Source organism: Mycobacterium celatum, from assembly GCF_002101595.1.
GTDB lineage: Bacteria > Actinomycetota > Actinomycetes > Mycobacteriales > Mycobacteriaceae > Mycobacterium > Mycobacterium celatum.
The window spans coordinates 113,966-169,719 of sequence record NZ_LQOM01000022.1; the positions used below are offsets into that span (position 1 = coordinate 113,966).

Genomic DNA, 55,754 nt, shown 5'->3' on the forward strand with positions numbered 1-55,754 from the left:
CCAGCGGGACCGGCAGTGAGAACGCCCAGGATCAGCCGCCCGACTACGTCGCGCTGGCGCGGGCGGTCGGGCGCGACTCCGACCGCGTCCGCGATGCGGCGGGCCGTGCGCTGGTGCACCGCGCGGTGCGCGATCAGCTGATCGACCACGTCTACCGCGGCGTGCTGGACGGCTCGCTGCCCGCGTCGGCCGGTTCGCTGATCCGGCTTTTTCACGCCGAGGCCATCGAGCTCGAGGCCGACACGGCGTTGGAGATCGCGGGTTGTGGCGGCGTCGTCGGGGAGCTGCTCGGCGTCGGCGAGCGCTATCTGTCCCGGCAGACCGCAGCGCTGGGCGGTGGCAGTACGGAGATGGCGCGCAACGTGATCGGCGAACGGGTGCTGGGCTTTCCGCGCGAATACGCCGCCGACCGGGGCGTGCCGTTCAACCAGGTGAAGCACAGCCGGGCTTAAAAGGCCGCTTCGGCGCCCACTTTCGCCGAGTGTGAATCCTAGGCGTCGAGCGTGAACGCAAGGCGGTATTTTCGCGATCTTCCCGCCCCGGTTTCACACCGGAAGCCCTCACTTCACAGTCGACCTTTGCGGATGCGCCCTTCTCGGCCCCTTTGGCGCGAGCGTGCGCAAAAACGGGTCCGGCCCCGGCGTGTCGGCCGTCGACACGCACGCTCGCGGTTATCGGGACAACCTCGAAAGGACTTCGGTGACAACGGAGTCCGTGGGCACATCCACTTGTTCGCCTGTGGCGAGGTCTTTGACGCCGACGGTGCCGGCGTCGATATCGCGGTCCCCGGCGACCAGCGCAACGCGCGCGCCCGATCGATCGGCTGCGCGCATCGCGCCCTTGAGGCCGCGGTCGCCGTAGGCCAGATCCACCCGCACACCAGCGGCCCGCAGCCGCCCGGCCAGCACCGCCAGCCGCAGCTTGGCCTGCTCCCCCAGCGGCACCGCGAACACGTCGCAGCGGGTCGTCACGCCGACGGATTTGCCTTCGGCCTTCAGCGCCAGCAAGGTGCGGTCCACGCCCAGCCCGAAGCCGATACCCGAAAGGTCTTGGCCGCCAAGCTCACGCATCAGCCCGTCGTAGCGGCCGCCGCCGCCGATCCCCGACTGCGCGCCCAGCCCGTCGTGGACGAATTCGAAGGTGGTCTTGGTGTAGTAGTCCAGTCCGCGGACCATCCGCGGGTTGATCACGTACGGCACACCCAGCGCGTCGAGGTGCGCCAGCACCGTCTCGAAATGCTGCTTGGAAACGTCGGAGAGATGGTCGAGCATCACCGGGGCATCAGCCGTCATCGCCTTGACCGCAGGGCGTTTGTCGTCGAGCACCCGCATCGGGTTGATCTCGGCGCGCCGACGGGTCTCCGGGTCGAGGTCGAGCTGAAAAAGGAAGTCCTGCAACAGTTCCCGGTATTGCGGACGGCACGTGTCGTCGCCCAGCGAGGTGATCTCGAGGCGGAAGCCGTCCAAGCCAAGCGAGCGAAAACCGGCTTCGGCCACCGCGATCACCTCGGCGTCCAGCGCTGGGTCGTCGACACCGATCGCCTCCACGCCGACCTGCTGCAGCTGGCGGTACCGGCCGGCCTGCGGCCGTTCGTAGCGGAAGAACGGGCCCGCGTAGCACAGCTTGACCGGCAACGCGCCGCGGTCCAGGCCGTGCTCGATCACCGCGCGCACCACCCCGGCGGTGCCTTCCGGTCGCAGGGTCACCGAGCGGTCGCCGCGGTCGGCGAAGGTGTACATCTCTTTGGAGACAACGTCGGTGGACTCGCCCACCCCGCGGGCGAACAGCGCGGTGTCCTCGAAGATCGGCAACTCGACATCGCTGTAGCCGGCCCGGCGGGCGGCGTCGAGCAGCCCGTCGCGCACCGCGACGAACGCCGCCGAATCCGGCGGGACATAGTCCGGAACCCCCTTGGGCGCTTGGAATTCGGTCACGCGCTCAGGCCTTCGAGGAACGGGTTGTGGCGGCGCTCGGCGCCGATCGTGGTCTTGGGTCCGTGGCCCGGCAAGACCACGGTTTTGTCGTCGAGCACCAACAGCTTGTCGACGATCGACGTGAGCAGGTCGCGGCCGCTGCCGCCAAACAGGTCGGTGCGGCCCACCGAGCGCTCGAACAGCGTGTCGCCGGTGAACACCACGTCGGAGCCGTCGCCGGTCACCTTGAACACCACCGAGCCGCGGGTGTGCCCCGGCGTGTGGTCGACGGTGACGGTGATGCCGGCCAGGTCGACCTTGTCGCCGTCGCGGTCCAGTTCGACGACCTGCTTGGGCTCGCGGAACATCGCCGCCATGAACAGCTGTCCGATCCGCGGGCCGAAGCCCTTGATCGGGTCGGTCAGCATGAACCGGTCCTCGGGATGGATGTAGGCGGGGCAGCCGAATGTGTCGGACACCTTCTGCGCCGACCAGATGTGGTCGATGTGGCCGTGGGTGAGCAGCACCGCCGCCGGGGTCAGCCGATTCGTGTCGAGAATGCGCCGCAGCGGACCCATCGCACGCTGGCCGGGGTCGACGATGATGGCGTCCGAGCCGGGCCGCTGGGCCAGCACGTAGCAGTTGCACGCGAGCAGCCCGGCAGGAAAGGCGGAGATCAACACGGTCCCCAGTTTCCCACGGCAGGCTCCGGCACAGTCATTCGCCACGAACTGGCACACTTGCTGACTGACGAACAACGACCACGGAGGGACATCGGCGGTGCCGACCAACGAACAGCGACGTGCCACGGCCAAGCGCAAACTCGAGCGGCAGCTGGAACGCCGGGCCGAACAAGCCCGACGGCGCCGGCTCCTGGCGATCATCGGCGCGGCGGTGGCGGCGGTGGTCGTCGTCGCGGCCGTCGTGACAACCGTGCTGCTCACCAACCGCGAGCACAAGCACAACACGGCGGCGCCGACAAGCAGCGCGTCGGCGACGACGTCGGCTCCCGGCGCGGCGCCGGCAGTGCCGCCATTGCCGTCGTTCAAGCCGTCGGCCGACCTGGGCGCCAACTGCCAGTACCCGCCGTCGCCGGAACCGGCCAGCAAGCCGGCCAAGCCGCCGCGGACGGGCAAGGTGCCCACCGACCCGGCTCAGGTCAGCGCCAGCATGGTGACCGATCAGGGAAAGGTCGGGCTGATGTTGGACAACGGGAAATCGCCGTGCACGGTCAACAGCTTCGCCAGCCTGGCGCAGCAGGGCTTCTTCAACGACACCCAATGCCACCGGCTGACAACGTCGCCGACGCTCTCCGTCCTGCAATGCGGCGACCCGAAGGGCGACGGCACCGGCGGGCCGGGCTACCAGTTCGCCAACGAATACCCGACCGACCAATACCCTCCGGACGACCCCGCCCTGCACCAGCCCGTCGTCTACCCACGCGGCACGCTGGCGATGGCCAACGCCGGTCCGGGCACCAACAGCAGCCAGTTCTTCATGGTCTACAAGGACTCGCAATTGCCGCCCGAGTACACGGTGTTCGGCACCATCCAAGACGACGGACTGGCCACTCTGGACAAGATCGCCAAAGCCGGCGTTGCCGGTGGCGGCGAGGACGGCGCGCCCGCCACCCCGGTGACGATCAAGTCGGTGATGCTGGACTAGCCGGGCCACCGGACGTAGATGTCACCAAAGTTGGCCTGCGACAGGGGTTTTTGCGTTCGCTGCACCGCAATCAAGCCGCAGACCCGCTGTGGGGCAGGTTTTTGCCCGGGGTGAACCAGGCGACTTTGGCATTCCAGGATCGCGCGGACCCGTACGCAAAACCGATCGCGCCCAGACAGGCGCACAACCAGACGGGCAGCGTGATATCGGCGCCGAGCTCCGCAGTGACCACCTGGATGGCGGTCGCTGCCACGCCGAAACCGGCCGAGATCAGGTAGAGGTCGACCGTCGCCGTCGAGCGCGGATCCTTCCGCAGGATGAGCAGCACCCTGCCCGCATAGCCGAACAAATAGATCAGGAGGGCGCCCAGCACCAGCCAGTAGGCGCCGAACCAGACCGTGCTGACGTGCGCCGGGAACAGGTCGGGGTGATAGCCCTCGTCGGCGACGATGAATACCGCCACAAGCAGCGGAATACCAAGCCGCAGCGGGGTTTCGATGTGCCGGCGAAACAGGATGCACTGCAGTCGAGTGTCACCCAGACGGGCCAGCCCGTGGAGAATGATGGCTGTCACCGCGGCGATCAGGCAGATGTGGCCGAGCAGGTCTTCCACATTCCACCGGCCGGTGACGCGGTGCAGCGCCGGACCCAGCGTCGCCGACGCCCACGGCGACATCAGCAGCACTGCACAGCCCTGCAGGGCGATATTCAGGCTCGCGCCGGCTTCCCAGCGGGAGCGCCAGGTGTGGCGGCGGATCCACAGACTGTAGAAGATGGCGGCCAGCGTGGCGAGGATCAGTGCGGACATCATTGTCACCACCCAACTTACCCGCAATTCGCTCAGACAGGCGGCGTGCTGGGGTCGGGTTGAAGATCGCGTAATCTCGTGCGATGGGGCGCTGATTCGACGTATTCGATGACCGCCTCCGGCGGGATCAACCCGTAGCGCACCTGGAGGTCAACCGGGTTCAGCCCGAAGTAGTTGGCGGCTCTGATCAGGTTGTCGGCCGTGACGAGCCTGCCCTCCCGAGCCGCCTTGTAATAGGCCGACTTTCGGTAGCCGAACGCCTCGTAGACCTCGGAAGCGGCAAGCGGCCTGCCGACGAGGTACGGCAGCACCACCGCCGGGTCTTTGTCGCGGTCGTCCATGACCCCTAAGAGTGACCTCGATGGACAAGAGACCGATTACGTGAACGTAAAAACTGTATTAACTACAAAAGTTCACTTTTGCAGACTATTGTTCTCTTATAGATCCCACGGCGGGAGGAGACCATGTCTGCATGCCAGCGCAGCAAGGCCCCTGACCGGAAGCGGCCACGTAGCAGATCGGTCGCCCTGCGACTCGCGCAACGGGCCGCGATCGCCGGCGCCGGCGTGCTGGTGATGATCAGCGGCACGGGCATTGCCGGCTTGCCGGGACAGGCCCGCGCGGATACCCCGCAGTGCGTCGCCGACCAGACGGATCCATGTCCGCCACCGGCGGACGGATCGGTCGATCCGTCGACCCCGCCTCGCGTGCAGCAGCGGATGGCGAATCGGCCCCGTCTGCAGATCATTTGCCAGCCGGCGGCGAAGGTCGGGGCATTCTGTTACCGACGGATCGTGCGCTGAGCGCCGAGGACCGTCAAGCCGCTGACGTCACCCGGTAGACGTCGTAGACGCCTTCGACGTTGCGCACGACGTCGAGCAGGTGCCCCAGGTGCTTGGGGTCACCCATCTCGAAGGTGAACCGGCTGACCGCCACCCGGTCGTTCGACGTCGTCACCGACGCCGACAGGATGTTCACCTTCTCGTCGGCCAGCACCCTGGTCACGTCCGAGAGCAGCCGATGCCGGTCGAGCGCCTCGACCTGGATTGCCACCAGAAACACCGACGACGGCGACGGCGCCCAGTGCACCTCGATGATGCGCTCCGACTGCTGTTGCAGCGACGCGGCATTGGTGCAGTCGGTGCGGTGCACGCTGACCCCGCCGCCGCGGGTGACGAATCCCATGATCGCGTCGCCGGGCACCGGGGTGCAGCATTTAGCCAGCTTGGTCAGCACTCCCGGGGCGCCCGGTACCGCGACCCCGGTGTCGTCGGTGCTGCGCGGGCGTCGCAGCATGGTCGCCGGGGTGGACCGCTCGGCGAGATCCTCCTCGGCCTGGTCGATGCCGCCCAGTTCGGCCACCAGCCGCTGGACCACATGCTTGGCCGAGACGTGCCCTTCGCCGATCGCGGTGTAGAGGGCAGACACGTCGGTGTAGTGCAGCTCGTTGGCCACCGCGGCCATCGATCCGCCATTGACCAAGCGCTGCAACGGAAGTCCGCCGCGGCGAACCTCGCGGGCCATCGCCTCCTTGCCGGCCTCCAGCGCTTCCTCGCGGCGTTCTTTGGCGAACCACTGGCGGATCTTGGTCTTCGCGCGCGGCGACACCACGAACTGCTGCCAGTCCCGCGACGGCCCGGCGTTGGGCGCCTTGGACGTGAAAACCTCGACGACTTCCCCGTTTTCGAGCTTGCGCTCCAGCGCCACCAGCCGGCCGTTGACGCGGGCGCCGATGCAGCGGTGGCCGACCTCGGTGTGCACGGCATAGGCGAAGTCCACCGGTGTCGACCCGGTGGGCAGCGTGATCACGTCACCCTTCGGCGTGAACACGAAAATCTCTTGCACCGCAAGGTCGTAACGCAGCGACTCCAGGAACTCGCCGGGGTCGGCGGCCTCTCGCTGCCAGTCGAGCAATTGGCGCATCCAGGCCATGTCGTCGATCTCGGCGGCGGCGTGTGGATGCGGAACACCGTTGCGGCCCTTGGCTTCCTTGTAACGCCAGTGCGCGGCGATGCCGTATTCGGCCGTGCGGTGCATGTCGCGGGTGCGGATCTGCACTTCCAGCGGCTTGCCCTCCGGCCCGACGACCGTGGTGTGCAGCGACTGGTACACCCCGTAGCGCGGCTGGGCGATGTAGTCCTTGAACCGGCCGGCCATCGGCTGCCACAGCGAATGCACCACGCCCACAGCGGCGTAACAGTCACGGATCTCGTCGCACAGGATGCGAATGCCGACCAGGTCGTGGATGTCGTCGAAGTCGCGGCCCTTGACGATCATCTTCTGGTAGATCGACCAGTAGTGCTTGGGCCGGCCTTCCACCGTCGCGTTGATCTTGGACGCGTTGAGCGTGGCGACGATCTCGTCGCGCACCTTGGCCAGATAGGTGTCGCGCGACGGGGCCCGGTCGGCCACCAGCCGCACGATCTCCTCGTACTTCTTGGGGTGCAGGATCGCGAACGCCAGATCCTCCAGCTCCCACTTGACCGTGGCCATCCCCAGCCGATGTGCGAGCGGCGCAATGACTTCCAGCGTTTCGCGGGCCTTGCGGGCCTGCTTCTCCGGCGGCAGGAAACGCATCGTGCGCATGTTGTGCAGCCGGTCGGCCACCTTGATCACCAGCACCCGCGGGTCACGCGCCATCGCGGTGATCATCTTGCGGATGGTCTCCCCCTCGGCGGCGCTGCCGAGCACCACCCGGTCCAGCTTGGTCACCCCGTCGACCAGATGGCCGACCTCCTCGCCGAATTCCTCGGACAGCTGCGCCAAGGTGTAGCCGGTGTCCTCGACGGTGTCGTGCAGAAGCGCGGCCACCAGCGTGGTGGTGTCCATCCCCAGCTCGGCCAGGATGGTGGCCACGGCCAGCGGATGGGTGATATACGGGTCGCCGGAATGGCGCATCTGGTCGGCGTGCCGCTGCTCGGCGACCTCGTAGGCACGCTGCAAGATCGACAGGTCCGCCTTGGGATGAATTTCGCGGTGCACCGCCACCAGCGGCTCGAGCACCGGGCTGACCGTGCTGCGCTGGGCGGTCATCCGCCGCGCCAAGCGGGCCCGCACCCGTCGCGACGCGCTGGTGGAGGTCTTCAGCCCGATCCGGGACTCGGCCGGCAGGGCATCGGGAACCTGCAGCGGCTCGGTGGGCGGCTGGGTAGCCGTGGGCTGGTCATCCGCCACGTTCGTCACCTCCGGCCTCCCAGGATATCGCTCAAACGCAGCGCAAGCTGTGGACCGGCAGCGGCGCGACCGCATCACGACCGCCCAGCGCGCCCAGTTCCAGCACCACGGCGGCCAGCGTCACGCGCGCGCCGCTGTGTTCGAGCAGCCGGCGAGCCGCCGCCAGCGTCCCGCCGGTGGCCAGCACGTCGTCGACGATGACCACGCTGCGCCCGGCCAGCTCGATGCCGTCGGCCGGGATTTCCAGGGTGGCGGTGCCGTATTCCAGGTCGTAGTGATCGGCGCGCACCGGCGGCGGCAGCTTGCCGCCCTTGCGGATGGCCAGCATGCCGGTGCCCAGCCGGGCCGCGACGGCGCCGCCCACCACGAAGCCGCGGGCGTCGATCCCGGCGATCAGGTCGGCGCCGGTCGCCACGTCGGCCAGCGCGTCGGTCACGGCGGAAAACCCGCGACGGTCGGCGAACAGCGGAGTGAGATCCTTGAATTGGATTCCCGCCGTGGGGAAGTCGGCTACCTCGCGGGTCAGGGACGCGATCAGGTGCTCGACAGAGCTCACCGCACCAGCACCCAGCGGTCCATGTTCCAGCCGGCGCCCCAGCGGGTCGGGTTGGCCGTGACCGCATACATCTTTTTCGAGGCCATCAGAGTCCGCTGCTGGCGATACAGCGGTAGGGTCGGCATGTCGGCCCACAGCACCGGCGCGCTCTCCGCCAGCAGGCGCACCAACTCGGCAGGGTCGGCCGACACCGCCAGCGCGCTGATGATCCCGTCGATCTGGCCGTTGCTGTAGCCGGGCAGATTGTTGCCGTTGCCGGTGTGCAGCGTGTAGGCGTCCATCGCCGGCGACCCGGTCGATCCGCTGCCGGCCGCGCCACCGGCAGTGGCCAGCAGCACGTCGATCTTTCCATCCCGCAGGGTCTGCGGTCCGGTGGTGTCGGAGGTGACGTCGGAGACCGTGATACCGGCCGGCGCGCACGCCTTGGCGATCGCGCCGACCGTGGCGGCCAGCCGGGCATTGGGCGCCCGGTAGCCGATCCGCACGGTCAGCGGCGCCCCGCCCAGCGCACCGCGCGCCGCGTCGGGATTCGCCTTGACGAATTGTGCTGCCTCCGGGACGTTTTCGGCCTGGGCGATGGCGTCCTCGGCGGCGGTGTGCAACCGGGAGTTGGCGATCGGCACCCCTGCGTCGCGCGCGATCACATCCCGCGGCGTACACGAGGCGACCGCGCGACGCACGAGCGTGTCGGCAAACCGGCCGTTCGGCGCGAAGATCAGCTGCTGGATCCCGTCCGACGGCGCGTCGGTGCGCCGGTAGTTGTCCGGGGTGATCACCGAGCCCGACGACCCGGCCGCGACGTCGGCGACGTCGATACTGCCGTTGTTGAGCCGGTCCTGGATGTCGGCCTTCTGCGGCCACACCGTGATCCGCTTCGTCATCGGCTTAGGCCCCCACCAGCGCTCGTTGGCGACCAGCACCACCCCGCCGTCGTTCAGCACCGACTCGATCTTGTACGGCCCCGACGACGGGAAGTGCTTGGTGTCCAGGCCGGGCTTGAGGTCCCAGATCGTGTTCCATCGCTGGGCAATGCGCTCGACGGCCGGCATGTTCTTGCCCAGCAGCGAGGCGGTGACGTTGACGCCCAGGTCGTCGGCGATGACGTGGGACGGCATCAGCGAGGTCGCGGTGAACAGCTCGTCGTAGTCGACGACGCTGCGGTCCGGCGCGAACGACACCCGGGCCTTCTTCTGCCCGGGCTGGCAGTCAATGCCGGCGATGTCGATGTAGCCGGCCTGGGTGGCGGCGTCGAACCCACCGAACTTGCCGGAGTGGGCGGCCCAGGTCAGCACCATGTCGTCACACGTGACCGGCTTGCCGTCGGAGTAGACGGCGTTGTCGGCGATCTGGTAGTCGAGCACCAGCGGCGCGCCGCCGACCACCGAGACGGTGCCGAAGTCGTGGTCGGCCACCACCTGCCCGTCGGGACCGTGGTAGCCGAAGCCGGTCAGGGTGCGGGAAAACGCCTGTGCCCCAGCCGATGCGGCGCCGGTGACCGTGTTGGTGTTGTAGGTGACCAGCGCGCCGTCGACCGCGTAGTCGATCTGACCGGCTGCGCTGCCCGAACACGCGGTCAGCGGCGAGAAGGCCACAAGCGTCGCCGCCAAGACGGCCGCAGCGCGCCGACGCCAGGCAGCCATCGGGTTACCGCTTGTTTCGCTTGCCGGTCGGCCGTACCGGCCGCGCGCCCGGCGCCGGCTTGCTCGGCGCCGGCTTCTTCGGAGCGGCCGAGGTGGTCTGCCGCTTCGGTTCGTCGTCGCGCGATTCCTCGGGCACGGAAACGGGCTCTGAAGGCTTTTCGGGAGCACCGTCGCGGCGCCGCAGCACCCGGCGGGTGTGCGCACGCACCAGCTCGGTGCGCTCGCGCAGGCTGACCAGCAACGGGGTGGCGAAGAAGATCGACGAATAGGTGCCCACGATGATGCCGACCAGCTGCACCAGCGCCAGGTCCTTGAGCGTGCCGACGCCCAGCAGCCACACCGCCACCACCAGCAGCGCGATCACCGGCAGCACCGAGATCAGGCTGGTGTTGATCGAGCGCATGAACGTCTGGTTGACCGCCAGGTTGGCCTGCTCCGCGAAGGTGCGCCGCGTCGTGTGCTGGAAGCCGTGGGTGTTCTCCTCGACCTTGTCGAACACGATCACGGTGTCGTAGATGGAGAAGCCGAGGATGGTCAGCAGCCCGATGACGGTGGCCGGCGTGACCTCGAAGCCCACCAGTGAGTACACCCCGGCGGTGACGGTCACGTCGAAGAACATCGCGGCCAGCGCGGAGATCGCCATGTAGCGCTCGTAGCGCACGGTGATGTAGAGGGCGACCAGCACCAGGAACACCACCAGCGCGATCACCGCCTTCTTGGTGATCTGACCGCCCCAGGTCGACGACACCGCCGAGTCGCTGATGGCCTGCTTGCTGGGTTTGCCGTCGGCGCCTTTCGGCTTGAAATGGTCGAAGAGCGCTTTTTTCAGCTTGTTGGTCTGGTCGTTGGACAGCGTCTCGGAGCGGATCTGCACGGTCGCCGACGCCCCGTTTCCGACGATCACCACCGACTCCGGGTCCTTGCCGATCGTCTGGCGGAACACGTCTTCCACCTGGCTGACCTGTACTGTGCCAGTCGCAGCCGCGACGGGCATTGACACCTTGGTGCCGCCCTGGAAATCGATGCCGAACGTGAAGCCGCGCAACACAATGCTGGCGATCGCGATCGCCACGATCGTCCCGCTGATCGCGTACCACATCCGCCGCCGCCCGACCACCTCGAACGCCCCGGTGCCGGTGTAGAGCCGCGACAGGAAGCTGTGGTGCGGCAGCTGGGCGCCGTTGGCGTCGTCGGCGATCCTGCCGTCGGACTCGGTGAGCTCTACGGCTTCTGTTGCTTTGGAGGCCATTTCGCTATCCCCGCCCTCCCGTGTGCGCGGCGGCGCGGCGCTCACGCGCAACCTGCTGCACCGCCCCCAGGCCGTTGTAGGCCGGCTTGCCCAGCGTCGGCGACTTGGACGCCAGGTACACCAGCGGCCAGGTCACCAGGAACACCACGACGAGGTCGAGGATTGTGGTGAGGCCCAGGGTGAACGCGAAGCCCTTCACTTGTCCGATCGCCAGGAAGTACAACACAGCGGCGGCCAGGAACGTCACCGCGTTACCCGACACGATGGTCTTGCGGGCCCGCGCCCAACCGCGCGGCACCGCCGAGCGGAACGAACGGCCTTCGCGGATCTCGTCTTTGATGCGTTCGAAGAACACCACGAACGAGTCGGCGGTGGTGCCGATACCGATGATCAGACCCGCGATACCGGCCAGGTCCAGCGTGTAGTTGATATAGCGGCCCAGCAGCACCAGGATCGCGAAAACCATTGCGCCGGAAGCCACTAGCGACAGCGCGGTGAGCAATCCCAGTACCCGGTAGTAGAGCAGCGAGTACGCCAGCACCAGCGCCAGGCCGATCGCACCGGCGATCAGGCCCGCCCGTAGCGACGTCAAACCTAATGTGGCCGAGACGGTTTCGGCCTCCGACGATTCGAACGACAGCGGCAGCGAGCCGTATTTGAGGACGTTGGCCAGCTGGCGCGCGCTGTCGGCGGTGAACGGCGGATCACCTCCGGTGATCTGGGTCCGGCCGCCGGGGATCGCTTCACGGATCTGCGGCGCGCTCACCACCTGCGAGTCCAGGGTGAACGCGGTCTGGGTGCCGACGTGCGCGGCGGTGTAGTCGGCCCAGGTGTTGGCCGCCGCGCTCTTGAACTGCAGGTCGACGACGTAGCCGCCGCTGCGCTGGTCCAAGCCCGAGCTGGCGTTCTGGATCTGGTCGCCGCTGATGATCGACGGCGCCAGCAGATAGGCCATCTTGTGGTCCTTGCCGCAGGTGATCAACGGCAGTTTGGGGTCGTCGTTGCCGGCCAGGATGTCGTCTTTACCGCACTGGGTGGCCTCGTATTGCAGGCCGTAGAACTGGATCGCCTTGTTGTCGCTCTGGCGCCACTGCTTCTCTTTCGCGATGCGCTCCGCCAGATCCTTGCGGGGGTCAGGCGGCCCGGGCCGCACGGGCGGGGGCGCCGGCCCCGGCGCCGGGGCCGGAGACGGGGCGGGCGTCGGCTCCTGCGGGTAAGGCCGCGGCTGCGCCGGCGGCGCCTGCCCCGGGGCCGGAGCGCCCGGCGCCTCCCCGGGCGCCGGGCCCGGCTCCCCCGCCGGGGGCGCCGGCTTGCCGGACGGCGCCGGTTCCTGCGGCGGCGGGGCGGTCTCCACCGGCAGCGCGTTGATCACCGGACGGATGTACAGTCGCGCGGTCTGGCCCAGGTTGCGGGCCTCGTTGCCGTCGTTGCCGGGCACCGTGATGACCAGGTTGTCGCCGTCGACAACTACTTCGGAACCAGAGACACCCAGGCCGTTGACCCGGGCGCTGATGATTTGCTGCGCCTGCGCCAACGCGTCGCGGGACGGCCTCGAGCCGTCCGGGGTGCGGGCGGTCAACGTGACCCGGGTGCCGCCCTGCAGGTCGATACCCAGCTTGGGCTCCGCGCGCTTGTCCCCGGTCAGGAAGACCAGCAGGTACACGCCGATGAGCAGGGCCAGGAACACCGTCAGATAGCGGGCAGGGTGCACCGGCGCCGAAGGCGATGCCACGTTGTTCTAGTCTCCTCGTTGATTGACGACCGCATCCGCAAAGGTTACGTGCCGGTCGACCGAACTCAGTCTTTGGGCGCTCGCTCCGGGTCGGCCGTGAGCTCGACCGCGTCGGTGTGGTCAAGCTCGGGCGCCTCCGCCTCGATGCGGTCGCGGATGGCCAGTTTCATCCAGGTGGTGATTACGCCCGGGGCGATCTCGAGGTCCACGGTGTCGTCGGTGATGTCGGTGACGGTCCCCTGTAATCCGGAGGTGGTATGCACCCGGTCCCCGACCTGTAGCGACTCGTGCAGGTCGATGGTGGCCTGCATCGCGCGCCGCTGGCGCCGCGAGGCGAAGAACATGAACACGCCCAGGATGACGAGCAGCGGCAAGAAGACGAGCAGTTGTTCCATGCCCGCCAGTGTGCCCTACCCGCCCGCATATTCGACCATCGGTTCGGTGTCCGCGACCTGTCCGTTCACCATGATCGTCAACCCATGGCGGCGCATTTCGTACCGCGTGCCGTCCTCGGGGTTCATCGCGTCGAAGCCGTCGCCGGCCGGAGTCGCCCCGGGCAACTCGATCGCGGCGCCGTCCGAGAGCCGCACCCCGCGGTAGTAGTAGGTGCCGGTGCCCGCCGATTTGCAGACGACCAGCGCGGACTTCGTGGTCCGTTCGGCCAGGGCCGCCACGTCGGCGCCGCGGCACCGCGCCTCGGGGTAACGGAGAAAGCCGTGCGCGTCGGCGTCCGGCAGCGAGACCCCCGAGGCGGTCGGGGCCGGCGTGGACGCCGACACCGGCAACGAGGTTGTCGTGGGCTTGGGTGTGGCGCGGGCCGGCTGGGTGCGCGCCGACGGCGGCGCGGCCGGCGACGACCGGTGATCGGGCCGGACGAGGACGACGACGGTCGCGACAGCGGCGACCACGGCGGCGGCAGCCGCGATGGCCGCGACAAGCATCCCGCGCGGTCGCTTGGCCGCCTGGCGCACGTGCGGTGTCAGCTGCGGCGCGGCGGCGTCGAGCGCCGCCCTGGCCAGCTCGCCGGCCGTCGCGAATCGCTCGTCGGCGCGTTTGGCCATGCCCTTGGCGACCACCGCATCGAACGCGGGACTGAGGCCGGCGCGGGCCTGGGAGGGTCGCGGCGGCGCGGAGAACAGGTGCGCGGCGATCAACTGGCTGACGTCGGCGCCGTGAAACGGCGCCGTCCCGGTAAGGCATTGGTAGAGCAGGCAGGCCAGCGAATAGATGTCTGAAGCCGGGCCGAACGGCTCGCTGGTGAACCGCTCCGGCGCCATGTACGACTTGGAGCCAACCAGGTGGCCAGCGGTCGTCAGCCCCGGATCCACGCCCGAATAGGCGATGCCGAAGTCCACCAGGTAGACGAAGCCGTCCGGTGTGATCAGCACGTTCTCCGGCTTGACGTCGCGGTGGACCAGCCGGTCGCGGTGGGCGGCGTCCAGCGCACTCGCCAGCTGGCTGATCACTGAGCCCGCGGCCTCCGGGCTCAGCGGGCCGTCCTCGGTCAGCACGGTTTTCAGGTTGCGGCCGTCGACCAGTCGCATGTCGATGTAGAGCACGCCGTCGATTTCGCCCCAGTCGTGCACCGGAATGACGTGCGGCTCGGCCAGCCGCGCCGCTACCCGGGACTCGCGCTGGAATCGCCGCCGGTAGTCCTCGTCGGCGGCCAGGTCGTCGAGTAGCAACTTCAGCGCGACGGTGCGTCCCTTGACCGTGTCGTACGCTCGGTACACCTCGCCCATGCCGCCGACGCCGAGCAGCGCCTGCAACTCGTACGGCCCGAACATGCTGCCGACACGTGAACCCTGCCGCGGTGAGGGCATGACGGCATCCTCTCAAACATCGGGCCCTTGACGTGGCAAAGCGAGAGTGAGACAACGGGCTTGTGACCGGCTCTGTGACTGGCGTCGTCGACTCCGACCAACACCTCTACGAGACGCGATCCATGTGGGCTGACCACATCGACCCGGGCGCCCGCGACGACGCTCTGAGCCTGCTCGACGACGAGCTCGGCTACACCTGGCTGAGTTGGCGCGGTGCTCGCCTTGCCCTGGCCGACGTCCACGTCCCCGGCGACACCTCCTCTTGCGGCGAACACCGCAACCGGCAGCGGGCCGGCCAGCCGCCTTCCTACCGCTACGACGAAGCGCTGCCGGCCTCCTACTGGGATCCGGCGGCTCGGGTCGACTGGCTCGACGATGCCTGCGTGGGCCGGGGGGTGCTGTTTCCCAATTACGGGCTGCTGTGGGAGCGCCGGCTCTCGTCGTCGCTGCCCGCGCTGACCGCGAACATGACGGCGTGGAACCGGTGGTGCGCGGCGGTGCAGGCCGAAGGCCGCGGGCGGCTGCACCCGGTCGCGCATCTGACGCTGCGCGACCCGCAGTGGCTGGAGGCCGAGCTGAAAACCATTGCGGCAGCAGGCATCCGGCTGGCGATGATCGGCGCCGGACCGGTCGACGGCCGCGCGCTGTCGCATCCCGACCACGAGCGGATCTGGTCGGCGTTTGTGGATCACGCCGTCACACCGGTGTTCCACGTCGCCGACCAGGCGCGGGTCTTCGACGACTGCTGGTATCCCGACGACGGCGACGACCTGGTGCCGGCCACCGAGGCGGTGTTCCTGTGGGTGCCGCCGGCGCTGGCGCTGACGGATCTGATCCTGCACGGGGTGCTGGACCGCCATCCCGCGCTGCGTTTCGGCGTGGTGGAGCTCAGCTCGGCGTGGGTGCCGCAGTTCCTGCTGATGCTCGACGGCGCGGCGGACTTCACCGCGCGGCTCAACGGCAAGCCCGTGGCGCCGCTGTCCCGTCGGCCCAGCGAGTATTTCCTCGACCAGGTGCGGGTGTCGTCGTTCTCCTACGAGGATCCCAAAGCGCTGACCAAGAACAGCGGCGACGTTTTCATGTTCTGCAGCGACTACCCGCACTCCGAGGGCACCGCAACGCCGCTGGACGACTATCGGCGGATGGGTTGTCAGGAACACCAGATGCCGGGTCTCTTCCACACCAACGTCGACTGGCTGCTACACCGGTAGCTCATGGAGCTCATCGAAGCGTTGCGCACCACCGGCGCCGTGCGCGACTTCACCGATCAGCCCGTCGACGACGCCACGGTGGCCCGGATACTCGACACCGCCCGGTTCGCGCCCAGCGGCGCCAACGCGCAGGCTTGGCGGGTCGTGGTACTCAAGGACCCCGAGCGGCGACGACGGCTCCGCGAGTCGTATCTGCGGGGTTCTCGCGACTATATGGCGCTGAGCGCCGCCGGGCTGCGACCGTGGGCGCCGACCAACGACCGCGACGCCGAGGCCCGCGCTCTGGCGGCCGAAACTCCTGCAGCGCCAGGCGGATTCGCTGAACGCTTCGATCAGGCGCCGGTGCTGCTGGCGTTGTTCGCGGACCTGTCGATGCTGGCCGCGGTGGACCGCGACGCCGGCCGGTACACGTTTGCCGGCGGCGCGTCGATCTATCCGTTTGCCTGGAGCATCCTGCTGGCCGCCCGCGAGGAGGGCCTCGGCGGCGTCATCACCACGATCGCGATCCGCGAAGAGCCGCAAGTGAAGTCGCTGCTCGGTGCACCCGACCACTTTGCTCTGGCCGCGGTGATCGCTTTGGGCCATCCGGTTCGGGCGGCGCGACGGCTGCGCCGCTCGCCGGTCGACGCATTCGCAACCGTCGACTCGATCGACGGCCCGGCGTTCGAAGCGTGACATTGCCGTCAAATTCGTCCGCGCTTGCCGGTACGCTCGTCAATCAAGATCGAACACGCTCTCCTGAAAGGTCCGCGATGAGAAACCTCATTGGACGGTTGGCGGCCGTGGTGGTGTTGCCGGCAGCAGCGACGGCGCTCGTGGCGGTCGCGACGCCGGCTGTCAGCTCGGCGGAGCCCCTGAACTGCCCAGAAGGCCAGTGGTGGGACCCGACCGCCAACGTGTGCCGGCCACTGGGCGAAGGGCCACAGCCCCTGAACTGCCCGGAAGGCCAGTATTGGAAGCCGGGCGACAACGTGTGCAGGCCGCTCGGCCAACTCTGAACCGCGACAACCTCTGGCGGGAGGCGCCGCGCGGATAGGCTGCGGAGGTGACCGCTGTAGAACAGAGTCGCCGCCTCGTCACCGAAATCCCCGGTCCAGCATCGCTGGAACTGACCAAACGCCGGGCCGCGGCAGTGGCCCGGGGGGTGCGCAGCACGATGCCGGTGTACGCGGTGCGCGCCGGCGGCGGCATCGTCGAGGACGTCGACGGCAACCGGCTCATCGACTTGAGCTCGGGCATCGCGGTCACCACGATCGGCAACGCCTCTCCGCGGGTCGTCGACGCCGTGCGCACGCAGGTCGCCGACTTCACCCACACCTGCTTCATGGTGACGCCCTATGAGAACTACATCGCCGTCGCGGAGCAGCTCAACCGGCTCACCCCGGGCTCGGGTGAGAAGCGGTCCGTGCTGTTCAACTCCGGCGCCGAGGCGGTGGAGAACGCCATCAAGATCGCGCGGGTCTACACGCGCAAACCGGCGGTGGTGGCGTTCGACCACGCTTACCACGGCCGCACCAACCTGGCGATGGCCCTGACCGCCCAGTCGATGCCCTACAAGAGCGGTTTCGGCCCGTTCGCGCCGGAGATCTACCGCGCGCCGCTGTCCTATCCGTACCGCGACGGGTTGATCGACAAGGAGCTGGCCACCGACGGTGAGCGGGCCGCGGCCCGGGCGATTCGGGTCATCGGCAGGCAGGTCGGCGCCGACAACCTGGCCGCCCTGGTGATCGAGCCGATCCAGGGCGAGGGCGGCTTCATCGTCCCGGCCGACGGGTTCCTGCCCACCCTCTTGGAGTGGTGCCGCCAGAACAACGTCGTGTTCGTCGCCGACGAGGTGCAGACCGGCTTCGCCCGCACCGGTGCGTTGTTCGCCTGCGAGCACGAGGGCATCGAACCGGACCTGATCTGCACCGCCAAGGGCATCGCCGGCGGGCTGCCGCTGTCGGCGGTCACCGGCCGCGCCGAGATCATGAACGCTTCTCACCCCGGCGGGCTGGGCGGCACGTTCGGCGGCAACCCGGTCGCCTGCGCGGCGGCGCTGGCCGCCATCACGACGATCGAGAGCGACGGGATGGTCGAGCGGGCGCGCCAGATCGGGCAGCTGATGACGGATCGGCTGTCCCGGCTGCAGGCCGACGACGACCGGATCGGCGACGTCCGCGGCCGCGGCGCGATGATCGCCGCCGAACTGGTGAAATCCGGCACCGCCGACCCCGACCCGCAGCTGACCGGCAAGCTGGCCACCGCCGCGCACGCCGCCGGCGTGATCGTCTTGACCGCAGGCACTTTCGGCAACGTGCTGCGGTTCCTGCCGCCGCTGACCATCAGCGACGAGCTGCTCTCCGAAGCTCTCGAGGTGCTGGCGGGACTACTGGCCGAGCTCTGAGCGGTGGCGGATGTCACTGTCGTCCCGGTTCCGGAATAATATTAGCTTTGCTAACGTAGTTTCTCGTTGGGTGCAGCGTCGCACCGGTCAAACTTTTTCCAAGTGATTGTTCAGGGGTTGCGTTATGTCGACTGAAATCCGCGACGAGCAGCTGGAACGCCGCATCGCCGAATTGTCCGCCATCGACCCGCAGTTCGCTGCCGCCCGGCCGAGCCAGGCCGTCGCCGCCGCGGTAGAACAGCCCGAGCTCACGCTGCCGCAGGTCATCCAGACCGTCATCGACGGCTATGCCGATCGGCCCGCGTTGGCTCAGCGCGCCGTCGACTTCGTCAAAGACCCGACCAGCGGCCGCACGTCGGCGCAACTGCTGCCGAAGTTCGACACCCTCACCTACCGCGAGCTCGGCGAGCGCGTCGACGCGCTCGCCAGCGCCTGGGCCCACGGCGTCGTCTCCCCCGGCGACCGCGTCGCCGTGCTGGGCTTCACCAGCGTCGACTACACGACAATCGACGTGGCACTGACCCAGCTGGGCGCGGTGTCTGTCCCATTGCAGACCAGCGCGGCGATCACCCAACTGCAGCCGATCGTCGCCGAGACGGAGCCGACCGTGCTCGCGGCGAGCGTCGACTATCTGTCCGACGCCGTCGACCTGATCGAGTCCGGCCACCAACCGGCCCGGCTGGTGGTGTTCGACTACCACCCCGAGGTCGACGACCACCGTGAGGCGCTCGAAGCCGCCCGCGCCCGGTTGGACATCCTGGTGGAAACGCTGGCCGACGTGCTGGACCGTGGAACGTCGCTGCCGCCCGCGCCGGCGGTGCACGCCGGAGATGACGCGCTGGCGCTGCTGATCTACACCTCCGGCAGCACCGGCGCACCCAAGGGCGCGATGTATCCGCAGCGCAACGTCGCCAAGATGTGGCGGCGGTCGGCCCGCAACTGGTTCGGGCCCAGCGCCGCATCGATCACGCTGAACTTCATGCCGATGAGCCACGTCATGGGCCGCGGCATCCTCTACGGCACGCTCGGCAACGGCGGCACTGCCTATTTCGGCGCCAAGAGTGACCTGTCCACCCTGCTGGAGGACCTCGCGCTGGTGCGGCCCACCGAGCTGAACTTCGTGCCCCGGATCTGGGAGACCCTGTTCGCTGAGTTCCAGCGCGAACTCGACCGCGGCCGCGGCGAAGCCGAGGTGATGGCCGACATGCGGCAGAACCTGCTCGGCGGCCGGTTCATCTTCGCGATGACGGGCTCGGCGCCCATCTCCCCCGAGCTGAGGTCCTGGGTCGAGGCCCTGCTCGAAATGCACCTGTTGGACGGCTACGGCTCCACCGAGGCCGGCATGGTCTTGTTCGACGGCGAGGTGCAGCGTCCGCCGGTGATCGACTACAAGCTGGCCGATGTTCCGGACCTGGGCTACTTCGCCACCGACAAGCCTTATCCCCGAGGCGAATTGCTGCTCAAGACCGAGAACATGTTCCCCGGCTACTACAAGCGCCCGGAGATCACCGCCGAGGTGCTGGACGCCGACGGCTACTACCACACCGGCGACGTGGTGGCCGAGGTCGCGCCGGACCGGCTGGTGTACGTCGACCGGCGCAACAACGTCCTGAAGCTGGCGCAGGGCGAGTTCGTCACGCTCGCCAAGCTGGAGGCGGTCTTCGGCACCAGCCCGCTGGTGCGGCAGATCTACCTGTACGGCAACAGCGCACACCCCTACCTGTTGGCGGTCGTGGTGCCGACGGACCCGAACGCGTCGAAGTCGGCGATCGCCGAGTCGCTGCAGGCCGTCGCCAAGGAAGCCGGACTGCAGTCCTACGAGGTGCCGCGCGACTTCCTCATCGAGACAACGCCTTTCACGTTGGAGAACGGTCTGTTGACCGGCATCCGCAAGCTGGCGTGGCCAAAGCTGAAGCAGCACTACGGCGAGCGGCTCGAACAGCTTTACGCCGAGTTGGAAGAAAGCCAGGCCAACGAGCTTCGGACCTTGCGCCAGAGCGGTGCCGACAAGCCGGTGCTCGAGACGGTGAGCCGGGCGGCGGCCGCATTGCTGGGCGCATCGACCAGCGACATCTCGCCCGACGCGCATTTCACCGAACTGGGTGGAGACTCGTTGTCGGCGTTGACTTTCGGCAACCTGCTGCGCGAGATCTTCGACGTCGACGTCCCGGTGGGCGTGATCGTCAGCCCGGCCTCCGACCTGCAGTCCATCGCCGGCTACATCGAGGCCGAACGAAAGGGTTCGAAGCGACCGACCTTCGCTTCAGTGCATGGGCGCGACGCCGTGGAGGTGCACGCGAAGGACCTGACGCTGGACAAGTTCCTCGACGCCGACACCCTGGCCGCCGCGCCGAACCTGCCGCACGCCAACCGAGAAGTGCGCACGGTATTGCTCACGGGCGCAACCGGATTCCTGGGCCGCTACCTGGCACTGGAATGGCTGGAGCGGATGGACCTGGTCGACGGCAAGGTGATCGCCCTGGTGCGCGCGAAGGACAACGCGGCTGCGCGGGAGCGTCTGGACAAGACCTTCGACAGCGGCGACCCGAAACTCCTTGCGCACTACCAAGAGCTGGCCGCCGACCACCTGGAGGTCATCGCCGGCGACAAGGGTGAGGCCAACCTCGGCCTCGACCAGCAGACCTGGCAGCGGCTGGCCGACACCGTCGATTTGATCGTCGACCCGGCCGCGTTGGTCAACCACGTGCTGCCCTACAGCGAGCTGTTCGGCCCCAACGCGCTGGGCACCGCCGAGCTGATCCGAATCGCGCTGACCACCAAGATCAAGCCGTACACCTACGTGTCGACGATCGGCGTGGGCGACCAGATCGAGCCCGGCAAGTTCACCGAGGACGCCGACGTCCGGGTGATGAGCCCGACCCGCAAGATCAACGACGGCTACGCCAACGGCTACGGCAACAGCAAGTGGGCCGGCGAGGTGCTGCTGCGTGAGGCCAACGACCTGGCAGGCCTGCCGGTCGCGGTGTTCCGCTGCGACATGATCCTGGCCGACACCACCTATGCCGGGCAGCTCAACCTGCCGGACATGTTCACCCGGATGATGCTGAGCCTGGTGGCCACCGGTATCGCGCCTCGCTCGTTCTACGAGCTGGACGCCGACGGCAACCGGCAGCGCGCCCACTACGACGGTCTGCCGGTCGAGTTCATCGCCGAGGCGATCTCGACCCTGGGGGCTCAGAACGTCGACGGCTTCGCGACTTATCACGTGATGAACCCGTACGACGACGGCATCGGGATGGACGAGTACGTCGACTGGCTCATCGAGGCCGGTTATCCGATCCAGCGCATCGACGACTACCGCGAGTGGGTGCAACGGTTCGAGACCAGCCTGCGGGCTCTGCCGGAGAAGCAGCGCCAGGCATCACTGTTGCCGCTGCTGCACAACTACCAGAAGCCGGAGCAGCCGATCCGCGGGTCGATCGCGCCGACCGATCGGTTCCGCGCCGCGGTGCAGGAGGCGAAAATCGGTCCGGACAAAGACATTCCACATGTCACGGCGCCGGTCATCGTCAAGTACATCACCGACCTGCAGCTGCTCGGCCTACTCTGACGAGCAGACGCAGAATCGCACCCGGGCAATGCCCGCGGTGCGATTCTGCGTCTCTTCGCGCTAGCGGTCCGCGCCGGCGTGGCGACGACGGCGGAAGAAGCTGCCCTTGCTGTGCCGACCCTCCGGCTCGGCGGCGGGGAACTGCTCGCCGCGGACCTGGGTGACCGCGTCCGGCGACACGTCCGGCGCTGGGGTGTACTCCGGCGTGGGCGGCACGTCGGCGGTCGACACATCGGGCGCGGCAGCGACGGCCGCCGCCGCTTCCACGTCACGCACCGTCCGGACCGCCAGGCGCGCCAAAACTGCACCGGCCAGGAACACGATCAGCGCGCCCAGCCCGGAGAAATAGCTGATTTCGAGCAGGGCACGTTTGGTGTCCGTGGCCGCCACCGGCTGACCCACGTCGCCGAGCCGCAGCGGCGATGCGAACGGGCGGCCGACCACGAACCAGGCGCCGGCGAACGCCGCCAGCCAGCCGCCGAACATCGCGGTGGCCCGGTTGCCCGAACCCACCAGCAGCAGGCCGCCCACTACGGCCGCGACCCCCGGGAACACCTCCAGCCAACCCCTGGCCGCCGTCCAGGTCCATTCCTTGTCCGGGGTGTATGCCCAGTGAAAATACGGTCCGATAAACGGAATCAACGCGCCCCACGCGCCGAGAATGATCAGGAGCAATCCGCTGACCGCGCCGCGGCTGCGTGGCATATGCAGGGTGCCGCGACCTATTCGCGAGTCGTTCATTTCAGAATCTCCTCACACGCACCGACACCGGCGGTGTCGAGTCCGTGATGAGTACCCAGCCGGCTCGCGGCGCTAAACCGGCGCTCCGATCACCGCAGCTCGTCGAAAAGCCCAGGTTGGCCCATTACCCCGACCGGCGGCACCATGCCCAGATGCGTCCAGGCCTGCGCGGTGGCCACCCGGCCGCGCGGCGTGCGCGCAATCATGCCGGCGCGCACCAGAAACGGCTCGCACACCTCCTCCACGGTGGCGGCCTCCTCCCCGACCGCCACCGCCAGCGTCGACACCCCCACCGGGCCGCCGCCGAAGCTGCGGGTCAGCGCCGAGAGCACCGCGCGGTCAAGCCGGTCCAGGCCGAGCTCGTCGACGTCGTAGACCGCCAACGCGGACTTGGCGACGTCGCGGGTGATCACGCCGTCGGCGCGGACCTCGGCGAAGTCGCGCACCCGGCGCAGCAGCCGGTTGGCGATCCGCGGCGTGCCCCGCGAGCGGCGCGCGATCTCCGCGGCCGCCTCCCCGCCCAGCTCGATACCCAAGATTCCGGCCGAGCGCGCCAGCACCCGCTCCAGCTCGGCCGGCTCGTAGAAGTCCATGTGCGCGGTGAAGCCGAACCGGTCGCGCAGCGGGCCGGTCAGCGCACCGGACCGAGTGGTCGCGCCCACCAGTGTGAACGGCGCCACCTCCAGCGGAATGGACGTCGCCCCAGGGCCTTTCCCGACGACCACGTCGACACGGAAGTCCTCCATCGCCAGATACAGCATCTCCTCGGCGGGCCGGGCGATGCGGTGGATCTCGTCGATGAACAGCACGTCGTGTTCGACAAGGTTGGACAGCATCGCGGCCAAGTCGCCGGCGCGTTCCAGCGCCGGCCCGGACGTCACCCGCAGCGACGACCCCAGCTCGGCGGCGATGATCATCGCCAGCGACGTCTTGCCCAGCCCCGGCGGGCCCGACAACAGGATGTGATCCGGTGTGCCGCCGCGGTTTTTGGCCCCCTCGATCACCAGTTGCAGCTGCTCGCGCACCCGCGGCTGGCCGATGAATTCGCGCAGCGAACGCGGCCGCAGGCTGGCGTCGACGTCGCCCTCGCCGACGGTCAGCGCCGGTGTCACCTCACGGTCGTCGGGCTCGCTCATGTCGTCTTCCCCAGCAGCGACAGGGCCGCCCTCAGCGCGCCCGCAGTGGTGGCGCCGTCATCACGGGCCAGCACCTTGTCGGTGGCCTCCTCGGCCTGCTTGACCGCAAAGCCAAGTCCCACAAGGGCTTCCACCACCGGACTGCGAACCGAATGACCGTTGACCGTTGCGGTCGGTATTGCACCCATCTTGTCGCGCAGCTCGAGCACCATCCGCTCGGCGCCGCGCTTGCCGATACCGGGCACCCGGGTCAGCGCGGTGACGTCGCCGTCGGCGAGAACCTGCCGCAGCGCCGGTGCGTCATATACCGCAAGGGTGGCCAGCGCGATCTTGGGCCCCACGCCGGAGACTCCCAGCAACGTCAGGAACAGGTCGCGGGTGTCGGCGTCGGGAAAGCCGTAGAGCGTCATCGAGTCTTCGCGCACGATCATCGCGGTGATCAGCCGGGCGTCGCTGCCGCGGCGCAACGTCGCCAGCGTGGACGGGGTGGCCATCAGCTTGTAGCCGACGCCGGCGGCCTCGATGACGACGTGGTCCAGCGCCACGTCGAGCACCTCGCCGCGCACCGAGGCGATCATGTGGCGGCCCTGACTTTCGCCTTGAATTTCTTGCGCTGCTCCACCGCCTTGGCCTCGGCGGCGGCCATCCGGGCGATCATCGGCGCGCGCCAGCAATGACAGATGGCCAGCGCCAGCGCGTCGGCGGCATCGGCCGGGGTCGGTTTGGCTTGCAGCCCAAGGATTCTGGTGACCATCGCGGTGACTTGCGCCTTGTCCGCGCCGCCGTTGCCGGTCACCGCGGCCTTGACCTCTGACGGGGTGTGGAAGTGCACGTCGATGCCGCGCTTGGCGGCAGCCAGCGCGATCACGCCGCCGGCCTGTGCGGTGCCCATCACCGTCGACACGTTCTGTTGGGAGAACACCCGCTCGACCGCGATCACGTCGGGATGATGGGTGTCCAGCCAGTGCTCGACGTGCTCGCTGATCGTCAGCAGCCGTTGCGGCAGCGGCTGGTCTGCCGGGGTGCGCACGACGTCGACGTCCAGGGCGATGATCTGCCTGCCCCGGCCGCTTTCGATCACGGACAGCCCGCAGCGGGTCAGTCCCGGGTCGACGCCCATCACGCGCACGCCAAGCTCCCTCGATGCCGAACGGTTGTTCGATACCTTAGCGGGCGGGCCCGACAGCGGCCGGTAGGACACGCGGGCGGCCAATAGCTGTTACGTTGAACCGCACCATTGATCCGCACGGTCGGGGCTACTGAAAGGTGCGCGGTGGGAATAGTGCTGCTGGTGCTCGCCTGTCTGCTGTTCATCGCGGCAATCGTCGTCTTCATCGTCGCGCTGCGGCGTCCCAAAGAGCCGGAACGACGGGGCGCGCGCCAGGATCCGCTCAAGTTCGGTGACACCCAGGAATTCGGGCCTCGACAACTCGGCCCCGGCGCGATCGTCAGCTACGGCGGCGTCGACTACGTAGTCCGCGGATCGGTCACCTACCGCGAAGGTCCATTCGTGTGGTGGGAGCACCTGCTGGAAGGCGGCGAAAAGCCGCTGTGGTTCAGCGTCGAGGAAGACGACGGGCGGCTCGAGTTGGCAATGTGGGTGAGCCGCAAGGATCTTGCGCTGCAGCCCGGCGGCGAGCACGTGGTCGACGGCGTGACGTACCGCGAAAAAGAGCGCGGTCACGCGGGATACACCACCGAGGGCACGACGGGTTTGCCCGCGGGCGGCGACATGGACTTCGTCGACTACGCCAACGCCGACGAATCCGCGCTGCTGTCCTTCGAGCGCTGGGCGGCGGACATGCCGTGGGAGGTGTCGACCGGCAAGCCCGTCCTGCCCGGCGAGCTGACCATTTATCCCGCGCCGCCTGCCGGCGCGTAGGACTACGCCAGTGCCGCTTCATCAGCTGGCCGTCGCACCGGCCGACGTAAGCGGGGCCGGGCTGGGCCTGGCGCTCAGCGCGCCGTCGCCGCTCCCCCTCGCCACCTATCGGCTGTTGCACCCCGGCGGCGGCGCGCTGGTGCTCGGCGTGCTGGGCGCGTCGCACGTCATCACCGTCGAAAACGCCGGGTTCTCCGAACAGGTCTCCTGCGCCGCGCCAGATCCGCTTCCAGAACGCACCGAAGCGCCCGGCTACCGTCTCGAATCCCGCACCGCCACATATGACGAAGGGACTTTCCGCCGGCTCGCGCACCGATTGCGGGAACGGTGTGAACGTGAAACCGGTTGGCTCGGCGGGACTTTCCCCGGCGACGACGCCGCGCTCACCGCGCTGACCGGTGAGCCCGACGGCCCCGGCTGGCGTTGGCAGACATGGCACCTGTATCCCGCCGCCCCCGGCGGCACCGTCGTCTCCACGGCGAGCCAATGGCGACCATGAGCCGCAACCGCCTGTTCGTGATGGCCCTCGCCTTGGCCGTCACCTCTGTGATCAGTCTGATCTTCGGAATAACCTTGCTGCACAAGGATATTCGCACGTATATCGCTGGTCACTATCACGAATACTCCCGCGATGCGAACGGCACCCGCTACCTCTGCGAAGGATCGCCCGCCCGGGTCGCCAACACGCTTGGCGAATACCAACATCCGGCAGCGCAGGCCGCCAACGCCGGCACGCAATACCTGCGCTACGACAACGAGATCGTGACCGTCGGCCCGGATAGCGGGCACCCGTGCAGCATCCGGGTCGAAGACTTGGCCGCCGGATACAACCACGGCGCGTTCATCTTCCTCGGTCCAGGCTTTTATCCGGGCGCGCCACGAAGCGGCTCGGGCGGGAGCTCCGGCGGGCCGGGCGGAACCAAATGATCCATTCACAAAGGGGATAGCCGTGTACCTGGCAATCGATTTCGGAACTATCAACGTCGATCCATTGGCTCGGGGCGTGGTCGCCACAATCCTGTATTTCCTGGTCGGCATGGCCGTCCTGGTCGTCGGCTTTGTGATGGTCGACGTGCTGACCCCGGGGAAGCTGCGGCAACTGGTGTTCGTCGATCGCCGCCCCAACGCCGTCATTTTGGCCTGCGCCTTGTACATCGCGCTGGCCACCGTGATCATCAGCGCGATAGCCAACAGCTACAGCCAACTGGGCCAGGGCCTGGTCGGTGTCGCGGTGTACGGGCTGCTGGGCGTCGCGCTGCAAGGAATAGCGCTACTGACGCTGCATTTCGTGGTGCCCGGTAAGTTCCACGAGCACGTCGAAGAAGCGCAGCTGCATCCGGCAGCGTTCGCGACGGCGGTAATGATGTTGGCGGTGGGAGGAGTGACCGCCGCCGCACTGTCATGACTTGCTGGCGTGCTCTGCTGCTAGCCGCCGTCGCGGCATGCGCAGCCTGCGGCATCATCTATGAGCTTGCGCTGCTTACTCTTTCGGCAAGTCTGGACGGCGGCGGAATCATCGCCACGTCGCTGATAGTCGCGGGCTACATCGCTGCGCTGGGCGCGGGCGCTCTGCTGGTCAAGCCGCTGCTGGAGCGGGCCGAGATCACGTTCATCGCCGTCGAGGCGCTGCTGGGCATCGTCGGCGGCTTGTCGGCGACGGCGTTGTACGTCGCGTTCTCGTTCATCGGCGGATCGTTGTGGGTGCTGGCGTTGGGCACCGCGCTGATCGGTGCACTGGTGGGCGCCGAGGTCCCGCTGCTGATGACGCTGCTTCAGCGGGGCCGCACCACAGGTGCGACCGACGCCGGACGCGTGCTGGCCAACCTGACCGCCGCCGACTACCTCGGTGCGTTGATCGGTGGGCTGGTGTGGCCGTTCATCCTGCTGCCGCACCTGGGCATGATCCGCGGCGCGGCGGCCACCGGCATCATCAACCTGGCAGCCGCGGCCGTCGTCGCGGTTTTCCTTTTGCGCCAAGTGGTTTCCGTGCGCCAACTGGGGACGGCGCTGTGCGCGCTGGCCGCGGCACTGGTCCTGCTGGCCACACTGCTGGCGCGTGCTGCCGACATCGAGACGACCAGCCGCCAGCGGCTCTACGCCGACCCGATCATCGCCTACCGGCATTCGGCCTACCAGGAGATCGTGATCACCCGGCGCGGCAAGGACATGCGGCTCTACCTCGACGGCGGCCTGCAGTTCTGCACCCTCGACGAGTACCGCTACACGGAAAGCCTGGTCTACCCCGCGCTGGGCCAGGGCGCGCGTTCGGTGCTGGTGCTCGGTGGCGGCGACGGCCTGGCCGCCCGGGAACTGCTGCGGCAGCCTCGCGTCGACAAGATCGTGCAAGTCGAGCTGGATCCGGCCGTCGTCGAATTAGCCCGCACCACAATGCGTTCCGCCAATGGCGGTTCACTGGACAATCCCCGCGTCGAGATCGTCACCGGCGACGCGATGACCTGGCTGCGCGGCCCCAACCTCGGGAAGTTCGACGCCGTCATCGTCGACCTGCCCGATCCCGATACGCCGGTGCTGGGCCGGCTGTATTCGACCGAGTTCTATACGCTTGCCGCCCGCGCGCTCGCTCCCGGCGGGCTGATGGTTGTACAGGCGGGCAGCCCGTACTCGACGCCAAAGGCGTTCTGGCGCACGGTCTCGACGATCCAGGCCGCCGGCTATGCGGTGACGCCCTACCACGTGCATGTGCCCACGTTCGGTGATTGGGGGTTCGCGTTGGCAACGCGCGGTGACACAGCGCCGCGGCCCTCCGTGCCACGTGAGGCGCCGCCGCTGCGCTTCCTCAACCAGTCGGTGCTCGACGCCGCGACGGTGTTTTCCGACGACATTCGTCCGCTCGAGCTCGATCCGTCGACGCTGGAGCATCCGCGCGTCGTCGAGGACATGCGCCACGGCTACGACTAGGTCCTACGGTGTCGACCCGCTGCGCCCGGCGCCTGCGCCGCGCTTGCGCTCGACACGAGAGTCACTCCTCGATCTGGGCCAGGATTTCGTCGGGGATGTCGGCGTTGGTGTACACGTCCTGCACGTCGTCGCTCTCTTCGAGCGCGTCGACCAGCTTCATGACCTTGCGCGCGCCCTCGGCGTCGAGCGGAACGGTGACCGACGGCTGGAATCCCGCCTCGGCGGAGTCGTAGTCGATGCCGGCGTCCTGCAATGCGGTGCGCACCGCCACCAGATCGCCCGGCTCTGTGATGATCTCGAAGCTGTCGCCCAAGTCGTTGACGTCCTCGGCGCCGGCGTCGAGCACCGCCGCCAGCACGTCGTCCTCGGTCAGCCCGTCCTTGTCCAGCGTCACCACGCCCTTGCGGGTGAACAGGTACGACACCGAGCCCGGGTCGGCCATGTTGCCACCGTTGCGGGTCATCGCGACCCGCACCTCGCTGGCGGCCCGGTTGCGGTTGTCGGTCAGGCATTCGATCAGCACCGCCACCCCGTTGGGCCCGTAGCCCTCGTAGGTGATGGTTTGCCAGTCGGCGCCGCCGGCCTCCTCGCCGGCGCCGCGCTTGCGGGCCCGCTCGATGTTCTCGTTGGGCACCGAACTCTTCTTGGCCTTTTGGATGGCGTCGTAGAGCGTCGGGTTGCCTGCCGGGTCACCGCCACCGACACGGGCCGCGACCTCGATGTTCTTGATCAGCCGGGCGAACATCTTGCCGCGGCGCGCGTCGATGACGGCCTTCTTGTGCTTGGTGGTGGCCCATTTGGAGTGGCCGCTCATCGATTACTACCTCTTGTCGTCGCTGGGCAAAGTCGCCAGACGAGTCTACGTGGGGCGCTCACCGGGCTCGAAGAATCCCGGTAGCCATCGCTCGGCCAGCGTGGCGTAGGCCACGTGTGCGTCGAGCTGCACGGCGACCCCCAGCAAGCCGCCGAGCGTGCGCAGCAACATGATCCATCCGGGTGGGATGGTCAACTGGCGGGCCAACTTGAACCGGTCGGCGAACCCCTCCCGCATGGGGTCGGTCGTCACCAATGCGGTCTTTTGGAACCATTGGCGGGTGAAATGGAACTCACCGGCCCGCAGCGGGTCGATGTAGGCCCAGAGCGGATCGATGTAGGCCACCACTTGCTCGGCGGTCAGGTCGTACTCGGCGGGCATGAACCCGAGCTTCTTGAGCAGCCGGATCACTTCATCCCACTGTTCGTCGCGCGCCCAGCACAGCAGCTCACCGAATTCGGCGGGCAGGCCGCCGGGATGCTCGGCGACGGCGCCGAAATCGATGACCCCGAGCCGGCCGTCCGCCAGCACCATGAAATTGCCGGGATGCGGGTCGGCATGCACCAGCTCGACACGTGCGGGTGAGCTCAGGATGAATTCGAAAAGCAAGGCGCACACGGCGTCTCGGTCATCCCGGGTGCCCTCGGCGATGATCGCGGAAAGGCGCCGGCCCTCCATCCACTCCGAGATGATGACCTTCGGCGCGCTGGCGACCACTGGCGGCACAAAGAACTTCTCGTCGCCCGCAAAGGCTTTCGCGAAGGCACGCTGATAGTTGGCTTCCAGCCGGTAATCCAGCTCCGCTTCGATGCGCTCGCTGACCTCTGCGACGATGCGGTCCACGTCCGCCCGCGGCGCGATCTGCTTGACCACCCAGGAGAACCGTTTTATCAGCTTGAGGTCCGCGCGCAGCGCCTCGTCGGCGCCGGGGTATTGGACCTTGACGGCCACCTCGCGACCGTCTTTCCAGACGCCCTTGTGGACCTGCCCGATGCTCGCCGAGGCGACCGGGGTGTCGTCGAAGGACTCGAAGCGGTCGCGCCATTTGGTGCCGAGCTGGGCGTCGAGCACCCGGTGCACCTTGGCCGCCGGCAACGGCGGGGCCTCGCTTTGCAGCTTGACCAGGGCCTCGCGAAACGGGTCGGCGAATTGCGGAGGTATCGCGGCCTCCATCACCGACAGCGCCTGACCGACCTTCATCGCGCCGCCCTTGAGCTCGCCCAGGACACAGAACAGCTCGTCGGCGGCTTTCTCCAGGAGTTCGGCGTTGACCTCGTCCTTCGACTTGCCGGTCATCCGCTTGCCGACGCCCAGTGCAGCGCGCCCGGCCGCGCCTGCCGGAAGGCTCGCCAGCTTTGCGACGCGCCCGAATCGGCCCCGCACGATGTCGGCCATGACCACATCATGCCTTGGCGGGCCCTGCGACGTGGGACTACGCCGCGCCGATGACGATGTCGACGAACAGCCGGTGGATGCGGCGATCGCCGGTCATCTCCGGGTGAAACGCCGTTGCGAGCACCGGACCCTGGCGCACCGCGACCACGTGGCCAGCGGCGCGGGCCAGCACCTGCACATCCGGCCCACACCGCTCCACCCAGGGCGCCCGGATGAACACCGCGTGCACCGGGTCGTCCAGGCCGAAGAACTCCAGATCGCCTTCGAACGAGTCGACTTGCCGCCCAAAAGCGTTGCGCCGCACCGTCATATCGATGCCACCCAAGGGCAGCGCCTCCCGGCCCGCAGACCCGGCGTCGAGGATTTCGCTGGCCAGCAGGATCATCCCGGCACACGCCCCGTAGGCCGGAAGCCCGTCGGCCAGCCGCTTGCGAAGCGGCTCGAGCAGGTCGAGGTCGCGCAGCAGGTGGCTCATCGTGGTGGACTCCCCGCCCGGGATCACCAGCGCGTCGACGGCGTCGAGCTCGTCGCGGCGGCGCACCGGCACCGCAGAAGCCCCGGCCTCGTGCAGCGCCGCAATGTGTTCGCGAGTGTCGCCCTGCAGCGCCAAGACGCCGACGCGGGGAGCGCTCACGTCGGCCTGAAGTCGCGCTTGTAGCGGGTCAGACCCTCCTGCATCACCGCCGCGACCATCTCGCCGTACTGGTTGAAGATCTTGCCCTGGGTCAGCGACCGCCCGCCGCACGCCGACGGCGACGACTGGTCGTAGAGCAGCCACTCGTCGGCCCGGAATGGCCGCATGAACCACATCGCGTGGTCCAGCGAAGCAACCTGCAGGTGTTGCCGCTCCTCGAGGTGGATCACCTGCGCCGAGCCGAGCAGGGTCAGGTCGCTCATGTAGGCCAGCGCGCAGATGTGCAGCACATGGTCGTCGGGCAGCGGGTCGCGATGCCGGAACCACACCTGCTGCTGCGACGCCAGCCCGGGCAGGAGGACCAACTTCTCCCGCGGCACGATCCGCACGTCCCACTCTTCGAATTGGCGGAATCCCGCGTCGTCGAACACCTTCATCGACTGCAGCCCCGGCAGGTCGTCCGGCGGCGGCGCCGACGGCATCGCGTCCTGGTGCTCGATGCCGCTCTGGTCGGTCTGAAACGACGCCGACATGGCGAAAATGGTCTCGCCGTGCTGGATCGCGTTGACCCGCCTGGTGCAGAACGAGCCGCCGTCGCGGATGCGTTCGACGATGAAGATGGTGGGCGCCTTGGCATCGCCGGGCCGCAGGAAGTAGCCGTGCAACGAGTGCACCAGAAACCGCGGATCGACCGTGCGCACCGCCGACACCAGGGTCTGGCCGGCGACGTGGCCGCCGAAGGTGCGCTGCCAGTTGCCCGATTCGGGGCTGAACACGCTGCCCCGGTAGATGTTGACCTCGAGCTGCTCGAGGTCGAGGATCTGCTCGATCGCCACGGATCGTTCTTACCAGCCGCGTTCGGCCAGCCGGTGCGGCGCGGCAATCTCCTCGACGTTGATGCCGACCATCGGCTCGCCGAGCCCGCGCGACACCCGGGCCAGCACGTCGGGGTCGTCGTAGAAGGTGGTGGCCTTGACGATCGCGGCGGCCCGCTGCGCCGGGTCGCCGGACTTGAAGATGCCCGAGCCGACGAAGACGCCCTCGGCGCCGAGCTGCATCATCATCGCGGCGTCGGCGGGCGTCGCGATCCCGCCGGCGGTGAACAGCGTGACCGGCAGCTTGCCGGCCCGGGCCACCTCGACCACGAGCTCGTAGGGGGCCTGCAATTCCTTTGCCGCAACGTACAATTCGTCGTCGGACAGCGAGGTCAGCCGGCGAATCTCAGCGGTGATCGCCCGCATGTGGGTGGTGGCGTTGGAGACGTCGCCGGTGCCCGCCTCGCCCTTGGAGCGGATCATCGCCGCGCCCTCGCCGATGCGCCGCAGCGCCTCGCCCAGGTTGGTGGCGCCGCAGACGAACGGCACGGTGAACTTCCACTTGTCGATGTGATGGGTGTAGTCGGCCGGGGTCAGCACCTCGGACTCGTCGACGTAGTCCACGCCCAGGGCCTGCAGGATCTGCGCCTCGACGAAGTGCCCGATGCGCGCCTTGGCCATCACAGGGATGGTGACCGCGGAGATGATGCTCTCGATGATGTCCGGGTCGCTCATCCGGGACACCCCGCCCTGGGCCCGGATGTCGGCGGGCACCCGTTCCAGGGCCATCACCGCGACGGCGCCGGCGCCCTCGGCGATGCGGGCCTGCTCGGGGGTGACCACGTCCATGACGACGCCGCCCTTGAGCATCTCGGCCATGCCGCGCTTGACCCGCGCGGTTCCGGTTTGCCCGCGGCCGTTCGACAAAGCGGCGCTATCCACTGTTGATCTCCTTCACCTGGTACTACGCCAGTTTAAAGCCGCGGCGAGCAGACGCAGAATCGCACAATCCGGCGCCCGAGCGTGCGATTCTGCGTCTGCTCGCCACACCTAGCGGATGGACTGCAGCTGCCGCGGCGCGCGGGTCGTTGCCAGCGCATTCGCGTCGGCCAGCAGTTCGGAGAGCTGCAGCGGGTATACGGTCTCGCCGGCGGCCACCAACTCGGCGATGTCGGCGGCGTCACACCAGCGGTGGCAGTGGATGTAGCGACGTTCCAGCTCGGTCCGCCCGGCGATGGATGGCTCGAACCTGCTGGTGCGGTAGACGAAGAAGAACTCCTCGCTGTCGAGCACCGAGCCGTTGAAGTCGAACACCGCATCACGCCGCCAGATCGGCCCGATCATGTCGCCGGGGTCGACCCGCAGACCGGTCTCCTCGGCCAGCTCGCGCGCGGCCGTTGCGGCCAGGTCCTCGCCGTCGCGGGTCTGGCCGCCGACGGTGAACCACCAGCGCGGCGCGGCACCCGGCGGCAGCGCCGGGTCGGACCCGCACAACAGCAGCACCGCGCCGTCCTCGTCGAGCAGGACCACCCGCGCCGACGTCCGCTTGTTCGAGACATGCCCGACCGCCTGCGAGCGCTCGGCGATCTCGAAATAGCTTGGCAGCGAAGCGGTTCCGCCCAGCCGCAGCAGACGTACCAGCGGCCGCTCGCGCAGCGCCAGCGTGTCGCGGACCGCGTCGTTGTGGAAGCGACGGGCCAGCAGCACCCGGGCTTCGGCATCGGCCAACTCGGCGACCAGCGCCGACGGCAGCGACGCCGGGTCGACCATCGCCAGCGCCGCGGACAACTCGTTCTCACACGCCTCACGGGTGTGCCGCGGCGCGCGCTCGGCCGCATCGGCCAGCGCCGCCAGCCGCTTGCCCTCCGACGCACCGTGGAAGGCGTCCACCGCCACCGCGCGGGCCACCACGGCGCGACGGGCCAGCGCCCCGTCCAGCGCCTGCCAGGACAGGTCGTAGCGCACGTGCAGCCGGTCCAGCCGGTTGGCGGTGTGATACACCCAGCTGCCGAACATCACCAGCAGCACGACCAGCACCGCGATCGCCACCACCGGCCAGATCATCAGCTGGCCACCTGCACCTTGGTGCCGGAGCCGGCGACCGTCTCGTAGACCCGCATGATCTGGTTGGCCACCACCGACCAGTCATAGCGGCGCACCGCCTCGGCGCCGGCCGCCACATACCGTTCCCGCAGCACATCGCTCTCCAGCACCGCGACCAGCGCCGCACCCAGGGCGGCGCCGTCCCCGACCGGCACCAGGCGCCCCGCCTGGCCGTCGCGCAGCACCCGCCGGAATGCGTGCAGATCGCTGGCCACCACCGCTGTGCCGGCGGCCATCGCCTCCACCAGCACGATGCCGAAGCTCTCACCGCCGATGTTGGGCGCGCAGTAGGCGTCGGCGCTGCGCAGCGCCGACGCCTTGCCGGCGTCGTCCACTTGGCCCAGAAAACGCAGATGCTCCGCCAAACGGCCTGCGCTGCTTCGTAATTCGTCGTCATCGCCACGGCCGACAACCAGCAGCTGCACATCGGGAAAACGCTGCACCACGTGCGGCAGCGCGTCCATCAACACCGCCATGCCCTTGCGCGGCTCGTCGTAGCGGCCCAAGAACAAGACCGTCTTGCCCGGTCGCGGATATCCGTCCAGCAGCGGCGCCGAAGCGAACGACGCCACGTCGACACCGTTGGGGATCTCGACCGCGTCGGAGCCCAGCGCCTCCATCTGCCAGCGCCGGGCCAGGTCGGACACCGCGATGCGGCCGACGATCTTCTCGTGCCAGGGCCGCAACACGCCCTGGAACACCGAGAGCGTCAGCGATTTGGTGGTCGAGGTGTGAAAGGTCGCCACGATGGGCCCCTCGGCCACCCGCAGCGCCCACATCGACAGGCTGGGCGCGTTGGGTTCGTGCAGGTGCAACACGTCGAAATCACCCTCGGCCAGCCAGCGCCGCACCCGGCCGTGCACTGCCGGGGCGAACTGCAGCCGGGCCACCGAGCCGTTGTACGGGATCGGCACGGCCTTGCCGGCGGAGACGACGTAGTCGGGCAGCTTCACGTGCGGTGACGAGGGTGCCAGCACGCTGACGCAGTGCCCGCGGGAACGCATCACCTCAGCGAGCTGCAGTACGTGTGACTGCACCCCGCCGGGCACGTCGAACGAGTACGGGCACACCATGCCGATGCGCATCAACCGTCCCCCAATTTGGCCCGTCGCTCGGTGGACAGATCCGCCAGCCATTGCGGCTGCAGCATATGCCAGTCGGCGGGGTGCGCGGCGATGTTGACGGCGAACTTCTTGGCCAGTGCCTGGGTGATGGCGACGACGTCGCCGCTGGTGCAGTCCAGCGGGGGATAAATGTGGGCGGGCCAGCCGTCGTCGCTGTACCAGCAATGCGTCGGCAACAGTGCCGCCCCGGTTTCGATTGCCAGCTTGGCCGGTCCGGCCGGCAGCCGGGTGGGTTCGCCGAAGAAGTCGACCTGCACGCCGGTGCGGGTGAGGTCGCGCTCGGCCATCAGGCACACGATCTTGTTGTCACGCAGCCGTTCGCAGAGCACTTCGAATGGCGGCCGTTCGCCGCCGGACAGCGGAAGCACCTCGAAGCCCAGGCTTTCGCGGTAGTTGATGAACCGCTTGTACAGCGACTCGGGTTTGAGCCGCTCGGCGACGGTGGTGAACGCGCCGTGGGTCTGCGCCAGCCACACGCCGGCCATGTCCCAGTTGCCGCTGTGCGGCAACGCCACGACCGCACCGCGGCCGGCAGCAAGCGCCGCGTTCAGATTTTCTTGGCCCAGAATCGATTCGTGCAACTGCTGGGCCAGTTCGGCGTGGTTCATCGTCGGCAGCCTGAACGCTTCGCGCCAGTAGCGCGCGTAGGAGGCCAGCGAGGCCCGCATCAACGAGTCGGGAACCTCGGCGGGCGCCACGCCGATGACGCGGGCCAGGTTCTTGCGCAGCTGGACCGGCCCGCCGCCCAGCGCCGCATACCCCGCGCCGGCGTCGAACATGTTGCGCGCGGCGAATTCCGGCAAGGCCCGCACCATCATCCAGCCGGCTGCATATCCCCAGTCGCTCATCCGACCACCCAGCGAGAAGCGACTGACCCCAGGCACTTTGCGACCCGCCGGGACGGAGATCACGGCTCGCTCTTCCCCGGCCCGTGCAACGGCTCCGCCGCCCCGGGCGAGTGCCGCACGGTGTGCAACCGCTGTGCACAGGTGATCATGCTGGCCACCGCCAGCACCCACATCGCCACGTGCAGCGCCCAGGGCAGCGGAAACACCGGCAGGTCCGACAGTCCGGCGCCCACCAGCACGATGATCAAGCGCTCCGGGCGTTCGATGAATCCGCCGTCGCCGCGCAGCCCGCTGGCCTCGGCGCGGGCCTTGATGTAGGAGATCACCTGCGAAGTGACCAGACAGATCAACGTCGCCACCACCAGCGACGGGCTGCGCAGGCCGAACGCCGCCCACCACAGCAACCCGCAGAACACCGCGCCGTCGCTGATCCGGTCGCAGGTGGCGTCGAGCACGGCGCCGAACCGGCTGCCGCCGCCGCTCTCGCGGGCCATCGCCCCGTCGACCATGTCGAACATCACGAAGAACCAGATCACCAACGCAGCGGCGAACAGCTGACCGATCGGAAACAGCGTCAGCGAGGCCAGCACCGACGCCGCGGTGGCGATGATCGTGACGGCATCCGCGGTCAGACCGAGCCGCAGCAAGGCCCTCGCCACCGGTGTGGTGACTCGTGCCACCCCTTCCCGGGACAACAGTTTGCTCACGGCTGTTTCGCCCACTCGGTGGCCAGCAGTTGCCGGGTGTCGCGCAGCAACTGCGGGATGACCTTGGAGTCGCCGATGATCGTGATGAAGTTGGCGTCGCCGCCCCACCGAGGCACCACGTGCACGTGCAGGTGTTCGGCCAGCGAGCCGCCGGCCGACGTGCCCAGGTTCAGGCCGACGTTGAAACCGTGCGGGCGTGACACGGCCTTGATGACGCGGATCGCCTTCTGGGTGAACGCCATCAGCTCCGCACTTTCCTTGTCGGTGAGATCCTCCAGTTCGGATACCCGCCGATAGGGCACCACCATCAGGTGGCCGGGGTTGTACGGGTAGAGGTTGAGCACGGCGTACACCAGTTCGCCGCGGGCGACCACCAGACCTTCCTCGTCGGACAGTTGCGGGATGTCGGTGAACGGCTGCGCGGCGTCGCTGTTGTCCCGCTTGAGTGGACCCTCGGCCAGGTAACTCATCCGGTACGGCGTCCACAACCGCTGCAGATGGTCGGCCTCACCCACGCCGCGGTCGACGATTGCGTCTTCGTCAGCCACGACCGCTCACTTTCACCAGTTCGGCAGTGGGCGCGGCGTTTTCGCGGTCGGCGAGCCATTGCACAATGGCGGCGACGGCGTCGTCGCGCGGCACGCCGTTGATCTGGGTGCGGTCAGCAAACCGAAAGCTCACCGCGCCGGCGGCGACGTCGCGGTCGCCGGCCAGCAGCATGAAGGGCACCTTGTGGTTGGTGTGGTTGACGATCTTTTTGGCCATCCGGTCGTCGCTGGCGTCCACCTCGACCCGCACACCATGTGAGCGCAGTTGCGCTGCAACATCTTCCAGGTAAGGCACGTGGTCGTCGGCGACGGGGATGCCGACCGCCTGCACCGGCGCCAGCCACGCGGGGAACGCGCCGGCGTAGTGCTCGGTGAGGATGCCGAAGAACCGCTCGATCGACCCGAACAACGCCCGGTGGATCATCACCGGCCGCCGCCGAATGCCGTCGGCGGCGGTGTACTCCAACTCGAAACGTTCCGGGAAGTTGAAGTCCACCTGGATGGTCGACATCTGCCAGCTGCGGCCCAGCGCGTCGCGGGCCTGCACGGAGATTTTCGGCCCGTAGAACGCCGCACCGCCCGGATCGGGCACCAGTTCCAGGCCGGAGTCCGCCGCCACCTCGGCCAGGACGTTGGTGGCTTCCTCCCAGAGCTCGTCGGAGCCGACGAACTTCTCCGGGTCCTTGGTGGACAGCTCCAGATAGAAGTCCTCCAGCCCGTAGTCGCCCAGCAGGTCGAGCACGAACCGCAGCAGCGACGCCAGCTCCGCGCGCAGCTGGTCACGGGTGCAGAAGATGTGCGCGTCGTCCATCGTGAAGCCGCGCGCCCGGGTCAGGCCGTGCACCACACCCGACTTCTCGTAGCGGTAGACGGTGCCGAACTCGAAGAGCCGCAACGGAAGTTCGCGATACGACCGGCCCCGGGACCGGAAGATCAGCGTGTGCATCGGGCAGTTCATCGGCTTGAGGTAGTAGTCCTGGCCCGGCTTGCGCATGGTGCCGTCGTCGTCGTATTCGGCGTCGAGGTGCATCGGCGGGTACATCCCGTCGGCGTACCAGTCCAAGTGCCCGGAGGTGTGGAACAAGTCGGCCTTGGTGATGTGCGGGGTGTTGACGAACTCGTAGCCGGCCTCGATGTGCTTGCGCCGCGAATACTCCTCCAGCTCGCGGCGCACAATGCCGCCCTTCGGGTGGAAAACCGCCAGGCCCGAACCGATTTCGTCGGGGAAGCTGAAGAGGTCCAGCTCGGTACCGAGCTTGCGGTGGTCGCGACGCGCCGCCTCCTCGAGCATCGTCAGGTGATGCTCAAGGGCCTCCTGCGACTCCCAGGCCGTGCCGTAGATGCGTTGCAGGCTGGCGTTGTTCTGGTCGCCGCGCCAGTACGCCGCCGAGCTTCGGGTCAGCTTGAACGCCGGGATGTGGCGGGTGGTGGGAATGTGCGGGCCGCGGCACAGGTCGTACCAAACACGCTCTCGGGTACGGGGATTGAGGTTGTCGTAGGCGGTCAGCTCGTCGCCGCCGACCTCCATCACCGCAGGGTCGCCGGACTTGTCGTCGACCAGTTCCAGCTTGTACGGCTCGTCGGCCAGCTCCTCGCGGGCCTGCTCCTTGGATTCGTAGACCCGCCGGGAGAACAGCTGGCCCTCCTTGACGATCTGGCGCATCCGCTTTTCCAGCGCCTCCAGATCCTCTGGCGTGAACGGCGCCGGCACGTCGAAGTCGTAGTAGAAGCCGTCGGTGATCGGCGGGCCGATGCCGAGCTTGGCGTCCGGGAACAATTCCTGCACGGCCTGGGCCAGGACGTGGGCGCACGAATGCCGGATCACGCTGCGACCGTCTTCGGTGTTGGCCGCCACCGGGACAACCTCGGCGTCGGCCTCCGGTACCCAGCTCAAGTCGCGCAGTTTGCCTTCAGCGTCGCGCACCACCACAACCGCGTCGGGCGCGCCGCGGCCCGGCAGCCCCGCCTCGCGTACCGCCGCAGCAGCGCTCGTTCCGGCTGGTACCCGGATCAGGGCTGCGGTCATTGCGGCGGTCTCCAAAGGTTCGGTGGGTCGACGACCATGCTATCGGGGCGTCCCGCGGCCGAGCAGCGCCGCCGACGGGTCACCCGAAACGGCAGAATGAGGCCGTGTTGGTGCAGACGGGTTTGGGACTGCTGCTCGTCGCCGTCGCCGTCATCGTGGTGGTGAACTGGGTCAGCGAGCGCACCGACCTGCCCAGCGCGGCGCTTCTCACCCTCGCCGGGATCGGCTACGCGCTGCTGCCCGGTCCGAACATCGGCCTTGACCCCGACGTCGTGATGACCGGCATCTTGCCGCCATTGCTGTACCACGCGGCGCTGGAGTCGTCGCTCGTCGGGATACGCCGCAACCTGCGCACGATCATCAGCCTGTCGGTGGTTCTGGTTCTACTGACCGCGGCGTCGGTCGGTGTCGCATTCAGCCTGGTGGTCGCTGGCGCCACACTCGCGGCGGGGATGGCGCTGGGCGCAGCGGTGGCGCCGACAGATCCGGTCGCCGCGCTCGCCGTCGCGCGCAAGGTCGGTCTGCCGCTGGGCGTCGTCACCCTGATCGAGGGCGAAGGGCTGCTCAACGACGCGACCGCGCTCACCACGTTTTCGGTGGCCATTTCGGTGGCCAGCGGCGCCGGGTTCTCGCTGTCGTCCGCAGTCGGGCGGTTCGTCCTCGCCGCAGCGGGCGGTCTGCTGGTGGGCCTGGCGATGGCCTACTGCCGGCGGGGGCTCCGAGCATGGACCCACGACGTGCTGACCGCCAACGCGATTTCGCTCGTCACCCCGTTTGTGACCTATCTGGCCGCCGAGAAGGTCCACGCTTCCGGTGTGCTGGCCGTCGTGGTGTGCGGGCTGATCGTCGGACACGACTCGCCCCGATCCGAAACGGGCGCAACCCGGTTGCAGACTCGAGCCGTCTGGCGATTGGTCAACTTTCTGCTCGAAGGTCTCGTCTTCTTGCTGATCGGTCAGCAGTTGCCGACCATTCTCGACGGCCTGCGCGGCTACTCGACCTCAACGATCATCGTGTCGGTCAGTGTGACCGTCGCGGTGGTGCTGTTGATGCGGCCGCTGTGGTTGGTGCTCACCCAGACGCTTCCGCGCCCGCTGCACACCCGGCTGGGAAACGCCGACTCCAGGGCCGAAAAGCTGACTGGCCGTGAGATTTTCGTGCTGAGCTGGGCCGGCACCCGCGGTGTGGTGAGCCTCGCCGCAATTTTCGCGGTGCCATTCATGACGCATAGCGGTGCCGCGTTTCCCGACCGAAACCTGTTGCTGTTCTGCACGTTTGTCGTGGTGCTCGTGACGCTGATCGGCCAGGGCAGCACATTCGGTCGGGTGGTGCGGGCGTTGGGGCTGCAGCCCGACGCCGTCGACGAGCTGCGGCTGCGCCATCGAGCGCGCACCGCAGCCATCCAGGCTGCCCTCGACCGGCTCGACGAACTGGACCAACAAGATGACGATCTCGATGCCCGGGCACTCGTCAGTGTGCGCGAGCAGCTGTCCGCCCGGCTGGAGCGGTATCAGCGTCAACTCGATCTGCTGGAGTCGTCGGATCTGGGCGAGGTGCCGCTCACCGGTTATGAGGCCGCCGCGGCGATACGCCGGGCGGCCATCGACGCCGAACGCGACGAGCTGGTGCGCTGGCGTGACGCCGGCATGCTGCCCGACAAGAGTCTTCGCGTGCTCCAACGCGAACTCGACCACGAGGAGGGCATGCTGCCGATCGGCACGCCCCGGTCGCGCGGACGGAACCGCTGAACCAGCTACGGCTGGCCCGGCTTGAGCATCACGAACAGCGCTTCGCCTTCGGTCAGCAGGGTGTCGCCGTCGCTGAGACGGCCGGACACGAAGATCTTGCGGCCCTCGACCCGGCTGATTCCAGCCTCTATCTGTAGCTCTTTCTCGATCGGCACGATGTGCCGGTAGTCCAGATGCAGGTAGGCGGTGCGCTGGTACGGGCCGCCGGTGAGCACCGCCGACGTCAGCCCCAGCACCGAATCGAAGAGCTGGGCCACCATGCCGCCGTGGACGGCGCTGTTGCGTCCCAGATGGAACCGGCGGAAACGGGCCCAGCCGCGGATCCTGCCGTCGTCGGTCTTGGTCATCTTCATCGGTATCGACGAGATGTTGCCGCGCATCGGCAGATCCATCCGGCGGCCCGACGGGGAGCGCCATTCGTCGGTGTCGAACGGCGCCAACAGGTCGGATACCTTTCCGAGCAGATCGGCCGCCTCGCTGATCACCTCGTCGGGCGCGTCGACGGCGCGGGCGTGGTCCTGCAGCACCCGCACCGCCTCGATGAACCTGCCGTAGTCGGGACCGCCCTTGGTGGTCGGCTCGGGCGGGTTGAATCCGCCGCCGGGGTGTCGCGTGTTTTCGGGTGCCACCAGGACACCGTATTGGGTACTACGAGGCGTTCTGTTCGCCGATGGCGCCCAGCAGCTCGAATTCGTCGTCGGACAGCGTGATCTCGGCGGCGGCGACGTTCTCTTCCAGGTGCGCCACGTTGGAGGTCCCCGGGATCGGCAACATCACCGGCGAGCGTTTGAGCAGCCAGGCCAGCGCCATTTGGGAGGGCGTGGCATCGTGCTCGCCCGCCATCCGCTGCAGCGGGCCGTCGGGGGCGGCCAGCGGTCCGGCGGCCAGCGGGAACCACGGGATGAACCCGATGTCCTGCTTGGCGCACGCGTCCACTAGCGGCTCGGCGGCGCGCGCGGTCAGGTTGTACATGTTCTGCACCGACACGATCGGCGTGATCTGCTGGGCCTCCGTCAATTGGTCGACGCCGACCTCGGACAGGCCGATGTGGCGGATCTTGCCCTCATCCCTCAGCTTGACGAGCTCGCCGACCTGGTCGGCCAGGCTGAAGTTGCGGTCGACGCGGTGCAGTTGGAACAGGTCGATTGTGTCGACTCGGAGCCGGCGCAGACTCATCTCGCATTCCTGGCGCAGATAGCTCGGGTTTCCCAACGGGATCCACACGTCCGGGCCGGTGCGCAGCAGGCCAGCCTTGGTCGCGATCACCAGGCCGTCGTAGGGATGCAGCGCCTCGCGGATGATTTCTTCGGAGACGTAGGGGCCGTACGAGTCGGCGGTGTCGATGAAGTTGACGCCGAGCTCGACCGCCCTACGCAGCACCCGCACGGCTTCGGCGCGGTCGGCGGGCGGGCCCCACACGCCCTTGCCGGTCAGACGCATGGCGCCGAAACCCAACCGGTTGACGGTCAAGTCGCCGAGAGTGAACGTGCCGGATGCTTGAGCTTTTGCGGTTTGTGCTGTCACCTTTTCGACCGTACGCCGCGCCTGCATCGGGGCCGCCGCGCGTGGCAAGCTGAACCGCGTGGACTTGCACACACTGAGCGATCTGCCGCTGACCTATCCAGAAGTGGGCGCCACCGCCGGTCCGCCGCCACCGGGTTATCACCACCTCGGGTTTGCCACCCAAATCGGCGCTGGCCAAAAGCGTTTCGAGGAGGCCGCCGACGCGGTCATGCACTGGGGCATGCAGCGCGGCGCGGGTTTGCGGGTGAAGGCCAGCAGCGATGTGGTGACGGTCGGCGCGGTGGTGATGGTCGGTCTCGGCTTCCTCTGGGCGCCGTGCCGGGTCGTCTATGTGGTCGACGAGCCGGAGGTCCGTGGCTTCGCCTACGGCACGCTGCCCGGCCACCCCGAGTCCGGCGAGGAGCGGTTCGTGGTCCGCCACGACCCGGTGACCGCCGCGGTATTCGCCGAAGTGTCGTCGTTCTCCCGGCCGGTGGCGTGGTGGGCCAAGGCCAGCGGCCCGTTCACCAAGCTGGGCCAGCGGGTCATCGCCAAGCGCTACGTGCGCGCGGTGTGAGCACGCTTGCGATCGCCGCTGGCGGCCAGCAGGCCCAGCGCGATGGCGCCGACCAGCAGACCGAAGTCGCGCAGCGCGATGTCGCAGTAGCCGGACAAGGTCAGCAGGTCGACGATGATGCCGGCCAACCAGGCCGCAACCACCCACGCGCCGATGCGCGGCGCGACCGCGACCAGCACACCGGCGATGATCTCGATCACGCCGACCACGTACATGCACTGATCGGCACTGCCGGGAACGATGTCGTCGATCCAGGGGGCCAGATACATGCTCCAGTGATGCGGGTGCGTGAGCAGATTGAAGAACTTGTCCAGCCCGAACACGATCGGCGCGACGGTGAACACGACGCGCAGCAGCAGATACGCGGAGTGCGCCGGATCCTTCAGCGTGCGAGTCGGGTTGGCTTGGTCGGTGGCCATGGCTGCCTCCAGAACACTAACGGATAATAATCTGAACGTTAGAACTTGTAGAATGTAACGTCAAGCATTTTGTTAGTTAGAAATGGGCTCGATGGACGACCTGCAGCGTGACGCCGCGGGGATCGGCACCCTGGCCGATCCCGTACGTCGCCAGCTGTACCGATTCGTGTGCTCACAACCCGAGCCGGTCAGCCGCGACCAGGCTGCCGAGGCCGTGGGAATTGCCCGCCACCAGGCTAAATTCCACCTGGATCGGCTGGCCGCCGAGGGGCTGCTGGACTGCGACTATGCCCGGCTGACCGGACGCTCGGGGCCGGGCGCGGGCCGGCCCTCGAAGCTGTATCGACGGGCTCGCCGCGACATCGCGGTCAGCCTGCCCCAGCGCGAGTACGAGCTGGCGGGCCGGCTGATGGCCGACGCCATTGCCGAGTCCGCCGCGACGGGCGTGCCTGCCGTCGAGGTACTTCATCGGATCGCTCACGACTACGGCCGCGCGATAGCGCAGCACGCGGAGCGACGACCGCGCGACGCCGAGTCGGCGCTGGAGATCGCGGCGGCGGTGCTGACGGAGCACGGCTATGAACCCCGACGCATCGACGGCGAGATCTGTCTGGCCAACTGCCCGTTCCACACTCTGGCCCGCCGGCAGACCGAATTGGCCTGCGGCATGAACCACGCGCTGATCGCGGGGGTGGCCGAGGCGCTGGCGCCACACAGCCCGCACGCCCGGCTGCAGCCCGGTGAAGCGCGCTGTTGTGTGGTGCTCACCAGCGGGTGAGCAGTTGCTCGGCCCCCGCGCACAGCCGCTCGATGACGTCGGCGACGGATTCCACCCCGGTGATCTTTCCGACACCCTGCCCGGCGTCGATGGGAGCGAGCCGGTAGTCCTCGGCGGCGATCGCCTCGGCAAGCTCGGCCCGCGCGCCGGCATCGTCGGCCAGTGCGCCTTCGCGGCCGTCCCATCGCGCGACGAAGTCGTTGCGCAGCACCCGGGACGGAAACCGCTGCGGCCACGGGTATCCGCGCCCGACGTCGAACACCCGCGTCGGGGTGGTGTCCGTCTCGCGGGCGGCGATCAGCGCCCGGCGAGCGGCGTCGGTGGTCAACGCCTCCGAGCAGGCCGACAGGCAGGTGCCCAACCAGGCGCCGGCGGCGCCGGCGACCAGCACGGCGGCGAGGCTTCGCGGCGACGCGATTCCGCCGGCGGCGAGCACCGGCACCGACACCGCATCCAGGACCGCGTCGAGCAGCGGCAGTGTCGCGACGTTGGCCTCGCCGTGGCCGCCGCCTTCGGCGCCGCGCGCCACCACCACGTCGATCCCGGCTCCGGCAACCCGCCTGGCGCCGTCGGCGTCGTAAACCTGTGTGGCCGTGGCGATTCCGGCGTCACGAGCACGCGCAATCCAGGACAGGTCGGCGCCGAAGCTGACCGACAACAAGACGGGCCGCGCTTCTAAGGCGACGTCCAGCAGCTCCGGCTCCTGGCGAATCACCCAGTCCACCAAGCCAATTCCGAACGTCTCGCCCACCTGCCGCAGCACGGCGGTCAGCGACGCGGCCGAGCCGGTGCTGCCCATGCCGACCATGCCCAGCCCGCCCGCCGCGCTGACCGCGGCGGCCAGCCGTCCACCGGCCACCCCGCCCATCGGCGCGTTGACGATCGGGGCCCGCAGCCCCACGCCGCGCGACCAGGGCGTCGACAGCAACGGCTAGAGGCTCTTGAAGACGGTCAGCATGACCACCGAATCGTCGACCGCCTGAAGGGAGTGCCGTTGCGGCGGGATCACGACGTAGTCGCCGGCCTTGCCGTCCCAGGAGTCGTCGCCGGCGCTGATCCGCACGTGTCCCTTCAGGACCTGCAGCGACGCCTGCCCCGGGCTGTCGTGTTCGGAGAGCTCGCGCCCGGCCAGCAACGCCATCACGGTCTGCCGCAGTTCGTGGGTGTGTCCGCCGTGCAGGGTGTGCGCGGCCCGCCCGCTGCGCGTCTCCCGGGCCTCGGCAAGCTTTTCGTCGGCCAGGCTGGTCAGCGAAATCGTTTCCATGGAAGTCCTTTTCTGGTGAAGTCGTCAGCTGGATAGTAGAAGAACCCCGGCGCCGGCCAAGGCGATCACCTTGATCAGCTCGAAGCCAACATAGGCGTAATGGCCGCGCGAGCGCGGCGCGGTGAGGCCGGCGAGCACCTTGTCGGACCGGCGGTTCAGCCGCGGCCGCACGGCCGCCAACTGCAGGGCCAGGGCGGCGAACGCGATCACGAACGCCGCGACGACGGCGGGCGCGGGCGGGTCGGCGACGATGACCGCGAGGACCACCAGCGCCAGCACGACTTCGACCGTGTTGAGCGCCCGGAAGACCAGCCGCCCGATGCCGAGCCCGATCTGCAGCGTGACATTCGGTGCGCGGAATTTCAGCGGTGCTTCGAGGAACGAGATGGCCAGGACCATGCCCAGCCACACGAACGTGACCGCGACGGCGGTCGCCGGTGCGGCGCTCATCGCGCGGCGCCCAGGTGCGCCATGCAGAGATCGGGTTCGGCGAATGCATCCAGCCGCTCGACGGTGACCGGCGCCGACCAGTTCTCCAATGCGCCCTGCATGAGCCCCAAGTGGATGGGGCAGACCACGCCGGCGCGCGCTTCGGCCATTTCGAGGAACGGGCAGTGCCGCAATCCGATCTGCTTGCGCCCGCGCCGCTCGGGGGCGAACCCGAGCTCGTCGAGCACGTCGATGAGGTGCTCGACCGATTTCCGGGTACGCCCACGCCGCTGCAGCTGCCGGCCCCACGCCCGGCCGGCGGCCAGCGCCTTGCCGGCCGCATCACCCTCGGCGGTCAGACCCATCGCCAGGATTTCGGCCAGCAGCCGATAGCGCCGCGGGCCACCGCGATCCATCTGACGGGTGGCGCGAAACATCTGCGCCGGGCGGCCCGGCCCCTTTCGCTCCGGCGTCACCTGCTCCACCTGTTTGTCGCCGAGCAGCGAGTCGAGATGGAACCGCACGGTGTTGGGATGCACGCCCAGCTCGTCGGCGATCGCGACGATGCTCATCGGAGCGGCCGCCGCTTTCAACACCCGCAGCACATCGCGGCGGCGGCCACCGACCGATTCTTTGACTGCGCTCATTCCTTCGGCAGGTTAGCCACCAGCGGCGTGTCCACACCCAGCGGCCCGATTTTGGCCGCTCCGCCCGGCGAGCCCAACGGCTCATCGCGGCCCGGTAGCGTTTCGCTGAAGAACGCGGCGTTGTCGGCCAGATACGGCTGCAGGTCCTCAGGAAGGTCGTCTTCGTAGTAGATCGCCTCGACGGGGCATACCGGCTCACAGGCTCCGCAATCCACACATTCGTCGGGGTGGATGTAGAGGGCGCGCCCGCCCTCGTAGATGCAGTCGACCGGGCACTCGTCCACACAGGCCCGGTCCATCACGTCGACACACGGCTTCCCGATCACGTACGTCATGCGCTAGAGTTTACACAAACCATATTGTAAAAACCAGGAGGGCTTGAAGATACATGGCCGAGAAGGAACTTGACGTACGGGAGTTGCCCAGGCCACAGAAGCACCCGACCATCTTTGCCACCTACGGCGCCCTGGCCGCCGGCGAATCGTTCGTTTTGGTCAACAACCACGACCCCAAGCATCTGCGTGACGAGTTCGAAACCGACCACCCCGGCAGCTACGGCTGGGAGTACGTGGAAAAGGGGCCGAAGGTCTGGCGGATCCGGATCACCAAACTCACCACGACGCCGCTGCCCCGGGTCCTCGCCAACACCGCGAAGGTCGCGGCCGAACCGGATGTGACCGGCGCGGTGTGGAAGCTGGAAGTCCGCGAGCGCGACCTGGACTCCAATGTCATCGCCCTGGCGCCGGGCGGCGGGATCGACGCGCACGCCGGCGCCGACGTCGACGTGCTGATCCACGTGTTGTCTGGCAGCGGACGCCTGGCCACCGAGCAGGGCGAGATCGAGCTGGTCCCGGGCGCGCTGCTGTGGCTGCCGAAGCGGTCGCGGCGCCAGTTCAGCGCCGGCCCCGACGGGTTGCGGTACCTGACCGTGCACCAGAAGCGGGAAATCCTGCCGCTGACTCCGACTGTGCGACAGGCAGTCTGACTCAGCACGTCCGTGACTGTGCGGTTTTATACGCGTCGCGCGGCGTGTCGCGTATGAAACCGCACAATCGGCACTAGTTGTCGTCGAGCTCGTCGAAGACGGCCTGCGCGATCCGGAATGCGCTGTTCGCGTCGGGCACGCTGCAGTAGATCGCCGTTTGCAGCAACACCTCTTTGATCTCGTCCCGGGACAGCCCGTTGCGCAGGGCGGCCCGGATGTGCGCCGCGAGTTCGTCGTCGCGCCCGCGGGCGATCAGCGCGGTCAGCGCGATCATCGAGCGGCTGCGACGGTCCAGGCCGGGACGCGTCCAGATTGCCCCCCACGCGTATTCGGTGATCAGCGTTTGGAAGTCGCGGGTGAACTCGGTGGTGCGGGCCTCCGCGCCCTCGACATGCCCGTCGCCAAGCACTTCGCGTCGCACGGCCATGCCGCGGTCGTACATACTGTCGGTCAATTCATCTCCACTTCTTCAGCGTGGCAAGCACATTGGCGATCTGAACGGGTTGCTCGGCGGGCGCCAAGTGCGCGGCGTTGGGCACCTGGACGAACCGGCCACGGCTCACGCTCGTGGCGATGAACCGCACCGCGTCCGGCGGGGTGGCGATATCGTGCGCCCCGGCCACGGCGACGATCGGGGTGTCGATCTCGCTGAGGCGCTCACGGGCATCGAATTCGGCCAGCGCCTCGCAGGTCCGCGCATAGCCGTCGTCGTCCACCCGCCGCAACGCGTCCAGCAGTGCTCGCGCCGACTCCGGGTCGCGCTCGAAAAACCCTGGGGCGAACCATCGCTTGACAGACTGCGATACGACTTCGCCGGTGCCGCCGTTGCGAACGACCTGCGCCCGCGAATGCCAGTCATCCGGATCGCCGATCCTGGCCGCCGTGCAGATCAGCGCCGCTGCCAGCACACGCCCGGGGTGAGCGAGTAGCAGCTGAATTCCGACGGCGCCCGCGACCGACACACCGGCGTAAGTGAACGGCCTGCTGCCCAGCGTGCGATCCACCAGTTTGATGACGCCAGCGGCAAGGTCCGCGATCGTGAAGGCGTCGCGCGGCGGCGGGCTGGCGCCGTGGCCGGGCAGGTCCCAGCCGACTACGTGATAGTTCTCCGCCAGACGCCGTGCCGCGGCGGACCATAGCGTACCGACCGGCGTACCCAGCGACGGCCCGACGATCAGCAGCGGCAGCTCCGGCGCGCCGCCCAGTTGTGCTCCGCTGATGGTGGGGACACTCACCGGCGTTCCTTCACAATCCGTTGCGCGCGATCGACGCTCTGGCCGATCAGCATGTCGGCAACGCCGAAATAGGTTGGCGACGGCTCTTTTTCGACGAGGTTCGCAATGGCGCTCTGTTCACCCTGTACGTCCGCGCTGTCCAGGTTGGCCGCCATCTTCTCGGTGTGGATTTTCAGCCCGGCCAGCAGTTCACTACATTGCGACCCGGCGACGACCGTCCGGCGGGCCAGCATGCGCAGGGTGTCCCACTCGGCATGCCAGGCACCGTCGGGGCGTTCGTCGTGGGCCAGCGCCGCGGCGCTGTGCAGCGTCGCGGCCAGCGGCGGCGCCGCGATCGCGGTGCGACGAATCAGGATGGACAACACCGGATTGCGCTTGTGCGGCATCGTCGACGACCCGCCGCGGTGGCCCGCGGCGGGCTCGCTCAGCTCGCCGATTTCCGGACGGGCCAACGTGACGACGTCGGAGGCGATATGGCCCCAGGCGTCGGTGCAGCAGACCAACGCGTCGCCGATCGCGGTGACCGGCACCCGCGTGGTATGCCAGGGCAACCGGTAGTCCAAACCCAGGGCCGCCGCGGTGCTTTGCGCCACCTCGGCAGCGACGCCGGCCGGATTGTCGCGACCGGTCAGCGCGGCCAATTCGGTTGTCGCGGCCAGTGTTCCAGCGGCACCGCCGATCTGGGCCGCAAAACTCAGCGCCTCGAGTTGCCGGTAGGCGTCGACGACGCCGTTCAGCCACGCCGCCGCCTTGGCGCCGAACGTGGTGGGCGCCGCGTGCTGGGTCAGGGTCCGGGCCACCATCGCCGTCGCGCGGTGGGTTGCGGCAAGCGCCGACAGGGTCGAAACCTGTTCGGCGAGTTGGTCTGCCAACGTTTCGACGACGGAGCGAGCAGCCAGCATCAGCGCGGTGTCGAGGACGTCCTGACTGGTGAGCCCGCGGTGAATCCAGCGGCCGGCCGGCGTCCCGGCCCGTTCACGCAACAGCGCCACGAGGCCGATGACCGGATTGCCGCCATCTTCGGCACCGAGCGCGAGCGCGTCACAGTCCTGCGGCCTCACCAGCGCGCCAAGGTCCACCGCATCGACCGGCGCCAGCCCCGCGCCAACCAGGGCGTGCAGCCAGGCCGATTCCACCGCCACCATCGCCGCCAGTAGCGACTGGTCGCTCATCAAGTCGCCGGCACGGTGATCCCCCGGCCACAACAGGTTCGTCATCGCGGATCACCGTGATACGCCAGGAAAACCGTCTCGTGCTCGCCTTGCAGGTGGATGTCGAAACGGTACCCGGTCGGCTCGGCGGCACACACCAGGGTGTCGCGCCGTGCGGCGTCGAGCCCGGCCAGCAGGCTGTCCGGATCGCCGCCCGGCAGATAGGCGCGGGTGAACAGGCGGTTCAACAGTCCCCGGGCGAAGACGGTGATCGCGAAGAAGGCCGGGGGCATCAGGGTGGTGAAGCTGTAATGCCCGGCAGCGTCGGTCGCACATCTGCCCCATCCCGTGAACGCGTCGTCGTCACGCCGCAAGGAACCGGGTTGCGCGACGACGTCGCCGTCGGGACCGGGCTGCCAGAGCTCCACCAGCGCGTCCGGAATTGGATCGCCGGCGCCGTCGTACACGGTGCCGTGCAACCGGACGGCATCCGGATGATCCTCGCCGACCAACCGGTTGTCGCCGGAATAGGGCAAGGCGCAGTGGAAGAACGGGCCGACGGTTTGCCCTGGAGTGCACGCGAACTCACGCATGCCCACCGGCCAGAACGATATCCCACCGATAGCCGGTCGCATACTCGGGCTGGGTGAGGTCGTGGTCGTAGCTGGCGATCAACCGTTGGCGCGCAACGGGATCGACGACGGACTGGTAGATCGGATCCAACCCGAACAGCGGGTCACCCGGAAAATACATCTGGGTGACCAGGCGTTGAGTGAATGCCGTTCCGAATACCGAGAAGTGGATGTGCGCGGGCCGCCACGCATTGTGGTGATTGCGCCACGGGTAGGGGCCCGGCTTGATGGTCAGGAAGCGGTAGGTTCCGTCGGCTTGCGTCAGGCAGCGGCCTACGCCGGTGAAGTTCGGGTCGAGCGGTGCCGGATGCTGGTCGCGCTGGTGGTTGTAGCGGCCGGCGGCATTGGCCTGCCAGATCTCGATGAGCTGGCCCGCAATCGGCCGGCCCGCCTGGTCGAGCAGCCGACCGGCCACGACGATGCGCTCACCGATCGGCTCACCGGCGTGGCCGGCGGTGAGATCGGCATCCTTCGGGTCCACGTCCCGGTCCCCGAAACACGGGCTGCAGCGCTCGAGTTCCTCGGGGTCGACGCGAACGAACGGCGATTGCGGATGGCGCAAAGCGCTGCTGCGGTAGGGCGGATAGTTGAGCCGCGGCTGCGTTTCGCCGCTGCCCCGGTACTGCGCTGCGATGCTCGCGATCTCCGCCGTGATCTCACGCTGAGACGCGCCGCGCTCCGCTGCAGCCGCCATGACTGCTGACGGTACCGTTAGCACGTGGCGGGTGGCTATGTCTACGACCAGAGCTTCGCCGAAGAACGGACCCGGCTGGCCGGCATCGAAACCTTGTGGGATCCGGGAAGTCAGGCGCTGCTCGACGACCTCGGCATCACCGACGGCTGGCGATGCCTGGAGGTCGGCGCCGGCGGCGGCTCGCTGGTTCAGTGGATGGTGAGCCGGGGCGCCGCGGTGACGGCAATCGACATCGACACGCGGTTCATCGAGCCGCTCGCCGGCGCCGCAGTCGACGTGCGGCGGATGGACATCCGCACAGACGAGCTACCGCAGTACGAGTTCGACCTGGTCCACGCGCGGCTGGTGCTCGAACACCTCGCCGAGCGACGGGAGATCATCGACCGGCTGGCGGCCTCGTTGCGTCCCGCCGGTTGGCTGGTGATTGAGGATTACGACTGGACCGCTTTCGGATTCGAAGACGCCGACCCGGGCTTGGAGCGGGTGACCGAGGCGGTAATGGCGTTCATGCAGCAGGCCGGCTTCGATCCGCGCTACGGCCGGCGTGTCGTCGCCGACATGGCCGCCGCCGGGCTGGCCGACGTTCGCGGCGAGGGCCGCGCCCGGGTGATCGACTCCGACTCCCCCGGCTTCGACTTCTTCCGGCTTTCGTTCGAGAGCGTGCGCGACGCCGTCGTCGACGCCGGTCTGCTCTCCGTCGCCGACGCCGACGCGGCGGCCGCCCGCTTCGGCGAGCACACGCGTCTGCTGACGCCGATGATGGTCGCCGGAATCGGCTGCCGCTGAGCGCAATTCGGGGCTACAACGCCCGCAGCAGTGACTTGCGGCCCTTCACACGCAGCCGGTGCGCGGTGGATTCGCGCAGCTCTTCGATGCGGGCCGCCATTTTCTCGCCCAGCTCGACCAGTTCGGCATCGCTGATCTTCACCGATGGCGGCACCGGGATCATGTCGCGCTCCTCTTCGTCGGCGTGCGCTTCCAATACCGTTGCGAACGAATGCCATTCGTCCTCGTAAGTCGGCGCGCTGGGCGGGGTGCGCAGCAGCACCGAGAGCTGGTCGATGACCTGTCGATGCTCGGCGTGCGCAATCGCGATCAACGTGCTGGCCGCGGCCAGTGCCGGGTAGTAGATGTCGTCCTCGATGCGGAAGTGGATGTCGAGTTCGACGAGCAGATCGTCGAGATAGTCCTGGCGCTCCGGGGCGGTCGCCGGAGTCGAGTAGATCTTCTTTACCAGCCCCTTGAGCGTCTTGTGGTGGTCCTGCAACACGGTGTAGGCGTTCACTTGGCGACTCCGTTTCGCAACTCGATCATCCCGTCGTTGATTCGCGTCTGGTAGCGCGGCAACGGCGCCGCCGACGGCCCTCGCAGCACCTCTCCGGAGCAGACGTCGAACCGCGAGCCGTGCCACGGGCACACCAGCCGGCCGCGATCGACCCAGCCGTCGGCCATCGGGGCGGCAAGGTGCGGGCAGAACTCGCCGAACGCCGCGATCTCCCCGTCGCTGCCGGTCCGGCACAGCACCAGGCCCACCCCGTCGACCTCGACCCGCTGCGGCTTCCCGTTCTTCAGCGACTCCACCGGCAACACCGGCGTCCAGTCCGCGGTACGCAGCCGCGGGCCGGACTGGTCGATACCGATCCCCGAGTCGAACACCAGGGCCCCGCCCAGGTAGCTGCTGCCCGCCGTGATCGCGTAACCGACCGCGCTGATCACAATGCCCCGGCGGTGCCGGCCGCGGCGCCGGTCCAGCCACGACGCGATGTACAGACCCGTCGCCAGCAGGTTCAGCAGGCCGTGTACCGCGCCGACGCGGCGGTCTTCCTCATGGGTGTGCTGCCAATCCGCGATGCCGGTGACCGCCGAGCCCAGGTTCGCCAAGATCCCCAGTCCGAGCGCGCGGGAGGCGAACCGGGACGCGTCGATGAGTTCGGATTTGGGCCTGCCCGGCAGCAGGCTGAGCGCGTCCAACCCCACCGTCGTGCCAATCGCGCCGCTGGTCAGCGACGCCAGCGGCGGGTGGACCGGATGCCCGAGCCACACGCCGTTAAGAGCATTGCTCACGCGATCCCGGGCACCGCCCAACGCGTTGAAGGCGTAGCTGAGCAGGTGCTCGAAGCGGTAGCTGGGCCGATCCAGCCACTCCTGACGCCCGATGACGGACAGCAGTCGCGCCCCCCGCTTCTGCAACCGACTTTCCGGAGTGGCCTCGACCACGGCATCAGTCCTTCCTCAATTACGGAGGCAAATACGCATCATGCACGCACGACCCCACGAAACCCCGAGTACGCCTGCCAACACCATACGCATATGCGAATTGCGCGCCGTGACCACGGTACCCGAACCGTCCGGCTCCGCGCTATTGCGGCGACGGTTCGCGCAGCGAACTCACAGGAGTCGTTAACTCGACGGAAGCCCCTGGGGCAGAAGACATTTCACCAGCGGTAACGCAATCGCCAGGCGACCGGCTCGTAATTCTGTATAGTAGAATCGCGCTCTGCACAGCAGATCACATGAGGACGATGCCATGACCCGTCACCGCAGCATCGTCGACGACGTCCGGCGCGGGATGATCCCCGCGCACATCTACAACGACAGCGAAATCTTCGAGATGGAAAAGAAGCGGCTGTTCAGCCGGGCCTGGATGTTCGTGGCCCACGAGTCGGAGATCCCGCAGGATGGCGACTACGTGGTGCGCCGCGTGCTGGCCGACTCGTTCATCATCACCCGCGATTCGAATGGCGAAATCCGCGCTCTCTTTAATATGTGCCTGCACCGCGGAATGCAGGTGTGCCGCGCGGAAATGGGCAACGCCTCGAACTTCCGCTGCCCCTACCACGGCTGGACCTACCGCAACGACGGACGGCTCACTGGTCTGCCGTTCCACCGGGAGGCCTACGGCGGCGAGGACGGCTTCCCGAAAAACGACCAAACACTCTTGCCCGCACCGAATCTCGGGACCTACAACGGCCTGATCTTCATCAGCATGGACCCTGATGCCGAGCCGCTGGAAGACTACCTGGGCGACTTCCGGTTCTACCTGGACTACTACACCAAGCAGAGCAGGCACGGTTTGGAAGTGCGCGGGCCGCAACGCTGGCGGATCAAGGCCAACTGGAAGATCGGCGCAGAGAACTTCGCCGGCGACATGTACCACACGCCGCACACGCACACATCGATCGTGGAGATCGGGTTGTTCCGCGAACCCAAAGCGCAAAAGCGCAAGGACGGCGCCACCTACTGGGCCGGCCGGGGCGGAGGCACCACCTACAAACTCCCGCCGGGCGGCTTCGAGGACCGCATGCGCTACGTCGGCTACCCGGACGCCATGATCGAGCGGGCCAAAGAGGTCTGGTCGCCGCGCCACCGTCAAGTGGTCGGCGACGACGGCTTCATGATCTCGGCCGCGTCGTGCTTCCCGAACCTGAGCTTCGTGCACAACTGGCCGAAGGTCGAAGAAGGGCAGAACGTGCTGCCGTTCATCTCGATCCGGCTCTGGCAGCCGATCAGCGAGAACGAAACCGAGGTGTGCTCGTGGTTCGCCGTCGACTCGGCGGCACCCGCCGAATACAAGAAGAACTCGTACAAGGCCTATCTGATGTGTTTCGGGTCGACGGGCATGTTCGAGCAGGACGACGTCGAGAACTGGGTGTCGCTGACCACCACTGCCGGCGGCTCGATGGCTCGCCGGCTGCTGCTCAACAGCCGAATGGGCCTACTCTCCGACGACCGCCCGGTCGTCGAAACCCTGCCCGTCGCAGCGTTTCACGGGCCCGGACGCGCCCAGGTCGGCTACAACGAGAACAACCAGCGAGAACTGCTCAAGCTGTGGGCCGATTATCTGGAGACGGCATGACAGGGCCCTTGCCGTTCAACGACGAACGGCACCTGCAGGCCCATCAGTTCCTGGTCGACGAGGCCTATCTGCTCGACGCCCAGCAGTACGAAACCTGGCTGGACACCCTGACCGACGACATCCGCTATGAGATGCCGGTGCGGGTCACCACCGCGCTGGGCGCCGGTTTCGACACCTCGCCGGGGATGGCGCACTTCGACGAAAACAAGTACTCGCTTTCCCGGCGGGTGGCCCGGTTCCGTACCGAGCATGCCTGGACCGAGGATCCGCCGTCGCGGCTGCGGCACTACATCACCAATGTGCGAACGTTCGCCTGCGAAGATGATGCCCATGTGGTCGTGGAATCCGCGGAGCTGCTCTTCCGGAGCCGCGGCGATGTCAACGAGTCCGCGCTGGTGTCCTGTGGCCGCCGCGAC

Annotated in this window: 60 protein-coding genes (2 of these 60 running past the window's edge); 19 read left to right on the plus strand and 41 right to left on the minus strand. The window is 68.2% G+C overall.

The window, feature by feature from the left end:
- Positions 1–452, plus strand: the 3' portion of a protein-coding gene (locus AWB95_RS07535) for an acyl-CoA dehydrogenase family protein (RefSeq protein ID WP_085167908.1). Its footprint begins 766 nt before the window's first position; 452 of the gene's 1,218 nt are visible here — the last part of the coding sequence; its start codon lies off the left edge, out of view; the stop codon is at positions 450–452.
- Positions 453–671: 219 nt separating this feature from the next.
- On the opposite strand, the gene hisS is transcribed toward AWB95_RS07535, so the two are convergent.
- Positions 672–1,934, minus strand: a complete 1,263-nt coding sequence (gene hisS, locus AWB95_RS07540; protein ID WP_085167910.1) for a histidine--tRNA ligase — start codon at positions 1,932–1,934, stop codon at positions 672–674.
- Positions 1,931–2,596, minus strand: coding sequence for an MBL fold metallo-hydrolase (locus AWB95_RS07545; protein ID WP_062541864.1), 666 nt, complete (start codon positions 2,594–2,596; stop codon positions 1,931–1,933). The genes hisS and AWB95_RS07545 overlap by 4 nt, the downstream gene beginning before the upstream one ends.
- Positions 2,597–2,693: 97 nt before the next feature.
- On the opposite strand from AWB95_RS07545, the gene AWB95_RS07550 reads away from it, so the two are divergent.
- Positions 2,694–3,578 (plus strand): peptidylprolyl isomerase, encoded by an 885-nt coding sequence (locus AWB95_RS07550; RefSeq protein WP_085167912.1) that lies wholly within the window; start codon positions 2,694–2,696, stop codon positions 3,576–3,578.
- Positions 3,579–3,648: 70 nt separating this feature from the next.
- On the opposite strand, the gene AWB95_RS07555 is transcribed toward AWB95_RS07550, so the two are convergent.
- The 9 genes from AWB95_RS07555 to AWB95_RS07600 all read right to left on the minus strand — a co-directional run bounded on the left by AWB95_RS07555 (position 3,649) and on the right by AWB95_RS07600 (position 14,560).
- Positions 3,649–4,389 (minus strand): hypothetical protein, encoded by a 741-nt coding sequence (locus tag AWB95_RS07555; protein ID WP_085167914.1) that lies wholly within the window; start codon positions 4,387–4,389, stop codon positions 3,649–3,651.
- 29 nt (positions 4,390–4,418) lie between these two features.
- The gene (locus AWB95_RS07560) at positions 4,419–4,727 is read right to left on the minus strand and encodes a hypothetical protein (RefSeq protein WP_085167916.1); all 309 of its coding nucleotides are present in this window, start codon (positions 4,725–4,727) and stop codon (positions 4,419–4,421) included.
- Positions 4,728–5,202: 475 nt separating this feature from the next.
- Complete coding sequence (locus tag AWB95_RS07570) at positions 5,203–7,560, minus strand: RelA/SpoT family protein (protein WP_085167918.1); 2,358 nt, start codon at positions 7,558–7,560, stop codon at positions 5,203–5,205.
- Between the two features lie 31 nt (positions 7,561–7,591).
- Positions 7,592–8,116: an adenine phosphoribosyltransferase gene (locus tag AWB95_RS07575; RefSeq protein ID WP_238600935.1), complete on the minus strand. Its 525-nt coding sequence runs from the start codon at positions 8,114–8,116 to the stop codon at positions 7,592–7,594.
- Positions 8,113–9,756, minus strand: a complete 1,644-nt coding sequence (locus AWB95_RS07580; protein ID WP_062541192.1) for an ABC transporter substrate-binding protein — start codon at positions 9,754–9,756, stop codon at positions 8,113–8,115. Before AWB95_RS07580 ends, AWB95_RS07575 begins: the two co-directional genes overlap by 4 nt.
- A gap of 4 nt (positions 9,757–9,760) precedes the next feature.
- Complete coding sequence (secF, locus tag AWB95_RS07585; protein ID WP_062541194.1) at positions 9,761–11,005, minus strand: protein translocase subunit SecF; 1,245 nt, start codon at positions 11,003–11,005, stop codon at positions 9,761–9,763.
- 4 nt (positions 11,006–11,009) lie between these two features.
- Positions 11,010–12,737: a protein translocase subunit SecD gene (gene secD / locus AWB95_RS07590; RefSeq protein ID WP_085167920.1), complete on the minus strand. Its 1,728-nt coding sequence runs from the start codon at positions 12,735–12,737 to the stop codon at positions 11,010–11,012.
- 65 nt (positions 12,738–12,802) lie between these two features.
- Positions 12,803–13,132, minus strand: a complete 330-nt coding sequence (gene yajC, locus AWB95_RS07595; RefSeq protein WP_062541924.1) for a preprotein translocase subunit YajC — start codon at positions 13,130–13,132, stop codon at positions 12,803–12,805.
- A gap of 15 nt (positions 13,133–13,147) precedes the next feature.
- Complete coding sequence (locus AWB95_RS07600; RefSeq protein ID WP_085167922.1) at positions 13,148–14,560, minus strand: serine/threonine-protein kinase; 1,413 nt, start codon at positions 14,558–14,560, stop codon at positions 13,148–13,150.
- A 62-nt stretch (positions 14,561–14,622) separates the two neighbouring features.
- Between AWB95_RS07600 and AWB95_RS07605 the strand changes: the two genes are divergently transcribed.
- The 5 genes from AWB95_RS07605 (at position 14,623) to car (ending at position 21,728) form a co-directional block, all read left to right on the plus strand.
- On the plus strand, positions 14,623–15,771 hold the full coding sequence (locus AWB95_RS07605; RefSeq protein ID WP_062540694.1) for an amidohydrolase family protein: 1,149 nt from the start codon (positions 14,623–14,625) through the stop codon (positions 15,769–15,771).
- Positions 15,772–15,774: 3 nt separating this feature from the next.
- The gene (locus tag AWB95_RS07610; protein ID WP_062540695.1) at positions 15,775–16,446 is read left to right on the plus strand and encodes a nitroreductase family protein; all 672 of its coding nucleotides are present in this window, start codon (positions 15,775–15,777) and stop codon (positions 16,444–16,446) included.
- A 77-nt stretch (positions 16,447–16,523) separates the two neighbouring features.
- Positions 16,524–16,769: a hypothetical protein gene (locus AWB95_RS07615; RefSeq protein WP_084707190.1), complete on the plus strand. Its 246-nt coding sequence runs from the start codon at positions 16,524–16,526 to the stop codon at positions 16,767–16,769.
- Between the two features lie 47 nt (positions 16,770–16,816).
- Complete coding sequence (gene gabT / locus AWB95_RS07620) at positions 16,817–18,157, plus strand: 4-aminobutyrate--2-oxoglutarate transaminase (RefSeq protein ID WP_085167924.1); 1,341 nt, start codon at positions 16,817–16,819, stop codon at positions 18,155–18,157.
- 124 nt (positions 18,158–18,281) lie between these two features.
- Positions 18,282–21,728 (plus strand): carboxylic acid reductase, encoded by a 3,447-nt coding sequence (gene car, locus AWB95_RS07625; protein ID WP_085167926.1) that lies wholly within the window; start codon positions 18,282–18,284, stop codon positions 21,726–21,728.
- Between the two features lie 60 nt (positions 21,729–21,788).
- Here car and AWB95_RS07630 read toward each other — a convergent pair whose 3' ends face one another.
- From AWB95_RS07630 to ruvC, 4 genes are all read right to left on the minus strand, one after another.
- Positions 21,789–22,469 carry a hypothetical protein gene (locus tag AWB95_RS07630; RefSeq protein ID WP_084707193.1) on the minus strand — a complete coding sequence of 227 codons (681 nt, stop codon included), beginning with the start codon at positions 22,467–22,469 and terminating at the stop codon, positions 21,789–21,791.
- A gap of 89 nt (positions 22,470–22,558) precedes the next feature.
- Positions 22,559–23,605, minus strand: a complete 1,047-nt coding sequence (gene ruvB / locus AWB95_RS07635) for a Holliday junction branch migration DNA helicase RuvB (RefSeq protein WP_085167928.1) — start codon at positions 23,603–23,605, stop codon at positions 22,559–22,561.
- Complete coding sequence (ruvA, locus tag AWB95_RS07640) at positions 23,602–24,183, minus strand: Holliday junction branch migration protein RuvA (protein WP_062540434.1); 582 nt, start codon at positions 24,181–24,183, stop codon at positions 23,602–23,604. The genes ruvB and ruvA overlap by 4 nt, the downstream gene beginning before the upstream one ends.
- Positions 24,180–24,734 carry a crossover junction endodeoxyribonuclease RuvC gene (gene ruvC / locus AWB95_RS07645; RefSeq protein ID WP_062540433.1) on the minus strand — a complete coding sequence of 185 codons (555 nt, stop codon included), beginning with the start codon at positions 24,732–24,734 and terminating at the stop codon, positions 24,180–24,182. The genes ruvA and ruvC overlap by 4 nt, the downstream gene beginning before the upstream one ends.
- A 144-nt stretch (positions 24,735–24,878) precedes the next feature.
- Here ruvC and AWB95_RS07650 point away from each other — a divergent pair, with 144 nt between their 5' ends.
- Genes AWB95_RS07650 through AWB95_RS07670 form a run of 5 tightly spaced genes read left to right on the plus strand, consistent with a single transcriptional unit; the run spans position 24,879 to position 28,406 of the window.
- Complete coding sequence (locus AWB95_RS07650) at positions 24,879–25,487, plus strand: DUF4178 domain-containing protein (RefSeq protein ID WP_062540432.1); 609 nt, start codon at positions 24,879–24,881, stop codon at positions 25,485–25,487.
- Positions 25,488–25,497: 10 nt separating this feature from the next.
- Positions 25,498–25,986, plus strand: coding sequence for a DUF2617 family protein (locus tag AWB95_RS07655; RefSeq protein ID WP_062540431.1), 489 nt, complete (start codon positions 25,498–25,500; stop codon positions 25,984–25,986).
- Positions 25,983–26,414, plus strand: coding sequence for a DUF4247 domain-containing protein (locus tag AWB95_RS07660; protein ID WP_062540435.1), 432 nt, complete (start codon positions 25,983–25,985; stop codon positions 26,412–26,414). Before AWB95_RS07655 ends, AWB95_RS07660 begins: the two co-directional genes overlap by 4 nt.
- Positions 26,415–26,436: 22 nt before the next feature.
- Positions 26,437–26,892, plus strand: coding sequence for a DUF350 domain-containing protein (locus tag AWB95_RS07665; RefSeq protein ID WP_062540430.1), 456 nt, complete (start codon positions 26,437–26,439; stop codon positions 26,890–26,892).
- Positions 26,889–28,406: a polyamine aminopropyltransferase gene (locus AWB95_RS07670; RefSeq protein WP_062540429.1), complete on the plus strand. Its 1,518-nt coding sequence runs from the start codon at positions 26,889–26,891 to the stop codon at positions 28,404–28,406. The genes AWB95_RS07665 and AWB95_RS07670 overlap by 4 nt, the downstream gene beginning before the upstream one ends.
- Before the next feature lie 61 nt (positions 28,407–28,467).
- Here AWB95_RS07670 and AWB95_RS07675 read toward each other — a convergent pair whose 3' ends face one another.
- The 11 genes from AWB95_RS07675 to thrS all read right to left on the minus strand — a co-directional run bounded on the left by AWB95_RS07675 (position 28,468) and on the right by thrS (position 39,420).
- Positions 28,468–29,220, minus strand: coding sequence for a YebC/PmpR family DNA-binding transcriptional regulator (locus tag AWB95_RS07675; RefSeq protein WP_062540428.1), 753 nt, complete (start codon positions 29,218–29,220; stop codon positions 28,468–28,470).
- Positions 29,221–29,265: 45 nt separating this feature from the next.
- Complete coding sequence (locus tag AWB95_RS07680) at positions 29,266–30,615, minus strand: ABC1 kinase family protein (protein WP_085167954.1); 1,350 nt, start codon at positions 30,613–30,615, stop codon at positions 29,266–29,268.
- A 37-nt stretch (positions 30,616–30,652) separates the two neighbouring features.
- Positions 30,653–31,249 (minus strand): pyridoxal 5'-phosphate synthase glutaminase subunit PdxT, encoded by a 597-nt coding sequence (gene pdxT / locus AWB95_RS07685; RefSeq protein ID WP_062540733.1) that lies wholly within the window; start codon positions 31,247–31,249, stop codon positions 30,653–30,655.
- Positions 31,246–32,085 (minus strand): acyl-CoA thioesterase II, encoded by an 840-nt coding sequence (gene tesB / locus AWB95_RS07690; protein WP_062540734.1) that lies wholly within the window; start codon positions 32,083–32,085, stop codon positions 31,246–31,248. Before tesB ends, pdxT begins: the two co-directional genes overlap by 4 nt.
- Before the next feature lie 9 nt (positions 32,086–32,094).
- Positions 32,095–32,991, minus strand: coding sequence for a pyridoxal 5'-phosphate synthase lyase subunit PdxS (pdxS, locus tag AWB95_RS07695; protein WP_373280791.1), 897 nt, complete (start codon positions 32,989–32,991; stop codon positions 32,095–32,097).
- Between the two features lie 123 nt (positions 32,992–33,114).
- The gene (locus AWB95_RS07700) at positions 33,115–34,128 is read right to left on the minus strand and encodes an NUDIX hydrolase (RefSeq protein WP_085167930.1); all 1,014 of its coding nucleotides are present in this window, start codon (positions 34,126–34,128) and stop codon (positions 33,115–33,117) included.
- Complete coding sequence (locus AWB95_RS07705; protein WP_085167932.1) at positions 34,128–35,252, minus strand: glycosyltransferase family 4 protein; 1,125 nt, start codon at positions 35,250–35,252, stop codon at positions 34,128–34,130. The genes AWB95_RS07700 and AWB95_RS07705 overlap by 1 nt, the downstream gene beginning before the upstream one ends.
- Positions 35,252–36,139, minus strand: coding sequence for a phosphatidylinositol mannoside acyltransferase (locus AWB95_RS07710; RefSeq protein WP_084706885.1), 888 nt, complete (start codon positions 36,137–36,139; stop codon positions 35,252–35,254). The genes AWB95_RS07705 and AWB95_RS07710 overlap by 1 nt, the downstream gene beginning before the upstream one ends.
- A gap of 59 nt (positions 36,140–36,198) precedes the next feature.
- Positions 36,199–36,846 (minus strand): phosphatidylinositol phosphate synthase, encoded by a 648-nt coding sequence (pgsA, locus tag AWB95_RS07715; RefSeq protein WP_062538267.1) that lies wholly within the window; start codon positions 36,844–36,846, stop codon positions 36,199–36,201.
- Positions 36,843–37,394, minus strand: a complete 552-nt coding sequence (locus tag AWB95_RS07720) for an ATP adenylyltransferase (RefSeq protein WP_062538262.1) — start codon at positions 37,392–37,394, stop codon at positions 36,843–36,845. The genes pgsA and AWB95_RS07720 overlap by 4 nt, the downstream gene beginning before the upstream one ends.
- Entirely contained in the window at positions 37,387–39,420 is a 2,034-nt protein-coding gene (thrS, locus tag AWB95_RS07725; protein ID WP_062538261.1) for a threonine--tRNA ligase, read from the minus strand. Before thrS ends, AWB95_RS07720 begins: the two co-directional genes overlap by 8 nt.
- Positions 39,421–39,524: 104 nt before the next feature.
- On the opposite strand from thrS, the gene AWB95_RS07730 reads away from it, so the two are divergent.
- Complete coding sequence (locus AWB95_RS07730; RefSeq protein WP_232315445.1) at positions 39,525–41,168, plus strand: Na+/H+ antiporter; 1,644 nt, start codon at positions 39,525–39,527, stop codon at positions 41,166–41,168.
- Positions 41,169–41,173: 5 nt separating this feature from the next.
- On the opposite strand, the gene AWB95_RS07735 is transcribed toward AWB95_RS07730, so the two are convergent.
- Together AWB95_RS07735 and AWB95_RS07740 are read right to left on the minus strand one after the other, a co-directional pair.
- Complete coding sequence (locus AWB95_RS07735; RefSeq protein ID WP_099539706.1) at positions 41,174–41,797, minus strand: PaaI family thioesterase; 624 nt, start codon at positions 41,795–41,797, stop codon at positions 41,174–41,176.
- Positions 41,798–41,816: 19 nt separating this feature from the next.
- Positions 41,817–42,719 carry an aldo/keto reductase gene (locus AWB95_RS07740; protein WP_062538259.1) on the minus strand — a complete coding sequence of 301 codons (903 nt, stop codon included), beginning with the start codon at positions 42,717–42,719 and terminating at the stop codon, positions 41,817–41,819.
- Between the two features lie 31 nt (positions 42,720–42,750).
- Between AWB95_RS07740 and AWB95_RS07745 the strand changes: the two genes are divergently transcribed.
- Positions 42,751–43,248 (plus strand): DUF1990 domain-containing protein, encoded by a 498-nt coding sequence (locus AWB95_RS07745; RefSeq protein WP_062538258.1) that lies wholly within the window; start codon positions 42,751–42,753, stop codon positions 43,246–43,248.
- On the opposite strand, the gene AWB95_RS07750 is transcribed toward AWB95_RS07745, so the two are convergent.
- The gene (locus AWB95_RS07750) at positions 43,230–43,667 is read right to left on the minus strand and encodes a DoxX family membrane protein (RefSeq protein WP_062538257.1); all 438 of its coding nucleotides are present in this window, start codon (positions 43,665–43,667) and stop codon (positions 43,230–43,232) included. The two genes, AWB95_RS07745 and AWB95_RS07750, sit on opposite strands and share 19 nt — an antisense overlap.
- 91 nt (positions 43,668–43,758) lie before the next feature.
- Between AWB95_RS07750 and AWB95_RS07755 the strand changes: the two genes are divergently transcribed.
- Positions 43,759–44,445, plus strand: a complete 687-nt coding sequence (locus AWB95_RS07755) for a helix-turn-helix transcriptional regulator (RefSeq protein WP_062538265.1) — start codon at positions 43,759–43,761, stop codon at positions 44,443–44,445.
- Here AWB95_RS07755 and AWB95_RS07760 read toward each other — a convergent pair.
- From AWB95_RS07760 to fdxA, 5 genes are read right to left on the minus strand one after another with little or no spacing between them, the layout of a single operon-like run.
- Positions 44,432–45,373, minus strand: a complete 942-nt coding sequence (locus AWB95_RS07760) for an NAD(P)H-dependent flavin oxidoreductase (RefSeq protein WP_085167934.1) — start codon at positions 45,371–45,373, stop codon at positions 44,432–44,434. The two genes, AWB95_RS07755 and AWB95_RS07760, sit on opposite strands and share 14 nt — an antisense overlap.
- A gap of 3 nt (positions 45,374–45,376) precedes the next feature.
- The gene (locus AWB95_RS07765) at positions 45,377–45,709 is read right to left on the minus strand and encodes a cupin domain-containing protein (protein ID WP_062539202.1); all 333 of its coding nucleotides are present in this window, start codon (positions 45,707–45,709) and stop codon (positions 45,377–45,379) included.
- Positions 45,710–45,733: 24 nt separating this feature from the next.
- Entirely contained in the window at positions 45,734–46,159 is a 426-nt protein-coding gene (locus tag AWB95_RS07770; protein ID WP_062539201.1) for a hypothetical protein, read from the minus strand.
- Positions 46,156–46,785 (minus strand): helix-turn-helix transcriptional regulator, encoded by a 630-nt coding sequence (locus AWB95_RS07775; RefSeq protein WP_062539200.1) that lies wholly within the window; start codon positions 46,783–46,785, stop codon positions 46,156–46,158. The genes AWB95_RS07770 and AWB95_RS07775 overlap by 4 nt, the downstream gene beginning before the upstream one ends.
- A complete protein-coding gene (gene fdxA / locus AWB95_RS07780; RefSeq protein ID WP_062539199.1) occupies positions 46,782–47,120 on the minus strand; it encodes a ferredoxin in 339 nt (112 codons plus the stop codon). The genes AWB95_RS07775 and fdxA overlap by 4 nt, the downstream gene beginning before the upstream one ends.
- Before the next feature lie 53 nt (positions 47,121–47,173).
- On the opposite strand from fdxA, the gene AWB95_RS07785 reads away from it, so the two are divergent.
- Positions 47,174–47,770 carry a DUF2249 domain-containing protein gene (locus AWB95_RS07785; protein WP_062539198.1) on the plus strand — a complete coding sequence of 199 codons (597 nt, stop codon included), beginning with the start codon at positions 47,174–47,176 and terminating at the stop codon, positions 47,768–47,770.
- Between the two features lie 73 nt (positions 47,771–47,843).
- Here the strand turns inward: AWB95_RS07785 and pcaC are convergent, their stop codons facing one another.
- From pcaC to pcaH, 5 genes are read right to left on the minus strand one after another with little or no spacing between them, the layout of a single operon-like run.
- Positions 47,844–48,224, minus strand: coding sequence for a 4-carboxymuconolactone decarboxylase (gene pcaC, locus AWB95_RS07790; protein WP_232315578.1), 381 nt, complete (start codon positions 48,222–48,224; stop codon positions 47,844–47,846).
- 1 nt (position 48,225) lies between these two features.
- Positions 48,226–49,005 (minus strand): alpha/beta fold hydrolase, encoded by a 780-nt coding sequence (locus tag AWB95_RS07795; protein WP_062539196.1) that lies wholly within the window; start codon positions 49,003–49,005, stop codon positions 48,226–48,228.
- A complete protein-coding gene (locus AWB95_RS07800) occupies positions 49,002–50,222 on the minus strand; it encodes a lyase family protein (RefSeq protein ID WP_085167936.1) in 1,221 nt (406 codons plus the stop codon). The genes AWB95_RS07795 and AWB95_RS07800 overlap by 4 nt, the downstream gene beginning before the upstream one ends.
- A complete protein-coding gene (gene pcaG / locus AWB95_RS07805) occupies positions 50,219–50,749 on the minus strand; it encodes a protocatechuate 3,4-dioxygenase subunit alpha (protein ID WP_085167956.1) in 531 nt (176 codons plus the stop codon). The genes AWB95_RS07800 and pcaG overlap by 4 nt, the downstream gene beginning before the upstream one ends.
- Positions 50,742–51,482, minus strand: a complete 741-nt coding sequence (pcaH, locus tag AWB95_RS07810) for a protocatechuate 3,4-dioxygenase subunit beta (RefSeq protein WP_062539942.1) — start codon at positions 51,480–51,482, stop codon at positions 50,742–50,744. Before pcaH ends, pcaG begins: the two co-directional genes overlap by 8 nt.
- A gap of 24 nt (positions 51,483–51,506) precedes the next feature.
- On the opposite strand from pcaH, the gene AWB95_RS07815 reads away from it, so the two are divergent.
- Positions 51,507–52,268: a class I SAM-dependent methyltransferase gene (locus AWB95_RS07815; protein ID WP_062539943.1), complete on the plus strand. Its 762-nt coding sequence runs from the start codon at positions 51,507–51,509 to the stop codon at positions 52,266–52,268.
- A 13-nt stretch (positions 52,269–52,281) separates the two neighbouring features.
- Here the strand turns inward: AWB95_RS07815 and AWB95_RS07820 are convergent, their stop codons facing one another.
- On the minus strand, positions 52,282–52,767 hold the full coding sequence (locus tag AWB95_RS07820; protein WP_062539944.1) for a hemerythrin domain-containing protein: 486 nt from the start codon (positions 52,765–52,767) through the stop codon (positions 52,282–52,284).
- Positions 52,764–53,699 carry a Rieske (2Fe-2S) protein gene (locus AWB95_RS07825; RefSeq protein ID WP_373280771.1) on the minus strand — a complete coding sequence of 312 codons (936 nt, stop codon included), beginning with the start codon at positions 53,697–53,699 and terminating at the stop codon, positions 52,764–52,766. The genes AWB95_RS07820 and AWB95_RS07825 overlap by 4 nt, the downstream gene beginning before the upstream one ends.
- 310 nt (positions 53,700–54,009) lie before the next feature.
- Here AWB95_RS07825 and AWB95_RS07830 point away from each other — a divergent pair, with 310 nt between their 5' ends.
- Positions 54,010–55,338 (plus strand): Rieske 2Fe-2S domain-containing protein, encoded by a 1,329-nt coding sequence (locus tag AWB95_RS07830; protein WP_085167938.1) that lies wholly within the window; start codon positions 54,010–54,012, stop codon positions 55,336–55,338.
- On the plus strand, positions 55,335–55,754 hold the 5' portion of the coding sequence (locus AWB95_RS07835; protein WP_062539945.1) for a 3-phenylpropionate/cinnamic acid dioxygenase subunit beta. It continues 99 nt past the right edge of the window; only the first 420 of its 519 coding nucleotides appear in the window; the start codon lies at positions 55,335–55,337; its stop codon lies beyond the right edge, outside the window. The genes AWB95_RS07830 and AWB95_RS07835 overlap by 4 nt, the downstream gene beginning before the upstream one ends.

Coding starts and splice junctions, on each gene's coding strand:
- AWB95_RS07785 (WP_062539198.1), top strand. CDS start 47,174: ATGGCCGAGAAGGAACTTGACGTACGGGAGTTGCCCAGGCCACAGAAG.
- AWB95_RS07630 (WP_084707193.1), bottom strand. CDS start 22,469: ATGAACGACTCGCGAATAGGTCGCGGCACCCTGCATATGCCACGCAGC.
- AWB95_RS07615 (WP_084707190.1), top strand. CDS start 16,524: ATGAGAAACCTCATTGGACGGTTGGCGGCCGTGGTGGTGTTGCCGGCA.
- AWB95_RS07710 (WP_084706885.1), bottom strand. CDS start 36,139: ATGAGCGACTGGGGATATGCAGCCGGCTGGATGATGGTGCGGGCCTTG.
- fdxA (WP_062539199.1), bottom strand. CDS start 47,120: ATGACGTACGTGATCGGGAAGCCGTGTGTCGACGTGATGGACCGGGCC.
- AWB95_RS07800 (WP_085167936.1), bottom strand. CDS start 50,222: ATGACGAACCTGTTGTGGCCGGGGGATCACCGTGCCGGCGACTTGATG.
- AWB95_RS07680 (WP_085167954.1), bottom strand. CDS start 30,615: ATGGCCGACATCGTGCGGGGCCGATTCGGGCGCGTCGCAAAGCTGGCG.
- AWB95_RS07660 (WP_062540435.1), top strand. CDS start 25,983: ATGAGCCGCAACCGCCTGTTCGTGATGGCCCTCGCCTTGGCCGTCACC.
- car (WP_085167926.1), top strand. CDS start 18,282: ATGTCGACTGAAATCCGCGACGAGCAGCTGGAACGCCGCATCGCCGAA.
- thrS (WP_062538261.1), bottom strand. CDS start 39,420: ATGACCGCAGCCCTGATCCGGGTACCAGCCGGAACGAGCGCTGCTGCG.
- AWB95_RS07580 (WP_062541192.1), bottom strand. CDS start 9,756: ATGGCTGCCTGGCGTCGGCGCGCTGCGGCCGTCTTGGCGGCGACGCTT.
- secF (WP_062541194.1), bottom strand. CDS start 11,005: ATGGCCTCCAAAGCAACAGAAGCCGTAGAGCTCACCGAGTCCGACGGC.
- AWB95_RS07675 (WP_062540428.1), bottom strand. CDS start 29,220: ATGAGCGGCCACTCCAAATGGGCCACCACCAAGCACAAGAAGGCCGTC.
- AWB95_RS07670 (WP_062540429.1), top strand. CDS start 26,889: ATGACTTGCTGGCGTGCTCTGCTGCTAGCCGCCGTCGCGGCATGCGCA.
- AWB95_RS07750 (WP_062538257.1), bottom strand. CDS start 43,667: ATGGCCACCGACCAAGCCAACCCGACTCGCACGCTGAAGGATCCGGCG.
- AWB95_RS07555 (WP_085167914.1), bottom strand. CDS start 4,389: ATGATGTCCGCACTGATCCTCGCCACGCTGGCCGCCATCTTCTACAGT.
- AWB95_RS07775 (WP_062539200.1), bottom strand. CDS start 46,785: ATGAGCGCAGTCAAAGAATCGGTCGGTGGCCGCCGCCGCGATGTGCTG.
- ruvA (WP_062540434.1), bottom strand. CDS start 24,183: ATGATCGCCTCGGTGCGCGGCGAGGTGCTCGACGTGGCGCTGGACCAC.
- AWB95_RS07705 (WP_085167932.1), bottom strand. CDS start 35,252: ATGCGCATCGGCATGGTGTGCCCGTACTCGTTCGACGTGCCCGGCGGG.
- AWB95_RS07610 (WP_062540695.1), top strand. CDS start 15,775: ATGGAGCTCATCGAAGCGTTGCGCACCACCGGCGCCGTGCGCGACTTC.
- AWB95_RS07755 (WP_062538265.1), top strand. CDS start 43,759: ATGGACGACCTGCAGCGTGACGCCGCGGGGATCGGCACCCTGGCCGAT.
- ruvB (WP_085167928.1), bottom strand. CDS start 23,605: ATGAGCGAGCCCGACGACCGTGAGGTGACACCGGCGCTGACCGTCGGC.
- pcaH (WP_062539942.1), bottom strand. CDS start 51,482: ATGGCGGCTGCAGCGGAGCGCGGCGCGTCTCAGCGTGAGATCACGGCG.
- AWB95_RS07765 (WP_062539202.1), bottom strand. CDS start 45,709: ATGGAAACGATTTCGCTGACCAGCCTGGCCGACGAAAAGCTTGCCGAG.
- AWB95_RS07740 (WP_062538259.1), bottom strand. CDS start 42,719: ATGCAGGCGCGGCGTACGGTCGAAAAGGTGACAGCACAAACCGCAAAA.
- AWB95_RS07770 (WP_062539201.1), bottom strand. CDS start 46,159: ATGAGCGCCGCACCGGCGACCGCCGTCGCGGTCACGTTCGTGTGGCTG.
- pcaG (WP_085167956.1), bottom strand. CDS start 50,749: ATGCGTGAGTTCGCGTGCACTCCAGGGCAAACCGTCGGCCCGTTCTTC.
- AWB95_RS07700 (WP_085167930.1), bottom strand. CDS start 34,128: ATGATCTGGCCGGTGGTGGCGATCGCGGTGCTGGTCGTGCTGCTGGTG.
- AWB95_RS07560 (WP_085167916.1), bottom strand. CDS start 4,727: ATGGACGACCGCGACAAAGACCCGGCGGTGGTGCTGCCGTACCTCGTC.
- AWB95_RS07830 (WP_085167938.1), top strand. CDS start 54,010: ATGACCCGTCACCGCAGCATCGTCGACGACGTCCGGCGCGGGATGATC.
- AWB95_RS07600 (WP_085167922.1), bottom strand. CDS start 14,560: ATGCCCTCACCGCGGCAGGGTTCACGTGTCGGCAGCATGTTCGGGCCG.
- yajC (WP_062541924.1), bottom strand. CDS start 13,132: ATGGAACAACTGCTCGTCTTCTTGCCGCTGCTCGTCATCCTGGGCGTG.